The organism is Kosakonia sp. SMBL-WEM22 (assembly GCF_014490785.1).
Taxonomy (GTDB): domain Bacteria; phylum Pseudomonadota; class Gammaproteobacteria; order Enterobacterales; family Enterobacteriaceae; genus Kosakonia.
The window spans coordinates 1,955,619-2,012,709 of sequence record NZ_CP051488.1 but is presented as its reverse complement, the minus strand read 5'-3'; the positions used below and the strand labels follow the sequence as shown (position 1 = coordinate 2,012,709).

Genomic DNA, 57,091 nt, shown 5'->3' with positions numbered 1-57,091 from the left:
TGCGGCGGTCGGCTTCCGCCACCAGCGCGGCGATAGCCTGCAGAAAGGCGTCGTAGCTTTGATGGGGCGTGGCAATACGCGTCTCCCACTGTAACCGCCGCCCGGCGTCAAAGAGGCCGAGCGCGATTTTACTGCCGCCAATATCAAACCCGTAGTGCATTGCCACTCCTTCGTTGTGGCGCCGTTACCCGCGGGATTACTGCCCGCTCAGCACCCTTGCCGGATCGATGTTGCTTGCGCGACGCGCCGGATACCAGCTCGCCAGCAGGCTCAACAGCAACGCCGTGACCAGCACGTACACCACATCCAGCGGATGGAGTTCCGACGGCAGGAAGTCGATAAAGTAGATGTCCCCCGACAGGAACTGATGGCCAATAAGCTTCTCAATACCGTTGATAATCGGCGTCAGCTGTAACGAAACAATGACGCCAATCACCGCACCGCAGAGGCTGCCAAACAGCCCCGCCAGCAGACCGTACCAGACGAAAATCGCCCGGATCAAGCCATCTTTCGCCCCCAGCGTACGCAGCACGGCGATATCGCCGCTCTTATCTTTCACCGCCATCACCAGCGTCGAGACGATGTTGAAGCAGGCGACGCCAATCACCAGCACCATCGCCAGATACATAATGGCGCGGATCATCTGGATATCGCGGTACATGTAGCCATATTTGCCGATCCAGCTTTTGATATAGACATAACTGTTGGTCACTTCGCCCGCGTCGCGCACCAGCTTTTGGGCGTTGAACACGTCGTTCACTTTAATGGCGATGCCGGTGACGCTGCTGCCCATATCGAGATAGTGCTGCGCATCTGCCAGCGGGATCATCGCGTAGTTGTGATCGAGCTGGCCGCTCAGTTGCAGAATACCGGTGACATGCAGGCGCACACGTTTCGGCTGCAACAATTTATGCGCATCGTCGGAGTTAGGGATCATGATCGAGACCCAGTCGCCCTGCTTCACTTTCAGCGCGTCTGCCACCCCTTTGCCAAGGATGATCTGCTGGGAGCCGGCGCTAAAGCCTTTCCACGCATCGCCCTGCACAAACTTCGGCAGCGCACTCAGCTGCATCTCCTGCGCTGGATCAACGCCTTTCACCTGGATGGCGCGCAGGTTCGCCCCGCTCTCCACCAGCCCGGTAAAGTTGATATAGGGCGCGGCAGCGGCAATACCCGGCACTTTCTGCACCTTGCCCAGCACCGTTTCCCAGCCGTTCCACGGCTGATTGACCGGCTCGATTTCACCGTGCGGCACTACCGCCAGAATGCGGTTGTTCAGCTCACGTTCAAAGCCGTTCATTGCGCTAAGGCCGACAATCAACACGGCTACACCGAGCGCAATGCCGACGGTGGAGATAACCGAGATCAGCGACACCATGCCGCTACGGCGGCGGCCGCGGCTAAAGCGCAGGCCGATTAATAATGACAGCGGGGATGCCATTACTCAGCCCCCATTAGGGTCAGTTCGGTCTTCAGATGGCCATCGCGCATCTCCAACTGGCGGTTCATGCGCTTCGCCAGGTGCAGATCGTGAGTGACCACCAGGAAAGCGGTGCCCTGGGCACGGTTCAACTCGCCGAGCAGTTCAAAGATACTGTCGGCGTTGCGGGCGTCGAGGTTGCCGGTCGGCTCATCCGCCAGCACCAGACGCGGGTTGTTAACCAGCGCGCGGGCAATAGCGACGCGCTGACGCTCGCCGCCGGAGAGCTCAGGGGGGCGATGGCTGGCGCGGTGCTCAAGGCCAACGGCGCGCAGCATTTCGCGGGCGCGGGAGTCGATCTCGGCCGGTTTTTTCTTGCCGATCAGCAGCGGCATCGCCACGTTTTCCAGCGCGGTAAAGTCCGGCAGCAGGTGGTGAAACTGGTAGATAAAACCCAGCTCCCGGTTGCGCAGTTCGGCCTTCGCGGTTGAGGAGAGTTTGCTCATCGGGCGGTCGCCAAAGATGACATCGCCGGAGGTTGGCGTATCCAGCCCGCCGAGCAGGTGCAGCAGCGTACTTTTCCCGGAGCCGGAGCTGCCGACAATCGCCATCAGCTCCCCTTCCGCCATGCTGAAGCTGACATTGTGCAGCACATCGGTCTGCACGCTGCCTTCCTGATAGCGTTTGCACAGGTTGTCGCATTGCAACAGGATCTTATTCATAACGTAAAGCCTCAGCGGGTTGAGTGGCGGCAGCGCGCCAGGAAGGGTAAAGCGTCGAAAGTAACGCGATGGCCATCGCCACCAGCGCAATGCCTACGACCTGCAGCGGATCGATCGCCACGGGCAGCGCGGCGCCGTCGAGCAGCGCGCCGATAATCGGCATTAAATTATTTAACTGGCTTGCCAGCAGTGCGCCCAGCCCGGCACCAAGCAGCGCACCGATAATCCCGGCGCTGGCCCCCTGCACCATAAACACCGCCATGATCTGGCGCGGCGTTAAGCCCTGGGTTTGCAGAATGGCGACCTCGCCCTGCTTCTCCATCACCATCAGGCCAAGCGAGGTGATGATGTTAAAGGCGGCAACGGCAACGATCAGGCTCAGCAGCAGCCCCATCATATTCTTCTCCATGCGCACCGCCTGGAAGAGCTCGCCTTTGCGATCGCGCCAGTCATGCCACTGGGTGCCTGCCGGCAGCGTTTGCTGGCTGAGCACATCCACTTTCAGTGGCTCATTGAGCCATAAACGCCAGCCGGTGATATTGCCCGCCGGGTAGCGCATCAGGCGCGAGGCGTCGTCGATATTGACCAGCATCTGGTACTCGTCCACCTCGCTGTTGGCGGCGAAGGTGCCGACCACGGTGAAGAGGCGCTGGCTCGGCAGACGCCCCATCGGCGTGAACTGGCTGGCGGAGGGCACCATCACGCGGATTTGATCGCCGCGGGTCACGCCCAGCTGGCTTGCCAGTTGTTCGCCGAGAATGATGTTGTATTTGCCCGCCTGCAGCTGGTTTTGCTGCACGTTGACCAAAAACGGCGTCAGCGGATCTTTCTGCGCCGGATCGATACCGAGCATTACGCCAACGGCGACGCTGCGCGCACTCTGCAGCACCACATCACCGGTGGTCAGCGGCGCAATACGCGACACGCCCTGCAGCTTGACGCTGCTGGCCGGAAGCTGTTGCGGGTTGAGCGAGCCTTTCTGGGTGGTCAACGTCGCCTGAGGCATCAGCCCAAGGATGTTGTTTTGCAGTTCGCGTTCGAAGCCGTTCATCACCGATAACACCGTCACCAGCGCCATAACGCCCAGGGTGATGCCAATGGTTGACAGCCAGGAGACAAAGCGGCCAAAGCGGTCCGCTGCGCGTCCGCGCATATAGCGCAGACCTATGAAGAGAGTGACAGGCTGATACATGAAATCCGTCTGGTTGCTGTGAGCAGAGTCAGGAGTATATAAGCGAAAGGTGAGAGCGTAAATGCGTGATACCGTAAGAATTCATCGGATTAATGTCAAAAAAAGTCGAAAAATCAATTTGCTACTTTAGCCAGACCGCCTGTCGCGCGCAGATAAATTAGCTTTCGGTCGATTTTTCACTCTCCACTTATTCCGAAAATGAATATATCCAGACTCTTTCCCGTTACATTCAGCGTTTGTATGGCCAGGATCTTTTGCCGGGATTATGGCAATAACAGGCACAAAACGAATGAAACAGAAAACTTTATGGATAAACCAAATAAAAGGACTTTGCATTTGCCTGGTGGTGATTTACCACTCGGTTATAACCTTTTATCCACATCTCTCGGTCTTCCAGCACCCCTGGTCAGAAACCCTCTCCAAGTGCTGGATCTACTTCAATCTCTATCTTGCGCCGTTCCGCATGCCGGTCTTCTTTTTCATCTCCGGCTTTCTGATCCGCCGCTATATCGATGATGTGCCATGGAAAGACGCTATCGATAAACGGATCTGGAGCATTGTCTATGTGCTGGCGCTGTGGGGCGTGTTGCAGTGGGTGGGCTTAAGCCATCTTAACGACTGGCTGGCGCCGGAGCGCGATCTGAGTAACTCGTCAAACGCCGCTTATGCCAGTAGTTGGCAAGGTTTTTTATATGGCATGCTAACCGCCACCACCAGCCTCTGGTATCTCTACGCGTTAGTGGTCTACTTCACGCTGTGTAAACTGCTCAGCCGTTGGAAAGTGCCGATGCTGGCACTGATGATTGTGGCGAGCCTGGCGATTAACTACCTGCCGCTGCCGTGGTGGGGAATGAACAGCGTCGTGCGCAATATGATCTTCTACAGCCTCGGGGCCTGGTACGGTATGCAGGTGATGGAGTTTGTTAAAACCGTCTCTCTGCGCCGCTACGCCCTGCTGTTTGCCGTCGCTGTGGTGGTGGCGTTTGGGCTGTGGATGTTTAATATGCCGCTGCCGCTCTGCCTGCTGTCGATTGTCGGCATCATGCGCCTCTTCCAGGAGATGGAGAAGCGCTTCCCGCCGAGCGAAAAGAGCCTGCTCAATGTGGTCGGCTCCAATACGCTGGCGATCTACACCACGCACCGAATTCTGGTTGAGGGTTTTAGCCTGGCGCTGATTAAACCCCTTAACGCCGGCGTCTGGCCGCCCGCCGTTGAACTGGCTGTGCTGCTTGTCTATCCGGCGGCGGTGCTGCTGATCTGTACGCTGGTCGGCCTGATGGTGCGCAAACTCTCCTCCGCGCTGTTTGGCGATCTCTTTTTCACCCCGCCAACAAAGCACCTTTCGACGGCGACAGCACGCTGACAGGGCGATTTCTTGGCTAAACTCACGTAATCACACATAATCCTCGTATTGCGTATCAAGGATATGCCCCCATAACGGGGGTATATCCATAATGAGATCTTCATATCCCCATGCCTGAACAATACCGTTATTCCCTGCCGTCAAAAGCGGGTGACCAGCGCCAGTTTGGCGAACTTACCGGCGCGGCCTGCGCCACCGAAGTGGCAGAAATCATTGAACGACACGCCGGTCCGGTTGTGCTTATCGCCCCTGATATGCAAAACGCGCTGCGTTTACATGATGAGATCGGCCAGTTTACCGACAACCTGGTGATGAACCTCGCGGACTGGGAAACGCTGCCCTACGACAGCTTTTCGCCGCACCAGGAGATTGTCTCTTCCCGTCTCTCCACCCTTTACCAGTTGCCCGCGATGCAGCGCGGCGTGCTGATTGTCTCAGTCAATACGCTCATGCAGCGCGTCTGCCCGCACAGCTATCTGCACGGTCACGCGCTGGTGATGAAAAAGGGGCAGCGTCTGTCGCGGGATCAGCTGCGCACGCAGCTTGATAGCGCCGGTTACCGTCACGTCGATCAGGTGATGGAGCATGGCGAATATGCCACTCGTGGCGCGCTGCTTGACCTCTTCCCGATGGGCAGCAGCCAGCCTTACCGCCTCGACTTCTTCGATGACGAGATTGACAGCCTGCGCCTGTTTGATGCCGATACCCAGCGCACGCTGGAAGAGGTGGAGGCGATTAACCTGCTTCCAGCCCATGAGTTTCCGACCGATAAGGGCGCCATCGAGCTTTTCCGCAGCCAGTGGCGGGATAAGTTCGAGGTGAAGCGCGACGCGGAGCATATCTATCAGCAGGTGAGCAAAGGCACCCTGCCCGCCGGGATCGAATATTGGCAGCCGCTCTTTTTTAGCGAGCCGCTGCCGCCGCTCTTCAGCTACTTCCCGGCGAATACGCTGCTGGTGAACACCGGCGATCTGGAAGCCAGCGCCGAGCGTTTCCAGCAGGATGCACAGGCGCGCTATGAGAACCGCGGCGTGGATCCGATGCGCCCGCTGTTACCTCCGGAAGCACTCTGGCTGCGGGTTGATGCGCTGTTTAGTGAACTGAAGAAGTGGCCGCGCATTCAACTTAAAAACGAGCAGGTGGCGGATAAAGCGGGCCAGATTAACCTCGGTTATCAGAGCCTGCCGGATCTCTCGGTGCAGGCGCAGCAGAAGTCGCCGCTGGATAATCTGCGTAAGTTCCTTGAGTCCTTCAGCGGCCCGGTGGTCTTCTCTGTTGAGAGCGAGGGGCGTCGCGAAGCGCTGCTCGAACTGCTGGCGCGTATCAAAGTTGCGCCAAAACGCGCGCTGCGTCTGGATGATGCCAGCGCGCCGGGCGCGTGGCTGATGATCGGTGCCGCCGAGCGCGGGTTTATTGATACGCTGCGCAACCGGGCGCTGATTTGCGAAGGCGATCTGCTGGGCGAGCGCGTTGCGCGCCGCCGCCAGGATACGCGCCGTACCATCAACCCGGACACGCTGATTCGCAACCTGGCGGAGCTGCATGATGGCCAGCCGGTGGTGCACTTTGAGCACGGCGTCGGGCGTTATGCCGGGATGACAACGCTGGAAGCGGGCGGCATCACCGCAGAGTACCTGATGCTGACCTATGCCAACGACGCCAAACTCTACGTTCCGGTCTCGTCGCTCCATCTCATCAGCCGCTATGCGGGTGGTGCGGAGGAGAATGCGCCGCTGCATAAACTGGGCAGTGATGCCTGGACACGCGCGCGGCAAAAAGCGGCGGAGAAGGTGCGCGACGTGGCGGCGGAGCTGCTGGATATCTACGCCCAACGCGCGGCAAAATCGGGCTTCGCTTTCAAACACGATCGCGAGCAATACCAGCTCTTTTGCGATGGTTTCCCCTTCGAAACTACCCCGGATCAGGCGCAGGCGATCAATGCTGTACTGAGCGATATGTGCCAGCCGCTGGCGATGGATCGACTGGTGTGCGGCGATGTCGGCTTCGGTAAAACCGAAGTGGCGATGCGCGCCGCCTTCCTCGCTATCGAGAACAATAAGCAAGTGGCGGTGCTGGTGCCAACCACCCTGCTCGCCCAGCAGCACTTCGATAATTTCCGCGACCGTTTTGCCAACTGGCCGGTGCGCATTGAGATGCTGTCGCGTTTTCGCAGCGCCAAAGAGCAGGCGCAGATCCTTGAGCAGGCCGCCGAAGGGAAGATCGACATTCTGATCGGCACGCATAAGTTGCTGCAAAGCGATGTGAAACTGAATGATTTGGGGCTGCTAATCGTCGATGAGGAGCACCGTTTCGGCGTGCGGCATAAAGAGCGTATCAAAGCGATGCGCGCCGACGTTGATATCCTGACGCTCACCGCGACGCCGATCCCGCGCACGCTGAATATGGCGATGAGCGGCATGCGCGATCTGTCGATTATTGCCACACCTCCCGCGCGTCGTCTGGCGGTGAAAACCTTTGTTCGTGAATATGACAACCTGGTGGTGCGCGAGGCGATCCTGCGTGAAGTGCTGCGCGGCGGCCAGGTTTACTACCTCTATAACGATGTGGAGAACATCCAGAAAGCGGCCGACCGGCTGGCGGAGCTGGTGCCGGAAGCGCGTATCGCCATCGGTCACGGCCAGATGCGCGAGCGCGAGCTGGAGCGGGTGATGAATGATTTCCACCACCAGCGGTTCAACGTGCTGGTCTGCACCACCATTATCGAAACCGGGATCGATATTCCCACCGCCAATACCATCATCATTGAGCGCGCCGACCACTTTGGCCTGGCGCAGTTGCACCAGCTACGCGGTCGCGTCGGACGTTCGCACCACCAGGCCTACGCCTGGCTGCTGACACCGCATCCGAAAGCGATGACCACCGATGCGCAAAAACGCCTTGAGGCGATTGCGTCGCTGGAGGATCTGGGCGCTGGTTTTGCGCTGGCAACCCACGATCTGGAGATCCGCGGCGCGGGCGAACTGCTCGGCGAGGATCAGAGCGGGCAGATGGAGACCATCGGTTTCTCGCTCTATATGGAGCTGCTGGAGAATGCAGTCGATGCCCTGAAAGAGGGGCGTGAGCCGTCGCTGGAGGATCTTACCAGCCAGCAAACGGAGGTGGAGTTACGCATGCCTGCCCTGCTGCCGGATGATTTCATTCCTGATGTGAATACGCGCCTCTCGTTCTATAAGCGCATCGCCAGCGCGAAAGATGAGAACGCGCTCGAGGAGATTAAGGTGGAGCTGATTGACCGCTTTGGCCTGCTGCCGGACGCCGCGCGCAATCTGCTTGATATTGCCATGTTGCGCCAGCAGGCGCAGAAGCTGGGGATCCGCAAGCTGGAGGGGAATGATAAAGGCGGCCTGATTGAGTTTAACGAGAAGAATCACGTTAACCCGGCGTGGCTGATTGGGCTTCTGCAGAAGCAGCCGCAGCACTTCCGCCTGGATGGCCCGACGCGGCTGAAGTTTTTCCAGGAGTTGAGCGAGCGGAAAACCCGCATGGAGTGGGTGCGCAACTTTATGCAGCAGCTGGCGGAGAATGCCGTCGCCTGACGGCGTTTTAGTGCCTCTGCGCGCTGTTTTGCCGGATGGCGGCGTGGCCTTATCCGGCCTACGGATCGTGCGCTTTTGTAGGCCTGATAAGCGCAGCGCCATCAGGCATGTTTTTGGAAGCCAGGGTTAATCCCCTGCCCGCCTTATTGCCGGATGGCGGCGTTGCCTTATCCGGCCTACGGGATCGTGCGCTTTTGTAGGCCTGATAAGCGCAGCGCCATCAGGCATGTTTTTGGAAGCCAGGGTTAATCCCCTGCCCGCCTTATTGCCGGATGGCGGCGTGGCCTTATCCGGCCTACGGTTCGTGCGCTTTTGTAGGCCTGATAAGCGCAGCGCCATCAGACATGTTTTGGAAGCCAGGGTTAATCCCCTGCCCGCCTTATTGCCGGATGGCGGCGTGGCCTTATCCGGCCTACGGATCGTGCGCTTTTGTAGGCCTGATAAGCGCAGCGCCATCAGACATGTTTTGGAAGCCAGGGTTAATCCCCTGCCCGCTTTATGCCGGATGGCGGCGTGGCCTTATCCGGCCTACGGGATCGTGCGCTTTTGTAGGCCTGATAAGCGCAGCGCCATCAGGCATGTTTTTGGAAGCCAGGGTTAATCCCCTGCCCGCCTTATTGCCGGATGGCGGCGTGGCCTTATCCGGCCTACGGTTCGTGCGCTTTTGTAGGCCTGATAAGCGCAGCGCCATCAGGCATGTTTTGGAAGCCAGGGTTAAACTCCTGCCCGCCTTATTGCCGGATGGCGGCGTTGCCTTATCCGGCCTAGGGTTCGGCTGTCTTTGTTCCGGCATCCGCATGCTTTTTTGTAATATTTACAAATGCTTTGCAATAACCAGGGTTTCCCGACGAACCCGATGAGCATAATCCTATTGAGTTGTCTTATAGAAATAACCTTATGATTTACATGGATTATAATCATGTGCAAAATGTCGCGCCTCGCTCACTGGATGACGCTGTTCGCCGTCGCCGCTACGCTTATCTTCGCCTTGCCCGCCCGGGCAAATACCTGGCCGCTGCCGCCTTCGGGCAGCAAGCTGGTAGGCGAAAACCGTTTCCACATTGTCGAGAACGATGGCGGTTCGCTGGAGGCGATCGCCAAAAAGTATGACGTTGGCTTCCTGGCACTGTTACAGGCCAACCCCGGTATCGACCCCTTCGTGCCGCGTGCCGGCAGCGTTGTTACCATCCCGCTGCAAACGCTGCTGCCGGATGTACCGCGCAGAGGAATAGTTATCAACCTCGCCGAGCTGCGTCTTTACTACTACCCTCCCGGGAAAAACGTAGTCACCATCTACCCGATCGGCATTGGCCAACTGGGCGGCGATACCCTGACGCCGACGATGGTCACCACCGTATCCGATAAACGCGCCAATCCGACCTGGACGCCGACAGCCAATATCCGCGCTCGCTACAAAGCACGCGGGATTGATCTGCCGCCGGTAATGCCAGCCGGGCCAGATAACCCGATGGGCCATCATGCGATTCGCCTGGCCGCTTTCGGTGGCGTTTACCTGCTGCACGGCACCAATGCCGATTTTGGCATCGGAATGCGCGTCAGCTCCGGGTGTATTCGCCTGCGCGATAGCGATATTGCCGCGCTGTTTGCTGCGGTCAGCCCCGGTACGCCGGTCAATATCATCAATACGCCGATCAAAGCCTCGGTTGAGCCAGACGGCACGCGGCTGGTGGAGGTGCATCAGCCGCTTTCCGAATCGATCAATGACGATCCGAAAACGCTACCGATCCCGCTCAATGCGGCGATAAAGGCGTTCCAGGCCGATGCGCAAAGCGATGCGGCGGTGATGGAACAGGCTATTGAGCTGCGCTCGGGTATGCCGGTGGACGTGACCAAACATGCGCAAGAGAGTATGCAAGCGATGTAACGCCCGCGCATAAACAAAAAGGCCCTGCACGTTGTGCAGGGCCTTTTTTATTGCAGTGGCGTAGCTCGAGGGTGGTGAGCTTATTTGTAAAGCACTGCGGTACCGTGCAGGCGATCGGAGCCGGTCACGGAGGTGATGCGGTAAGAGGACGCGCCCAGCTGTTCGGCTTTCTCAGCCACTTTTTTCTCAACGGATGCGAGGTTGGTGCTGCCGGTCACGCCGATGGCGGTCAGCTCCTGCTGCCCGGCCGGTGCGGACTGCACCTCAACGGCGGCAAAGCTGGCAAATGAGAGAGTACTTAAAACAGCGGCGGTAAACAGCGTGTTGATGGTTTTCATAATGATTGTCCTGATGCAGGTGAATGGAGGTCGTTAGCATTAAGTTAACGATCGATAGTTAAATCATAAGTGTGATCTATATCACCCGTCAATATTTTTTTATAACGCTCATTAACTAATTTAATTAGTGCTTAATTTTCATAAACATATGATTTATTAATATGTGCGGTTTTGCGGCTGGTCATTCACCAGGATTATTTTTATAATGGGTCTTCAACAAACCAACCAAGAAGCGGCTCTATGACCAGTGAAGTCAGCAGTTGTACGAAAAAAAGCCGTGGCCGACCGAAAGTGTTCGACAGGGAAGCGGCGCTCGATAAAGCCATGACGCTATTTTGGCAGCATGGCTATGAAGCCACATCACTCTCCGATCTGGTAGAAGCCACCGGTGCGAAAGCGCCGACGCTCTACGCAGAGTTCACCAATAAAGAGGGGCTGTTTCGCGCGGTCCTCGACCGCTATATCGCCCGGTTCGCCAGGCAGCATGAAGCGTTGCTTGAGTGTGAAGAGAAGCCCGTGGAACAGGCATTACTGGACTATTTTTCAGCTATCGCGAAGTGCTTTACCAGCACCGATACGCCAGCGGGCTGCTTTATGATTAACACCTCCGCCACGCTTGCCGCCTCGTCGCAGGAGATTGCGAAGACGATTAAAACGCGTCATGCCCGCCAGGAGGAGACATTGCAGCACTTTCTCGCGCAGCGGCGGGTGAAGGGCGAGATCCCAACAGGCGTTGATATCACCGCTCTCGCGCAATTTCTTGGCTGCATCTTGCAGGGGATGTCTATTAGCGCACGCGAAGGTGCCAGCGTTGAGAAGCTACTGCAAATTACCCGCACCACCCTGCGCTTGTGGCCAGATTTGATCAAAGCGTAATAAAAAAATGAGACGGATTTCCGTCTCATTTCGTCTCTGTGATAGTGATTACACAATTCAACAATAGGTAAAAACTATCAGCCAATTTCCCGGCTTTGCTATGCTTAATTGTGATTATTGCATCGCTAATCATTGTCGGCGGCAATATAAAACAATAAGTATGTTATTACAGTTTCACTGTTTCCCTTACTCTCACTCTACGCGTTGTACCGATCGCTTTTTTATGAGGATAAAGGGTCTTTTACTGACTAATCACATGCAGAAGGAAAATGGAAATGATTTTGCTATTACCATTCATCAAAGTGTTAATAGTAATTACATTGTTATTTAGTCTGTGGGTCTTGCTGGGTGGCTCCGTACTGTTTGCATTTGTCTCTGTCCTCATTACCGGATTGCTGGTTGTTCGCCAACAAGACTTTATCTAACGACGAAAAAGCCTCGCGTCATGTGAGGCTTTTTTATGGCAAAAAAAGGCTCCTCAGCCTGAGCGATGAGGAGCCAATATGCAGAGTACTGCTTTTTTATGCTTTGTTATTCAGGATCAGCTGACCGTTGTTATCCAGCGGGATCTGGGTGCCAGGATCTTTATCCATACGGATTTTCCCCTGCTGGTCGCCAATTTTATAAGTCACGTCATAACCGAGCATTTTTTCCGATTTGTCATATACGGTGCTGCAACGTTGCTGGGTGGTTGTGTAGGTATCCCTCTCCTGCATGCCACCCTGAATCTGGTTCCCGGCATAGCCGCCGCCTAGCGCGCCAACGACAGTCGCCACGTCGCGCCCGCGTCCGCCACCAAACTGATGGCCAAGCACACCGCCTGCTACCGCGCCCAGTACGGAACCGGTAATACGGTTCTCATCCTGCACCGGACGACGATGCGTTACTGTGACATTCCGACACGCCTGACGCGGTGTCTTCACCGTCTCTTTGATCGGCGTTGCCGAAACCACCTGCGCATATTGCGGCCCACGATCGAACACATTGAGGCTGGCGACTGCGGCAACGCCCAGTGCAGCGGCCACGCCAATACCGATACCCGCTAACATTGATTTATTCACAGGATTCTCTCCCTGGTTGGCTATTGGTAATAATTTTGCAATGGTGCAAGAGGTCAGCCAATCAGAAATCGCGCAAAAATAGGGGTTCGGATGGTGAAAGCGAAGTTATTCAGAGTTGTCCGAGCGCTAAAGGCACATCAGGCAGAGGGATATGCTGCTCCCGCGCCAAAAGGCGGAGAGCAGCAGAAGGATCAGTGGAGCTTAAGGCGCGGGCGGATCACGCGGTTAATACTGCCCACCACCATCATCAGTCCGGTTTTGAAGTAACCGTGCAGCGCCACCTGGTGCATGCGGTAGAGGGAGATGTAAACGAAGCGCGCAATACGCCCTTCGACCATCATTGAGCCGCGCATCAGATTGCCCATCAGACTACCGACCGTGGAGAAGTTGGAGAGTGATACCAACGATCCGTGATCTTTATAGACGTAATCCTTCAGCGGCTTGCCTTTGATCTGCGCGAGGATGTTGTGCAGCGCAAGGCTCGCCATCTGATGCGCAGCCTGGGCGCGCGGCGGTACAAAACCGCCTTCAGGGCGCGCACAGGAGGCGCAGTCGCCAATCGCGTAGATATCCGGGTCGCGCGTGGTTTGCAGCGTCTGCTCTACCACCAGCTGGTTAATGCGGTTGGTCTCAAGGCCGCCAATCTCTTTCATAAAGTCTGGCGCTTTGATGCCTGCGGCCCACACCATCAGATCGGCCTGAATATACTCACCCTCTTTGGTATGCAGACCGCCGTCGTCGGCGCTGGTAACCATCGTCTGTGTGAGAACACGCACGCCCATTTTGGTCAGCTCGTTATGGGCCGCACCCGAAATACGCGGCGGCAGCGCAGGCAGAATGCGCTCGCCCGCTTCCACCAGCGTCACGTTCAGCGCCTCGTTGGTCAGCCCTTTATAGCCGTAGCTGTGCAGCTGTTTGACCGCGTTATGCAGTTCGGCTGAGAGCTCAACGCCCGTTGCCCCGCCGCCGACAATCGCGATATTCACTTTGCCGTTTGCGCCAAGATTAGCGGAGTATTTGAGGAACAGATTGAGCATCTCTTGATGGAAACGACGCGCCTGGTGCGGATTGTCGAGGAAGATGCAGTGCTCTTTCACGCCCGGAGTGTTGAAGTCGTTGGAGGTGCTGCCTAGCGCCATCACTAGCGTGTCATACGCCAGCTTGCGCTCCGGTACCAGCAGATCGCCCTTCTCGTCACGCAGCTCAGCCAGCGTCAGCGTTTTGCTTTCGCGGTTAATGTCGATAACGGAACCGAGCTGGAACTGGAAATGGTGATTACGCGCGTGCGCAAGGTAGCTCAGGGCATCAACGCCCTCATCGAGGGAGCCGGTCGCCACTTCATGCAGCAGGGGCTTCCATAAATGGCTGTGATTGCGATCCACGAGGGTGATTTTCGCTTTTTTACCGCGCCCCAGCTTCTTGCCCAACTGCGTTGCCAGCTCAAGCCCGCCAGCACCACCGCCTACAATCACGATTTTTTTCAATGGTGTAGTCAAAGTGACCCCCTAAAATATTAACCAATTGTTAACTAAAAGTTATAAAAATAGCCCTTAATTAACAATGGTTTACGAGCTGGCAACCAGGCATTGACCACGAGAATATCACGAACGGTTCAATGGTCATACCAAAATTGATATACATCAAGTTTTGCTGCCGCAAAGATGAGCAAGTGTAGCCGTAGCAGCGCAAGTTACGCGCTAATGAGCGGAAAAAGGGAAGCTGCGGCAGGGGGACACCTGCCGCTAAGAGAGGGATTAACCGAGGGTTTTAAACGCTTTGATACGCTGCAGATGGGGTGAGATGTTTTTGAATTTATGGGACTGCGCTTCGTCCCAGACAATCTCGTAATAGTGGTGCAGCTCATTTGAAGTGCGCTGGCTATCCAGCGCTTCATCCCGACGTGAGAGAATGACCAGGCAGCGATCGCGGTTCTTTTCACGAAAACTGGCGACGCACTTGGTGGCGATATCCCGGTACTCTTCCGGCCGGTCAATCTTCCCTTCCATATTTTCATAAGGGAAGAGATTGGGGTTGAAGATCACCTGGCGGATATCGCAGAGAAAACCGATGCGCTCCGCCCAGTAACCGCCCAGACCGACGCCGCAGATCAGCGGGCGCTCATCGACGTTAAGCTGCAGCATCTTATCCACCTCTTTGAGCAGATGCTGCATATCATGTTTCGGATGCCGGGTGCTGTAGCTAATCAGCCGGACATCGGGGTCGATAAACTGCAGTTGCAGCACCTTTTCGTGGTTACCGGGGCTGTTCGAGTCAAAACCGTGTAAATAGATAATCATGGTATCCTCACCACTTCGACGGTTTGTCCGCAGGGTTAATGCGCAGCTTTATGCGCCTGCCAGCGTTCGTGCAGCTGTTCCAGCTCATTGTGAGCCACTTTCCAGCGCGCCGAACTCATCAACTCCTGACGAGAAAAAGAACCTTTATGATACAAACGTGTAACACGCTCTGCCTTGATCGGTGACAGGTTATCCAGTACCTCAACGGCACCTTTACGATTATTGCAGACGAGGATCATATCGCAACCGGCATCCAGCGACGCCTGCCCGCGTTCAGCGTAGCTGCCCATAATCGCCGCGCCTTCCATCGAGAGATCGTCGGAGAAAATCACGCCGTCGTAACCCAGCTCACCGCGCAGCACGGTTTTCAGCCACCAGGGTGAACCGCTGGCCGGGCGCGGATCGGCATCGGTATAGATCACATGCGCAGGCATAATCGCATCCAGCTTGTTCTGCTCAATCAGCGTCTTAAAAATGGACATATCCTTCGCACGGATCTCCTCCAGCGGGCGCGGGTCGAACGGCGTCTCTTTATGCGAATCTGCTGTCACCGCGCCGTGGCCTGGAAAGTGTTTCCCGGTGCTTTTCATACCTGCGCTGTGCATGCCGTCAATCACGCGGGTGGCCAGCGTTAACGCTTTTTGCACATCTTCATGGTATGAGCGCTCACCGATCGCCGCGCTGATATGTCCGACATCGAGGACTGGTGCGAAGCTGATATCAATATCCATGGCGATCATTTCGCTCGCCATCAGCCAGCCCGCCTCCTGCGCCAGCCGAGCGCCCTCCTCCATACCCAGCAGCGCAGCGAAAGATTGCGCTGCCGGCAGGCGGGTGAAACCGTCGCGAAAACGCTGCACGCGCCCGCCCTCCTGATCGACCGCCACCACCAGCCGGTGACGGGAAGCGGCGCGGATTTGGCGCACCAGCTCGCGCAGCTGTTCGGGATCGTGGTAATTCCGGGTAAAGAGGATCACGCCGCCCACCAGCGGATGCGCCAGGATCTCGCGCTCCTCCGCATCCAGTTCGTACCCTTCCACATCCAACATCACTGGACCCACACTCACCTCTCTTATCCTTCAGACTGAAGCTGACGCCATGTTTCATTCGCCAGCATAATAAATTGTTGATCGCCGGTCTGCTGCCAGCGGCGCTCATACCAGCCAACCATCAGCATTAATACCCACGGCCGCCAGCGCTTAACCTGCCGCCAGAGCAGAGCCTGGTCGATACCTGCCTGCTGTGCATAGTGCGCGGTAATTTCAGCGCGCTGCGCCTGGTTTTCGCACCAGATACCGGCCAGCTCCAGTGCCACATCGCCGTCGCCCGCATACTCCCAGTCGATAAGCCGCAGCCCCTTCTCACTGTGCACGATATTGCCGGCATGGACATCCATATGCAGCGGCGCAAGGCGCAGCGGCAGTGGCTCTCTTTGACGCCGCAGCCTTTTTAGCTGCCGCAGCCAGAAGGGCGTGCGCCGGGCGGGTGCGCTGCTCTGCCAGTCGCGCTCAAGCAGGGGCAACAGCGTAATGCGCCAGCCGAAGCGCTTTTGCCGGTGCAGATCATACAGCAATCTCGCCAGCGCGTCGGCCTGCGGCAGCGCGGTATCCATCGTGCCGGGAATATAGTCGATTGCCATCCAGCCCGCCGCGAAAAAAAGGGGCTGTGGTGCAACCGTGGCTGGAAGATGGCGCAACAGACGGTACTGGCGCAGAAAGGGCGATGAGGCAGCATCGTGCTGCTGGCGGAGTACCAGCATCTGCCGCCCGTCGCTAATCAGACAGCTCCCGCCGCTCAGCCCAACATGCTGGCTGGCGACGGGAGCGTAGTGCGGAAAGTAGCGTGACAGGATGGCGTCACGCGTCAGATTACTGCTGCTGAACGGCACCTTTACCTGACCAGATAATCTCGCCGGTCTGCACCAGCATTAACTGCATTTGCAGCGAGGGCGCACTGGCATTGCCGGTTGCGCTGGAGTAGAGCACGTATTGCGCGCCGACGTTACGCGCAATACCGATCGCTTTGCTGCGCGTACCGAGGCTGTCCTGCGGTGACAGGCCCAGTTGCTGCTTGGCGACCGCCAGCTGCTGTGCGGTAATCAGGGTAAATTTGCCGTTGTTTGCCAGCGCGTTGCGCACCACCTCCGTCGCTTCGCCGGTATTAATCGAGCCGTTAGTGCGGTTGTTTACGCTGTCCACCAGCAGAACGCTGCCAGCATTGGCGCCGCTGGCCTGCAACATTTTGCCCACCATCGGCTGTACCGCACCGTTCCAGTCGTAATGACGCTCGCGCGGCGTTGGCTGACCGTTCTGATCCTGATGCTCAATCGGGCCAGGCTGCTGCGGCAACGTTGGCACGGAAGGTACACCCGGAATCGGCTGCTGTGGTTGCTGCGGTTGCGCCGGTTGCGTCGCACCACCGCCTGCCTGCTCAACCGGAGCCGGTTGCTGGTCGGTAATACAGCCAGCAAGCAGCATGGCAAGTGTCGTCAGTAACGCGTAGCGTCCAATGGTCTTAATCAAGTGTCACCTCTTAGAGATAGAGATAGAGTCTGACGCTGTGCGCGCCGAGATAGTTAGCGCTGCCGTAGAGAGTCATGGTGGCATTACCGGGAACCGTTACGCTACGCGGCGCTTCCAGCGGATGCATCTCCAGACCTCTGGCGTCATACCAGTAAAAGCGATAGTGCAGCGTCACGGGCTGCTGGCGTTCGTTATAGAGCTTTGAAGAGGCGGAAGGCTGAAGCGCCTCCCGGCTCATGGTTGGCGGCTGCGCAATGATGCCTGCGGCAAGGATGGAGGACTCCATCACCAGCGTTTGATCGCTGGCGACCGGGATCGCGGGCCGGGAGCCGCAGCCAACAAGCGCTAACGCCGTCAGCAGTAACGCAACGCGCGCGACGCTCATCTTAGAGACCTTTATGAGCCAGCATCGGCCCCAGCACGCGCCCGCCCAGCAGGTGCATATGAATGTGGTAAACCTCCTGACCGCCGTGACGATTACAGTTCATGATCAGGCGATAGCCATCTTCGGCGATCCCTTCATCACGGGCGATTTTCGCGGCAACGGTCATCATGCGCCCCAGCGCCTGCTCATGGGCCTGAGTGACATCATTGACGGTGGGGATAAGCAGGTTCGGCACGATCAGCACATGTGTCGGCGCTTGCGGAGAGATATCGCGAAAGGCGGTAACCAGTTCATCCTGATAAACGATATGCGCGGGAATTTCGCGGCGAATGATTTTGCTGAAAATGGTCTCTTCGGCCATGACGTTTTCCTTTTCTGAATGCGGGCCAGACCCGCCGTCGTCGTCAATTAAGTGCCCTAGAGTATGATCGAGATTCTCTTGTTCTTTCAACTATAACGCTGTTTTTCTTTCCCCTTTTACGCCTGGCCCGATTATGACAGGCATAGACGCAGCCCGGCACAGATGAAATCGCATTTCATAATTGATAATTACATCTGTTTACACCAGTGAAGTGAATGCGTATATTTCGCATTTGCATTTCCATGCGCACTTCGCGCTGACGCACTCTCTTCCCGCGGCCGACAACGTATTGGCGGCGGATTTTGCTCACACACCATTAAGGGTTCATCATGTCTTTCCCGCAGAATGACCGCTACGGCGCTCGCGCCTGTACGGTCGCCCCTTCCCTGCTGGCTGTTGCCATTGCTTTTGCGCTCACCCCAGCCACCGGTTTTGCTGCCGGCAGCGAAGAGACGGTGGTGGTCGAAGGCACCAGCGCTGCCGATACTCGTGCCCTGACCGAACAGGATTACAACACGCAGACGACTGCGGCGGGCACCAAAATGACGCTGGTGCAGCGCGATATTCCTCAATCCATCAGCATTACCACTCAACAGCGGATGAAGGATCAGCAGCTGGAGACGCTGGGCGACGTGCTGAAAAACACCACCGGTGTGTTTGAGAGCGCGGCAGACTCCGATCGTAGCACCTACTACTCGCGCGGATTCCTGATCGATAACTATATGGTCGATGGCATCCCGACTATTTTTGAAACCCGCTGGAACCTGGGCGATGCGCTCTCCGATACCGCTATATATGAGCGTATTGAAGTGGTACGCGGCGCAACAGGGCTGATGACCGGAGCGGGCAATCCTTCCGCCTCCGTGAATATGGTGCGTAAGCACGCCGACAGCCGGGAATTTACCTCAAATGTCTCGGCAGAGTATGGCAGCTGGAATAAGCAGCGTTACGTGGCGGATATCTCCACGCCGCTGACGGAAGATGGCAGGATCCGTGGCCGTGCGGTGGCCGGTTACCAGCATAATGACAGCTGGCTTGATCGCTACAGCCAGGAGAAGAAGTTCTTCTACGGCGTGCTAGATGTCGATCTGACTGCGTCAACCGCCTTCTCCGTGGGTTATGACTACCAGGAGACCGACGTTGATAGCCCAACGTGGGGTGGCTTGCCGCGCTGGTATACCGACGGCACGAAAACACACCCGAGCCGCAGCGACAGCACCGCGCCGGATTGGGCCTACAACAATAAAGTCTCTAAACGCACTTTCGCGACGCTGAAACAGAGCCTCGGCAGCGACTGGCTGCTGACGGTCAACGGCACCCACACCGAGACGCAGCTCGACAGCAAAGCGCTCTATGTCGACGGCACGGTCGATAAAACCACAGGTCTGATGGTCAGCCCTTATGGCGCCTCTTACCCCTATGTCGGCGGCACCGGGTATAACACCGGCATGCGCAAAGTCGATGCGCTGGATACCTTTGCCAACGGATCGTATGAGCTGTTTGGCCGCCAGCATGAGTTAATGGTCGGTGGTAATCTGAGTAAGCAAAATAACCGCTACTTCAGCTCGTGGGAGAATATCCTTGATACCTCACTTGGCAACTACAGCAATTTCAATGGCAACTACCCGGAAACCCAGTGGGCGCCGTTGAGCCTGGCGCAGGAAGATACTATCCGTCAGCAGTCAGCTTACCTGGCGACGCGTATCTCACTTGCCGATCCGCTGCACCTGATTGCGGGCGCGCGTTATACCAAATATAAGCTTGAGACGCTGACGCAGGATCTGGAGAAAAATAACCTCTCGCCTTATGCGGGCCTGATCTTTGATATCAATGACACCTGGTCGACTTATGCGAGCTACACCTCGATCTTTAAACCGCAGGAGTATCGCGACGCGCAGGGGAAATATCTCTCGCCGGTAACCGGGAAAAACTACGAGCTGGGCGTGAAATCTGACTGGATGAACAGCCGCCTGACCGCGTCGCTGGCCGTGTTCCGTATCGAGCAGGATAACCTTGGGCAAACAACGGGTGGCGTAGTGCCGGGCACCAGCGGCGAAAGCGCGTATGAAGCGGTTGATGGCGCGGTGAGTAAAGGCGTTGAGCTGGAAATTAACGGCGCGCTGACAGACAACTGGCAGATGACTTTCGGTGCCACGCGCTATGTTGCCGATGATAAAGATGGCAATGCGGTGAACCCGAACCTGCCGCGTACCTCGATTAAAACCTTCACCAGCTATCGCTTGCCGATGTTGCAGGCGTTAACCGTCGGCGGCGGCGTTAACTGGCAGAACAGCACCTGGGCGAATGTCAGCACCGCCAACGGCAATTTCCGCTCTGAACAGGGCAGCTATGCGCTGGTCGATCTGTTTGCCCGTTATCAGGTCACGAAACAGCTCTCGGTGCAGGCGAATATCGATAACCTGTTCGATAAGAAATATGACACTAATGTCGACAGCCGCTCCTATGTGTTCGGCGAGCCGCGTAACTTCTCGGTAAGCGCTAATTACCGTTTCTGATATTGCATCAGTGAACAGAGGGAGCCTGCGGGCTCCTTTTTTTGTTTCGTAGGCCGGATAAGCGTAAGCGCCATCCGGCATTGCGATTTTGCCGGATGGCGACGTTGCCTTATCCGGCCTACAAACGCAGGCAATAAAAAAGGGAGCCATCAGGCTCCCTCAGTCTCCCCAGACCATGGCTTAGCTGTTGCGGATGTACTCATCCATTTCGGTTTTCAGGTTATCGGATTTGGTACCGAAAATCGCCTGAACGCCGGAACCGGCAACAACCACTCCCGCAGCGCCCAGTTTCTTCAGACCAGCCTGATCCACTTTCGCTACGTCAGCCACGCTGACACGCAGACGCGTGATACACGCATCAAGGTTAGTGATGTTCTCTTTGCCGCCAAATGCGGAAACCAGAGCCGGAGCCATTTCGCTGGTCGCGCCAGCTTTGCTCTCTTCGGTGGTCTCTTCACGACCCGGCGTCTTCAGATCCAGCGCTTTAATCAGCACGCGGAAGACGGTGTAGTAAACCAGCGCATAGCAGATACCGATGACCGGGAAGAGCCACAGTTTGCTGCTGTTGCCGCTCAGTACGATGAAGTCGATCAGACCGTGAGAGAACGATGTACCGTCACGCATACCCAGCAGGATACAGATCGGGAAGGCCAGGCCTGCCAGAACCGCGTGGATGATGTACAGGATCGGCGCCACGAACATGAAGGAGAACTCGATCGGCTCGGTGATACCGGTCAGGAACGAGGTCAGCGCGGCGGAGATCATGATTCCGCCCACTTTCGCGCGGTTTTCCGGTTTCGCAGAGTGCCAGATAGCAATTGCGGCAGCCGGCAGACCGTACATTTTGAACAGGAAGCCACCGGAGAGTTTACCTGCGGTCGGGTCGCCTGCCATGTAGCGTGGGATATCACCGTGGAACACTTGACCTGCAGCGTTGGTGAATTCACCAATCTGCATCTGGAAAGGTACGTTCCAGATGTGGTGCAGACCAAACGGCACCAGGCAGCGCTCAATGAAGCCGTAGATACCGAACGCCACAACCGGGTTCTGGTAAGCAGCCCACTGAGAGAAGGTCTGAATAGCAGTACCGATCGGCGGCCAAATGAAGGAGAGGATCACGCCGGTGAAGATTGCAGCCAGACCAGAGATGATCGGCACAAAGCGTTTACCCGCGAAGAAGCCCAGATACTCAGGCAGCTTGATACGGTAGAAGCGGTTAAACATATACGCTGCGATCGCACCAGAGATGATACCGCCGAGCACACCCGTGTCTGCCAGGTGTTTCGCCGCGATCTCTTCAGCAGGTAAATGCAGAACCAGCGGCGCAACCACCGCCATGGTTTTAACCATAATGCCGTAGGCGACAACGGCGGCAAGCGCGGAAACGCCGTCGTTATTGGTGAAGCCAAGAGCGACACCGATCGCGAAGATCAGCGGCATGTTGGCGAAAACAGAACCGCCTGCTTCAGCCATTACATGGGAAACCACTTCTGGCAGCCAGCTGAAGTTTGCAGAACCGACGCCCAGCAGGATACCTGCAATAGGCAGTACGGATACTGGCAGCATCAGCGATTTACCGACCTTCTGCAGGTTAGCAAATGCATTCTTAAACATAATTGAGAGTGCTCCTGAGTATTTGTGCTTTTTTCTACGCTTTCGCGCATTGGCACGGGGGGAGAACCGCGCCGTGGGAAGGGCATCTAAGCGCCCTTTATTTATTACACAGAGTAAAATAAATCGTTGCAGGTTTGTTTGACCGCTATCACGTTTCAGCCAGTGTCGACAATAAAACTCACATTAGCTTACATTTACCGCTCTGTTTAGGTCAAATTGTAACCGCCACCGCCCATTTTATGGCGGTGAACTTTACTCTTATCAGCTATTAATTACGAGTACTAAAATAAGCCGTTTTTCAGGCTAAATGCAGACGAGACGGGGCAATGTGGAACAGACGGGCAAAGTTTTGCGTCGTCTGCTGAGCAAGCTCTTCAATGGAGACGCCCTTCACCACCGCCATGTACTCTGCAACATCACGCGTCATAGCAGGCTGGTTCTCTTTTCCGCGGTGCGGCACCGGTGCCAGATAGGGTGAATCTGTCTCTACCAGCAGGCGATCGAGCGGCACATAGCGCGCGGCGTCACGTAACTGCTCGGCGTTGCGGAACGTAACGATGCCAGAGAAAGAGATATAGAAGCCCATATCCAGCAGCTTACCCGCCGTTTCACGATCTTCGGTAAAGCAGTGTAGTACGCCGCCGCAATCCTGCACTTTCTCTTCTTGTAAAATCGCCAGCGTATCGGCGCGCGCATCACGCGTATGCACAATCACCGGTTTATTCAGCTCACGCCCAATGCGGATATGGTTGCGGAAGGACTCCTGCTGGCGCGGTTTGGTTTCCGGGGTGTAGAAGTAGTCGAGGCCGGTTTCACCCATCGCCACAACCCCCTCTTCTGCCGCCAGCTCGCGCAGGGTTTCCACCTCGTACTCTTCATCCTGATTGAGCGGATGTACGCCGCAGGAGAAGACCACATTCTCACGCTCGCCGACTAATTCACGCATTGACCGGTATCCGGGCAGCGTCGTGGCGACGGCGAGGCAGAACTTCACATCGCGCGCGGCAGCCTTCGCCAGCACATCGTCCACATCTTTATGCAGCGTTTCATAGTTAAGGCCATCGAGATGGCAGTGCGAGTCGACTAAAAACATAATGTCTCTCTTATAGGTGGGATACAGGAAGCGTCACGCCTGAATGCAGGTAACGCTCCACATTTAACAGTAAATCGGTCAGCAGCAGTTCACGATTGATGCCAACGACGCTCATCAGCTGCTCACGACAGCTAAACAGCGCATGTAAAAGCGCATGCAGCGTATCGCTGCGCCATTGGCGGGCGAAACCCTGTACCAGCGCCGGAGCATCGACGTTAGTGACGAGCGTTGCGCCTTGCTGCAGTTTCAGCGCGTCAAGGATCAGCGAAGCAAGCCACTGCAGGCGCTGCGAAGCGTTATCATGATTGAGCGCAGGCAGCATCGCCAGCCAGTCACCGCTACTCAGTGCAGCATCTGCCGCCTCGCACAGCGCCTGGCGCTGCTTCCACTTATTATCCTGCAACAATGTCTGAGCAGCACCTGGGGATCCGCCGGACAGGCGCAATGCGGTAAGTATCGCTTCTTGTGACGTTGTCACTTCACGCGTTAGCCAGGTGCTGGCGTAATTTTCTGCGGGGGGTGCTAAATGATGCATACGGCAGCGGCTACGCAGTGTGGGCAGTAATCGTACGGGCTCACGACAGGCGAGGAAAAACCATGTCTGCGCAGGCGGCTCTTCCAGCGTTTTGAGCAGTGCGTTTGCAGCCGCGTCGCTGAGCTGTGCGGCATCCGGCAAGCAGACAACTTTCGCGCCGCCGAGACGGGCATGTTCATAGAGCTTTTCGTTCACTTCACGCACTGCATCAATGCCAAGCGTCGTCTTCCCCTTCTCCGGCGCAAGCACGTAATAATCGGGGTGCGTACCGGCCTGCATCAATTCGCAGCCACGACAGTGACCACAGCTTTTATTGCCTTGCGGTGTCTGGCAGAGCAGCAGGCGGTTGATGGCGTAGATCAGCGCATCGTCGCCCATCCCTTCGAGGGCATGGATCAGTAACGCGTGGTGCCCGCGCCCGCTCTGATAACTGGCGACCAGTTGTTCAAAGTCCGGTCGTAGCCACGGATACCATTTCATGCGCCCTGCTCCTCCACCCATGCGGTAACGGTCTGGCGAATAGCCGACACGACCTCTTCCAGCGAGCGGGTGGCATCGATAGTACGAATGGTGGGATCCTGCGCGGCGAGTTCCAGATAGCGGGCACGTGTGCGGTTGAAGAAATCGAGCGACTCCTGCTCAATGCGATCAAGTTCGCCGCGCGCACGGGCGCGTTTGAGGCCCACTTCCGGCGTTACATCAAGATAGAGAGTCAAATCGGGGCGGAAATCGCCAAGCGCCGCATCACGCAGCGTGGCGAGCAAGGTTTGATCAATACCGCGCCCGCCACCCTGATAAGCCTGGGTGGAGAGATCGTGGCGATCGCCAATCACCCAGCTGCCGCTTGCCAAGGCAGGTTTGATAACCGTCTCCACCAGTTGGACGCGGGCGGCGTAAAACATCAGCACTTCGGCTTTATCAGTGATCGCTTCATCCCCGACAGATCGGATATCCAGCACCAGGCTGCGCAGTTTTTCTGCCAGCAGGGTGCCGCCCGGCTCGCGGGTGAAGACCATGTCGCCAACGCCGAGCGTTTTTAGTGTGTCGACAATGACATCCCGCGCGGTGGTTTTACCTGCACCCTCCAGCCCTTCAATGACGATGTATTTACTGCCCATTTTTTTCCTTAAGTACTTTCAGGTACTCCTGCACCGATCGGTTATGACTGGCGAGATTGGTGTTAAACGTATGCCCACCTTTGCCGTCAGCGACAAAATAGAGATAAGGCGTTTTGGCCGGATGCGCCGCAGCTTTCAGTGAGGCCTCACCCGGCGTGGCAATCGGCCCCGGCGGCAGACCGTTGATCACATAGGTATTGTAATCCGTCGGTGCCTCCAGATCGGCGCGCGACAGCTTACCACTATAACGCGCCCCCATCCCGTAGATTACCGTCGGATCGGTCTGCAGACGCATGCCGATACGCAGTCGGTTGATAAACACCGAGGCAACGCGATCGCGCTCGCCAGCGACGGCGGTCTCTTTCTCAATAATCGAGGCCATGGTCACCAGCTGATTTTCATCTTTATAGGGCAGACCGTCGGCGCGCCCTTCCCAGGCGCGGGCCACTGCCTGTACCATTTTTTGATGCGCGCGTTTTAACAGCGCAACGTCGGTGGTATTGGCGGTATACATCCATGTGTCAGGCCAGAACCACCCTTCAACCCACGCCGGGTGCGCCATTTTTATCGCCTGCGCCACGGTGGCGTAATCATCATCTTTCAGCGTGTGTTTGATATATGGCGCATCACGCAGCTGTTTTAGATAGTCGCTTAAACGCATCCCTTCAACGAAACGCAGCGGGAATTGCGCCTCTTTGCCACTTTCCAGAAGCTGCATCATTTCCCGCACGGTCATATTAGGGGTGAAGCGATAGGTCCCCGCTTTAAAGTGTGAAAGATCGGGCTCCAGGCGCAGTAACCACTGGAACACGCGCGGGCGATTAATCACCTTTTCGCGATAGAGCAACTCGCCAAGCGTTGTACGCCCGGTACCTGCTGGCAAGGTGAAGATGGTTTCTTCTTTGATCAAAATTTTGCTGTCGGCCAGCTGCCGCACCTTCCAGGCACCGGCGCCTGCGGCAACAACCAGCACCGCGAGCAGAATAAGTACAACGCCAAAGAGTTTTTTCATAATGGATTTATGCGCTCACAAAGAGGGGCTAAAAAATGGTACAGATCGCGCGCCTGCCACTGCTTATCCGCCCACTGGCGAACCGGCACAATCGGCATCAACGCGTTACAAATAATGGCTTCGTCTGCCAGTGCCAGCGCATCAGTCCCGGCATTCACTTCGACAACGCTAAACGCAGAAGTTGCCAGCTGGCTCAGGCAATACTGCCGCATTATGCCATCCACACCCGCCTGATCGAGCCTGGGCGTGAACACCGTTTTACCCTGTCGCCAGAAGAGATTCCCCGCACTGCACTCGGTGATCCAGCCGTCGCTGTCGAGCACCAGCGCGTCATCGGCGTCGGTTTGTTCAAGCCCGAGGCGTATAAGCACCTGCTCCAACCGGTTTAGATGTTTAATACCGGCAAGCGCAGGATTACGCCCCAGACGGATCTCACTGAGCGCAAGAGTAACCCCTTCTTGCTGCCAGCGCGCATAGTGAGCGGGTCTGGGCGCAAAGGAGACAATGCGCGTCGGCGCAGAACAGTTAGCCGGGCTGTAGCCACGCCCGCCCATGCCGCGGGTGATCACCGCTTTGATGACGCCTTCATCGTGCTTCTTTGCCAGCATTGCCATTTCCTGTGCAAGCGCAGGCCAGTCGCCAAAGGCGATCGATAAGCGCTCGCACCCCTGCTGCAGACGCAGCTGATGAGCGGCGGCAAACTGGATCTGCCCGTCGATAATGCGCGCGGTGGTAAAACAGCCGTCGCCAAACTGCGTCGCACGGTCACTGGCCGCAAGCGAGGTCTGCTCTGTGCCATTAATCAAGAACATAGCGACTCCTTGTATGCATGGGCAGACAGTTTGGCAGGATGAAAAGCCGAGGACAAGGGGGATAAATCAGAATAGAAAAGGCCCGCAAGCGGGCCTTTATACGGCAGGTTGATCACACTTTTTTGAAGATCAGCGAACCGTTGGTACCACCGAAGCCGAAGGAGTTACACAGGGTGTACTCCAGACCGCTGACCTGACGTGCCTCGTGTGGCACAAAATCAAGATCGCAACCTTCATCCGGATTATCCAGATTGATGGTTGGCGGTACAGCCTGATCGCGCAGTGCCAGGATGGAGTAGATTGATTCTACTGCACCCGCCGCACCGAGCAGGTGGCCGGTCATCGATTTGGTCGAGCTGACCATTACATTGTAAGCCGCATCACCGAATACCGATTTCACTGCCTGCGCTTCGGCTTTATCGCCAGCAGGCGTAGAGGTGCCGTGTGCGTTTACGTAGCCAATCTGAGACGGTTCAATGCCCGCGTCGCGAAGCGCATGAATCATCGCTTTCGCCGCACCCGCGCCATTTTCCGGCGGAGAAGTCATGTGGTAAGCATCGCTGCTCATGCCAAAACCGATGATTTCAGCATAGATTTTCGCACCACGTTTCTTCGCGTGTTCGTACTCTTCCAGCATGATAATGCCTGCGCCATCGCCGAGGACAAAACCATCACGGTCTTTATCCCACGGACGGCTCGCGGCCTGCGGATCGTCGTTACGCGTAGAGAGCGCGCGCGCTGCGCCAAAACCACCGACGCCAAGTGGCGTACTCGCTTTTTCCGCGCCACCCGCCAGCATCGCGTCTGCATCGCCATAAGCAATGATACGCGCCGCGTGACCAATGTTGTGCACGCCTGAAGTACAGGCTGTAGCAATTGAAATGCTGGGGCCTTGCAGACCAAACATAATGGTCAAATGGCCAGCCACCATATTCACAATGGTCGATGGAACGAAGAACGGGCTGATTTTACGCGGCCCGCCCTTAACGAGGGAGCTGTGGTTTTCTTCGATCAGGCCGAGACCACCAATGCCAGAACCAATCGCCGCGCCAATGCGTGAGGCGTTTTCTTCTGTTACTTCCAGGCCGGAATCCTGCATGGCCTGAATACCAGCGACAATTCCATATTGAATGAAGTCATCCATTTTGCGCTGCTCTTTGCGCGAAATGAACTCTTCACAATTAAAATCCTTTACTAAGCCAGCAAATTTAGTTGCATAGGCGCTAGTATCGAAATGGTCGATTAGGCTGATGCCACTCTGACCGGCAAGGAGAGCTTTCCAGGTAGACTCTACGGTATTGCCGACAGGAGACAACATGCCAAGTCCGGTCACAACTACACGACGCTTAGACACGTTTGTCCTCCAGGGAGGGATAAAAAAAGAGATTCGTGAGATTGCTTAGATAAAACTCAGGCGGTCGAATGACCGCCTGGAGATGTTCACTTACGCCTGGTGACCGTTGATGTAATCAATGGCAGCCTGAACGGTAGTGATCTTCTCAGCTTCTTCGTCCGGAATCTCAGTATCAAACTCTTCTTCCAGAGCCATTACCAGCTCAACGGTGTCAAGAGAATCAGCGCCCAGGTCCTCAACGAAGGAAGCATTGTTGGTAACTTCTTCCTGCTTAACGCCCAGCTGTTCGCCGATAATCTTCTTAACGCGTTCTTCGATAGTGCTCATACTCTTAAATTTCCTATCAAAACTCGCTTTCGCGATGGTTTTCGTAGTGTATAAAATGTTGAAAAATTTGCAACTAAATCCCGGCAGTTCGTACCACGATTTTACGCTATTTTGAGGCTTTTCACCCCAATAACGCAAATAAATTTCATCGTGGTTAAACCATATACATTCCGCCATTGACGTGCAGGGTTTCACCAGTGATGTAACCCGCCTCATCAGAGGCTAAAAATGCAACCGCGCTGGCGATTTCCTGCGCACCGCCGAGACGGCCTGCAGGCACTTGCGCCAGAATACCCGCACGCTGATCGTCAGATAGCGCACGCGTCATGTCCGTTTCAATAAAACCCGGAGCAACAACGTTTACCGTAATACCGCGGGACGCAACTTCTCGCGCCAGCGATTTACTAAAACCGATAAGACCTGCTTTCGCCGCAGCGTAGTTGGCCTGACCGGCATTTCCCATGGTACCAACCACAGAACCGATAGTGATAATACGCCCATGACGCTTTTTCATCATAGCTCGCATTACCGCTTTTGACAGACGGAAAACAGATGAAAGATTGGTCTCGATAATATCGTTCCATTCATCATCTTTCATGCGCATCAGCAGATTGTCGCGAGTGATGCCGGCGTTGTTCACCAGGATATCGACCTCGCCAAACTCAGCACGAATGTTTTCCAGCACAGATTCGATAGATGCAGGATCGGTTACATTCAACTGCAGACCTTTACCGTTCGAACCCAGATAATCGCTGATTGCCTGCGCGCCGCTTTCGCTGGTCGCAGTACCGATCACCTTCGCGCCGCGGGCTACGAGGGTTTCGGCGATTGCGCGACCAATACCGCGGCTTGCACCGGTAACCAGCGCGATTTTTCCTTCAAAACTCATGGTATTCCTCTTTTATTGCGCAAGTGCCTCTGACATGGCCGCCGGCTCATTCAACGCCGAGGCTGTCAGGGTATCAACAATACGTTTAGTCAGGCCAGTGAGGACTTTACCCGGGCCAACTTCATACAGGTGCTCAATACCCTGCGCCGCCATAAACTCAACGCTTTTGGTCCATTGAACCGGGCTGTAGAGCTGGCGTACCAGCGCATCACGAATCGCTTCCGGTGTAGTTTCACACGCCACGTCGACGTTATTTACCACCGGAATCTGCGGCGCATTAAAGGTAATGTTGCTGAGCTCAGCTGCCAGTTTCTCCGCTGCGGGTTTCATCAACGCGCAGTGGGAAGGCACGCTTACCGGCAGCGGCAACGCGCGTTTTGCGCCAGCGACTTTACAGGCAGCGCCTGCGCGCTCAACGGCTTCTTTATGACCCGCAATCACTACCTGACCCGGCGAGTTATAGTTGACCGGTGATACCACCTGCCCTTCGGCAGAGGCTTCACACGCTTCTGCAATTGCCGCGTCATCAAGACCGATAATCGCGGACATCGCACCGGTACCCGCCGGAACGGCATCCTGCATAAACTTACCGCGCAGTTCAACCAGACGAACCGCGTCAGCAAACGCGATTACGCCCGCGCAGACCAGCGCAGAATATTCGCCAAGGCTGTGACCCGCCATCAGCGCAGGCGCTTTACCGCCCTGCTGCCGCCACACGCGCCACAGCGCAACGGACGCCGTCAACAGCGCAGGCTGTGTCTGCCAGGTTTTGTTCAACTCTTCAGCCGGGCCTTGCTGCACCAGCGCCCAGAGATCGTAGCCCAGCACCGCTGAAGCCTCCTGGAAAGTCTCTTCGATAACCGGCCAGGTTGCAGCCATATCGGCCAGCATGCCAACTGTCTGGGAGCCCTGTCCCGGAAACACAAATGCGAATTGCGTCATTTTTTAGTCCTTATACTCAGAAACGTACCAGCGCAGAGCCCCAGGTGAACCCGCCGCCAAAGGCTTCAAGCAGGATCAGCTGACCCGCTTTGATGCGTCCATCGCGCACCGCTTCATCCAGTGCGCAAGGCACGGACGCGGCAGAGGTGTTGCCATGACGATCAAGTGTAACCACTACATTGTCCATCGACATGCCGAGTTTTTTTGCCGTTGCGCTGATAATACGCAGGTTCGCCTGGTGCGGCACCAGCCAGTCCAGCTCGCTGCGCTCAAGGTTGTTGGCAGCCAGCGTTTCGTCAACAATATGCGCTAGTTCGGTGACGGCAACTTTAAAGACTTCGTTACCCGCCATCGTTAAATAGGTGGGATTTTCCGGATTTACGCGATCGAGATTCGGCAGCGTCAGCAGTTCGCCATAGCTCCCGTCAGCATGCATATGCGTGGAAATAATACCCGGCTCTTCGGAAGCACCCAGTACAGCAGCACCTGCGGCGTCACCAAAGAGGATAATCGTGCCGCGATCCTCTGGATCGAGCGTGCGCGCCAGCGCATCGGAGCCGATCACCAGCGCATGTTTTACTGCGCCGGATTTAATGTATTGATCGGCAATGCTCAGGGCATAGGTAAAGCCTGCACAAGCTGCGGCAACGTCAAACGCCGGGCAGCCTTTAATCCCCAGCATGTTCTGGATCTGGCAGGCAGCGCTTGGGAAAGCGTGGGTCGCTGAGGTGGTCGCGACAATAATTAAGCCAATCTGGTCGTTATCGATGCCGGCCATCTCAAGCGCGCGTTTAGCGGCCTCAAAGCCCATAGTCGATACAGTCTCGTTTGCCGCAGCAATACGACGCTCACGAATGCCCGTACGCGTGACAATCCACTCGTCGGAGGTATCGACCATTTTTTCTAAATCGGCGTTTGTTCGAACCTGTTCTGGCAGATAGCTGCCGGTACCAATAATCTTTGTATACATGTGCGCTCAGTCACTCTTGGATAATATACATACGTTCTTGCTTTCGTCGCCCAGTGCAGACGAAGCCGACGCGATGTACACAGATTCCAGGCGAGCGGCAATCCGCTGTGGGACTTGCCGCTGCACCGCCTGCACTGCCTGCTCAATCGCAACGCAAAACGCGCGCTGATTGGCTGCGCCGTGACTTTTAATCACTGTGCCGCGCAATCCTAACAGACAGGCACCATTATACTGGTCGGGGTTGAGGTGGCTGAATCGACTTATCAGACTTTTTTGTAACCAACGTTTGAGTAAAATGAGCCACCACGCCCTTTTTGTTCCCTCGCCCTGAGATTTCAGCAGCGAAAGAAACATTCTGACAACCCCTTCCATAGTTTTCAGCGTGACGTTTCCGGTAAAGCCGTCACACACCAGCACATCCGTCTTGCCGGTTAATAATTCGTTCGCTTCCAGGTAACCAATGTAGTTGATGGAGGACGCTTCGCGTAACAACGTCGCGGCTTCGCGAATATTGTCATGCCCTTTGCTCTCTTCTTCACCGATATTGAGCAGAGCGACGCGCGGATTGGCAATCTCAAGGATCTCCTCCGCCATAACGGCCCCCATTACGGCAAATTGTGCCAGCATCGTACTGTCACAATCTACATTAGCACCCAGGTCGAGCACCACGGTCTTACCTTTTTGCTGATGCGGCAACACCGTCACCAGCGCCGGACGCTCAATGCCATCGAGGGGTTTGAGCAATAATTTCGCCAGCCCCATCAACGCCCCGGTATTGCCTGCGCTAACGCAGGCCTGAGCGCGCCCCTCTTTCACCAGCTCCAGCGCGATACGCATTGACGTACCGCGGCTATTTCGGATCGCCTGCGCCGCGCGCGCATCACTGGCAATAACTGACTGTGCGGGAACAACAAGCAGGCGAGAGCGCTGCTCGAAATCAGCTTTGGCAAGTAATGGCGTGATTGCGTCGGGATCGCCGACTAACAGGAGAGTAAGCTGCGAATTAGAATTCAGTGCCTGCAAAGCTGCAGGCACTGTCACGGAGGGGCCAAAATCGCCCCCCATGACATCTAACGCCAGGGTTAGACGTGTCAAGGTATCGTCAGAGCCTGGTTCGGTTTATCCCCGCCAGAGCGGGGAAAGCCTCACTAAGCTTCATCACGCTTGCGCGTGATTACTTAGTGATAACCTTGCGACCGCGGTAGAAACCGTCAGCGGTCATGTGGTGACGCAGGTGGGTTTCACCAGAAGTTTTGTCTACAGACAGGCTGGTGACTGCGGTCAGCGCGTCATGGGAACGACGCATGCCACGTTTGGAACGGGTTGGTTTATTCTGTTGTACGGCCATGGACCTTACTCCTCAATTACTTACGCTTTAAGCTGGCTAATACGGCAAATGGATTGGGTTTTTGCGCTTCATCAGGCAACTCCCCAAAGACCATGTCCGCCTCGGACACTTCACAGTGTTCAGAATCATGCACCGGAACTACAGGCAGGGAGAGAATGATTTCATCCTCAACCAACGCCCGCAGATCGATTTCGCCGAATTCGTTAACCTCAATCGGCTCATACGCTTCCGGCAGTGCTTCAGCCTGTTCGTCTGAACGCACAGGACTAAAACAATACGTTGTGTAGACATGATGGGTGAACGGTTTCCCGCAGCGCTGGCACTCGAGCGCTACCGTAACCTTCGCATCGCCGGTTAACACCGCCAGACGCTGATTATCGATAGCAAACGACATGGAGCACTCCACATCAGTTTCTACGCTGACAACAGATTCGGCGACGCGCTCGACCTGATCGAGAGTGTAGACACCCTCATAATCAAGGCGTTTTTGAGCGGTACGAACCGGATCAAGAGTCAGGGGTAATTTTACCTTTTGCATAGGGCGCGCATATTAACTTTGTAACGTCATAGAGTCAAAGAAAAAGGCAGCCTGCGGTTGCCTTTTGCCAATTATTCGCACACATTGCGGCCTACAGTTTAATTTGCCTCTCATCGTTAAGCCATATTTGGTGGAAAAAATATGTCTCCTCTTATTCTTGCTTCAACTTCACCCTATCGTCGCGCCTTGCTGGAAAAACTTGGCCTGCCCTTTGAGTGCGCAGCGCCGCAAACCGATGAAACGCCACACCCCGGTGAAACGCCCCGCCACCTTGTGCTGCGCCTTGCTCAGCAAAAAGCGCAGTCGCTGGCGGAGAAATATCCGCATCACCTAATAATTGGCTCCGACCAGGTGTGCGTACTAAATGGCGAAATTAACGGCAAACCGCATACGGAAGAGAATGCTCGCCAACAATTGCTGAAAGCGAGCGGCAATATTGTCACCTTCTATACGGGCCTGGCGCTTTATAATTCGGCGACCGGGCATCTACAAACGGAGTGCGAACCCTTCGATGTCCACTTCCGCCATTTAAATGAGCAGGAGATTGAGGATTATGTACGTAAAGAGCGTCCGCTTAATTGTGCCGGGAGTTTTAAAAGCGAAGGACTGGGCATCGCGCTGTTCGAACGCCTTGAAGGGCGCGACCCAAATACGCTGGTCGGCCTGCCGCTGATTGCGCTTTGCCAGATGCTGCGGCGTGAGGAGCGCAACCCATTGTTAAGCTAATGCTTAAGCGATCACAGATTGTTTAGTAAACGACCTGTAGAGTCACCCCAAATATTAAAACATCGTTTTAATTTGAGGGATACTAATGAAGATGTCATGCAAAGGGGCGCTGGCCGCCGCGTTACTGATTTCCGCTGCGGCCAGTGCGCAAGAGACGTGGCAAACCGAGGGCGTTGTCGAGGGCAATCTCCCGGCAAGCTGGCCCGCGCTGAAAGCGCATATGCTCTACCCGGACTCCTGGCTCTCCGGCCATTACACCGATTTTAATCAATGGCAAACAGAGAGCCGTCAGCGCTTTCGTGCCGCCCTGCTCACCCCCGATGCCACTAAAATCTTCGCGCCTGAAACAATCAGTAAAGAGGATCGCGGCAGCTACACCGCCGAAAAACTGGCGCTGAACATTACTGACGACAACCGCATTTCGGCCTTGCTGCTGATGCCGAAAACGCCCGGCCCTCATCCAGCAGTCGTGCTGCTGCACGATCACGGTTCGAAATTTGATATAGGCAAAGAGAAGCTCATCAAACCATGGAACGATGCTAAAAAGCTCGCCAGTGCGCAGGCATGGGCGGATAAGTTCTTTAGCGGGAAATTTATCGGTGACGAGCTGGCACAGCGTGGATATGCGGTGATCGCCATCGACAGCCCCGGCTGGGGCGATCGCGGCCCGATGGTCTATGAACAGCAGCAGGCGCTGGCCAGCAACTACTTCAATCTGGGCCGATCCCTTGCGGGCGAAGTAGCATATGAAGATATGCGCACCGTCGATTTTATCGCCGCCCATGCGGGGGTCGACAGCAAGCGCGTCGGCGTGCTGGGCTTCTCAATGGGCGGTTTCCGCGCCTGGCAACTGGCTGCCCTCAACGACAAGGTGGCCGCAACGGCGGTGATTTCATGGTTCGGCACTTACAACGGCCTGATGCAACCCGGTAATAATGTGCTGCGCGGGCAGTCCGCCTTTTATATGTTGCACCCTGGTATGCCAGCGCTGATGGATATTCCCGACCTCGCCAGCATCGCTGCGCCGAAGCCGATGCTGATCTTCAGCGGCGGCAAAGATAAGCTCTTCCCGCCGCAGGCGGTCGAAGAGGCCTTTGAGAAAGTACACCGCGTCTGGGCGTCGCAGCATGCCGAGGATAAACTGGTGACGAAAAGCTGGCCGGAGCTGGGCCATGTTTTTTATCAACAGCAGCAGGATGAGGTCTTTCCGTGGCTGGACAGGTGGCTGAAGCCGTAAGCGGTCCCCTCCATGACGGAGGGGAAAGCGCTTACTTTGCGTTACGCAGCGTCGTCAGGCAGTGCTTGAGGGCATTGTCGAGCGGCGCTTCGATGCGCAGCGTCTCGCCGGTTGCCGGGTGGGTAAACTTCAGTGCCGCTGCGTGCAGGAAGAGGCGCGACAGGCCGGTTGAGGCGAGCTGCTTATCAAACTCGCGGTCGCCGTAGCGGTCGTCAAAGGCGATCGGATGCCCCGCATGCTGGGTATGGACGCGAATTTGATGCGTACGCCCCGTTACCGGGCTGCAGCGAACCAGCGTGGCGAAAGCGTAGCGCTCTTCCACCTTGAAGCGTGTTTCCGACGGCTTACCTTCGCTGTTCACCCGCACAATCCGCTCGCCGCTCTGCAGAATATTTTTCAGCAACGGTGCCTGTACGGTTTTCACGTGGGATTGCCACTGACCGCGCACCAGCGCCAGGTAATCTTTCTGCATCTCTTTGCCGCGCAGCTGCTCATGGAGCGAACGCAGCGCCGAGCGCTTTTTCGCCACCAGCAGCACGCCGGAGGTATCGCGATCGAGGCGATGAACCAGTTCGAGGAAGCGCGCTTCCGGGCGCAACGCACGCAGCCCTTCGATCACACCAAAACTGAGGCCGCTACCGCCGTGTACCGCCGTGCCAGAGGGTTTATTCAGCACCAGAATATGATCATCTTCGTAGAGGATGACGTCCTTAAGCTGGGCGACCTTTTGCAGGTGCGGGGAGACCGCCTCTTCTTCTTTTTCGGCAACGCGCACCGGCGGGATACGAATCTCATCGCCATCTTCCAGTTTATACTCTGGTTTTACGCGCTTTTTGTTCACTCGTACTTCGCCTTTACGCAAAATACGGTAGATCATGCTCTTCGGTACGCCCTTTAACTGCGTACGCAAAAAGTTATCGATGCGTTGCCCCGCTTCGTCTGCGGTGATAGCAACAAATTTTACGGTTAGTGTCTCAGTTTTCATGGGAGGCGATTCTAAATAGCCACGCTAAATAGCGCCACTCATTTTTATATGCTTATATTGACTATTACATTCGGTAAACAGCGTTTCACACCGTTGAGTCGGTGGTTATTAAACCAATCTCCGTGCAAAGGTGAAGAAACTGTGAGTAACCGGGTGATAAATGGTAAAAGTCAGCTTGCTATAACAGGGTTCGCAGGGAATAATGTTGCCGTTTTCCGTGTTGAATTTTGCTAAAACAAGTAAATGAGCGGAATGACCAGTTTTGCCTGTCCGATCATACACGCAGCAATGGCGTAAGACGTATTGAGCTTTCAGGCAGTTAGCGGGCTGCGGGTTGCAGTCCTTACCGGTAGATGGAATCTTCTCTGGAGAGTTTTTCCCAGGCTGTTCCCCTAATAATTGCGCTGTATTTTCCACAGGAAATGCAGGCAACCGACACACTGCGCCTCTTAAGCGAGCGACAACCGTGAGGTTGGCGACGCGGAATAGACTCGAGGCCATCGGTTCTCCCCGGAAAGGCATAATCTTGCCCGCAGCTTAGTCGTCAATGTAAGAATAATGAGTAAGTTACGATGAAAAGAATGTTAATCAACGCAACTCAGCAAGAAGAGTTGCGTGTCGCACTTGTTGATGGGCAACGTCTGTACGACCTGGATATCGAAAGCCCCGGGCATGAACAGAAAAAAGCCAATATCTACAAAGGTAAAATTACCCGCATTGAACCGAGCCTTGAAGCTGCCTTCGTTGACTACGGCGCTGAACGTCACGGTTTCCTCCCCCTCAAAGAGATCGCCCGCGAATACTTCCCCGCCAACTACAACGCGCATGGCCGTCCGAACATCAAAGATGTGCTGCGTGAAGGCCAGGAAGTTATCGTCCAGATTGACAAAGAAGAGCGCGGCAACAAAGGCGCAGCGCTGACCACCTTTATCAGCCTCGCCGGTAGTTACCTCGTTCTGATGCCGAATAACCCGCGGGCGGGCGGCATCTCTCGCCGTATCGAAGGCGACGACCGTACCGAGCTGAAAGAGGCGCTGTCTAGCCTTGAACTGCCGGATGGCATGGGTCTTATCGTGCGTACCGCAGGCGTCGGCAAATCTGCCGAAGCGCTGCAGTGGGATCTCAGCTTCCGCCTGAAACACTGGGAAGCGATCCAGAAAGCCGCAGAGAGCCGCCCGGCTCCCTTCCTGATTCATCAGGAGAGCAACGTTATCGTTCGCGCCTTCCGCGACTATCTGCGCCAGGACATTGGTGAAATTCTGATTGATAACCCGAAAGTGCTTGAGCTGGCTCGCCAGCATATCGCTGCGCTGGGCCGTCCGGATTTCAGCAGCAAAATTAAGCTCTACACCGGTGAAATCCCGCTGTTCAGCCACTATCAGATTGAGTCGCAAATCGAATCCGCCTTCCAGCGTGAAGTGCGTCTGCCGTCCGGCGGCTCGATTGTTATCGACAGCACTGAAGCGCTGACCGCCATCGATATCAACTCCGCTCGCGCAACCCGCGGCGGCGATATTGAAGAGACGGCGTTTAATACCAACCTCGAAGCGGCAGATGAGATTGCTCGCCAGCTGCGTCTGCGCGACCTCGGCGGCCTGATCGTTATCGACTTTATCGATATGACCCCAGTCCGCCACCAGCGCGCGGTTGAAAACCGTCTGCGTGAAGCGGTACGTCAGGATCGCGCGCGTATTCAGATCAGCCATATCTCCCGCTTCGGCCTGCTGGAGATGTCCCGCCAGCGTCTTAGCCCGTCGCTGGGTGAGTCCAGCCATCACGTCTGCCCGCGCTGTAGCGGTACGGGTACCATCCGTGACAACGAATCCCTGTCGCTCTCCATTCTGCGTCTGATTGAAGAAGAAGCGCTGAAAGAGAACACCCAGGAAGTGCACGCTATTGTGCCGGTGCCTGTTGCCTCTTACCTGCTGAACGAAAAACGTGCCGCCGTCAGCGCTATCGAAGCCCGTCAGGGCGGCGTGCGCTGCGTCATCGTGCCGAACGATCAGATGGAAACGCCGCACTACTCGGTGCTGCGCGTCCGTAAAGGCGAAGAGACGCCAACCCTCAGCTACCTGCTGCCGAAGCTGCATGAAGAGGAGATGGCGCTGCCATCCGAAGAGGAGTATGCCGAGCGTAAACTGCCTGAGCAGCCTGCCCTCGCAACCTTTGTGATGCCGGACGTGCCGCCTGTGCCGCAAGCCCAGGAGCCTGTACCCGCAGCCCAGGCACAGCCTGCCGCCACCTCAACCGCAGCACCGGGTCTGTTTGGCCGCATCGTCTCTGCCCTGAAAAACCTCTTCGCTGGCGAAGAAGCGCCTGCGCCGGTTGAAGTGAAGGAAGAGAAGAAAGAGGCGAAACCTGAGCGTACGCAGGAGCGCCGTAAACCGCGTCAAAACAACCGTCGCGACCGTAACGATCGCCGTGACTCCCGTAGCGAAGGCAACGAGGGGCGTGAAGGTCGCGAAAGCCGCGATAATCGTGATAACCGCGAGGGTCGTGAGAGCCGCGAAGGTCGCGAAGATAACCGCCGTAACCGCCGCGAAAAACCGCAGCAGAACGCGGAAAATCGCGAGCCACGCCAGAACACCGTCACAGACGAGTCGGATAAAGCGAAAACCCGCGACGAGCAGCAGCCGTCGCGTCGTGAACGCAACCGTCGCCGTGGCGATGATAAGCGTCAGGCGCAGCAGGAAGTCAAAGAGCTGAACCGCGAAGAGCTGCCAGCTCAGGAGACGGAACAGGAAGAGCGTGTTCAGGTAATGCCGCGCCGCAAACAGCGTCAGCTGAGCCAGAAAGTACGCATCGATGATAACCGTGCTGAAACCGTGGTCGACGAAACCGTCGTGGAGAGCGCACCGGAGCAGCAGCATACTCAGGTGGCGAAACTCGATCTGCCAGCTGTGGCTGAAAACGCGCCGGTTCATGAGCAGGAAGAGAACGGCGAAGCGCGTGAAAACACCATGCCGCGCCGCTCACGCCGCTCCCCGCGTCACCTGCGCGTCAGCGGTCAACGCCGCCGTCGCTACCGTGACGAGCGCTACCCGGTACAGTCCGCAATGCCGCTGACCGTTGCCTGCGCCTCGCCGGAGATGGCTTCCGGTAAAGTATGGGTTCGCTATCCGGTGCCACGTGCGCAGGAAGAGCAGCAAGAGATCCAGCACACTAGCGCGCTGGAAACCGAGCAGCAGCATGCACCAGAGCATGAAGTTGCCCCTGCCGTAGCGGAAGCACAGCTGGTCACCGCCGCGCAGGCTGATGTTGTTGAGCCGCAGGCTCCGGTTGAAGCCGCGCCTGTTAGCGAGCAGCCAGAAGTGGTTGAACCGCAGGCAGCGGTTGCAGAGCCAGCGCCGGTCGAGGTTGAAACGACCCATCCGGAAGCGATCTCTGCCCCGGTAGACGAACAGCCACAGCTGATTGCTGAAGAAGATCGCCCTGTTGCAGAGCAGGTTGTCGAAGAGGCCGAGCCAGTGAAGGAAGAGGCTGCGTCTGCACCGGCTGAGGAAGAAGTTGCGCCGGCGAAAGTTGAAGCGCCTGTTCCAGCGCAAGCCGAAGCCCCTGCTGCGGCGAAAGCTGAAGCGCCTGCGCCGGTGAAAGCTGAAGCGCCTGCGCCGGTGAAAGCCGACGCACCGGTAGTTGTACACGCCCATGCAACCGCGCCGATGACCAAAGCGCCTGCCCCTGCGTATGTACAGGAAGCACCGCGCCACAGCGATTGGGTTCGCCCGGCGTTCAACTTCGATGGTAAAGGTTCTGCGGGCGGCCACAGCGCCACGCATACCGCCACCGCGCCGGCCACTAAGCCGCCAGCAGTCGAGTAAGTTAAACGCTACAACAAGCCGACCTCAGGGTCGGCTTTTTTATGCCCGCAGTTCCGGCTGGCGCATCCCGCTCAGCCCCGGCATCACTTCCCGCATCAATTGTAGAAATTTTCGCAGCCGCGCCGGATAGTAGCGCGCCCACGGATAGACAAGATGGACCGGTAATGGCGCCGCCTGCCAATCCGGTAGAAGCGACACCAGTTTGCCGCTGCGAATATCCTCTTCCACCGCCCAACTGGAGATTAACGTCACGCCCAGCCCGGCGAGTGCCGTATTACGCGCGGCGTAAAGACTGTCTGTAAACAAGCGCGGAGAGATGGCTATTTGCACCGTTTGTTCATCATCCTGCGCATAGAGCGCGATTTGATGCTGGTAGAAGGTACTCAGTGCCACCCACGGTAAGTGGCTCAGCTGTTGCGGTGTCTCGATAGCGGGGAAGCGCTCCAGTAGTGCGGGCGACGCCACCAGGCTGCGCGGCACCTCCGCCAGCAACACCGATACGGTGGCCGGATCGACCTCTGCCCCGACGCGGATAGCGCAATCGATATTGGCGCTAAGAAAATCGACGGTTTTATCATTCAGCATCCACTCCACTGTCAGCTGCGGATGACGTTCAAGAAACTGCGTCAGCGGCACCAGCAACTGCTGCTGGCCAAAAGCATGGGGTGCGCGCACCCGCAGCATGCCGACCGGCTCGTCGTCGGACTGGCTGAGATCGTCCTCCAGCGCGACCCATGCATCTGCCACCCGTTTAGCATGCTGGTAACAGCGCTCGCCGTCGTCAGTAAGCTTCATTGCGTGGGTAGTGCGCAACAGCAGCTTGACGCCAAGCAGCGTCTCCAGCGATTGCAATCGACGGCTAACCGTCGCCTGTGTGGTCTCCAGCTGGCGGGCCGCCGCCGACAGCGAGCCCGCTTCTACAATGCGGATAAAGGTGCGCATTAAGTCCACCCGGTCTATACGCTCTTGTCGCCTCATAATCTTTATGCCTATACGTTACACGTATAACCGTTTTACCACTGTGCTAACTACCGCACCAGAGCGCCATGAGTAAAAATGCCTCCACTCCGTAGCCTGGCTACGCACCCACAGCATTATCTTTTCGGGGACACCCTATGAAACATGACTCACTCTCTGCCGGTATGGCAAACGGCATCTTTTTTGCGCTGGCGCTCGGCGCAGGATTCAGCGTCGCGGCCATCTACTACTCGCAGCCGCTGCTGCCGCTGATGGGCAGCGATCTGCATCTGACCATCAATGGCATGGGTCTGGTGCCGACGCTTACCCAGGCCGGTTACGCGCTCGGTATTCTCTTTCTGCTGCCGCTGGGCGACCGTCACGACCGTCGTCGCCTGATTGTGGTGAAAAGCGCAGCGCTGGCGGTGTTACTGCTGGCCTGCAGTCTGACCAGCCATCTACCCTCGCTACTCATTGTCAGCCTGTTGATTGGCATGGCGGCCACCATGGCGCAGGATATTGTGCCAGCCGCGGCGATCCTCGCCCCGGAGGGGAAACAGGGCAAAATGGTCGGCACGGTAATGACCGGTCTGCTGCTGGGTATTTTGCTTTCGCGTACGGTCAGCGGCTTTGTCGGTGCGGCGTTTGGCTGGCGTGTGATGTACCAGCTCGCGGCGGTCAGCATCGCCCTGATTGGCCTCTTAATGTGGTCAGTCTTACCGCGCTTCGCCACCCACTCCACACTCAGCTACCCGGCGCTGATGCGCTCAATGGCGCACCTCTGGCAGCGCTACCCGACGCTGCGCCGCGCGGCGATGGCGCAGGGCTTTTTGTCTATCGCCTTTAGTGCCTTCTGGTCTACGCTCGCCCTGATGCTGCTTGAGCACTATCAGCTGGGCAGCGCCGTTGCCGGGACATTCGGTATTGCCGGTGCCGCAGGGGCGTTAGCCGCCCCACTGGCCGGTGGGCTGGCGGATAAAGTGGGCGCAGAGCGCGTGACCCAGCTCGGTGCAGGGCTGGTAACGGTCTCCTTCGCGATGATGTTCCTGCTCCCTGCCCTGCCGCCCCATGGCCAGCTGGCGCTGATTGCTCTCTCTGCGGTTGGGTTTGATCTTGGCCTACAATCAAGCCTGGTCGCGCATCAAAACCTGGTTTACAGCCTGGAGCCGCAGGCGCGGGGACGACTCAATGCGCTGCTCTTTACGGGGGTATTTATCGGTATGGCGCTGGGTTCCGCGCTGGGAAGTAAGCTCTATGCCATCGCCTCATGGCAGGGCGTGGTAATCCTGGCGAGCGTGGCGGGGCTGATCGCACTGCTGATTCGCCTCTTTGATGCCCGCAAGCTTGAGCAGGCGAGGCAGAGCGCATAGATAAAAAAAGGCCCGCGCTGGAGAGACAGAGCGGGCATAGCAGACATACTCCAGTTTCCGGATATGCCCAAAGTAAAAAGGTTATTAACGATTCATCTGGAACAGTGACATACCCTGCATATCGGTGAAGGCTTTATAAGAAGCCTGCAACGCCGCTTGTTGCATGGTGTAAGAGGAGATCACTGAGTTCCAGTCGGCATCGATCAGGTCGCTCTTCTGCTGCTTTAAGGAGAGTTCGCGATCATCGCCAAGCGCGTTAAGGGTATCGAGTTCATTGAGCTGGGTACCGAGCTCAGCGCGCACACTCAGCACGTTGTTCAGCGAATTGCCCAGACCACGGCTGGTCTTATCGACCACGGCCTTCGCTGCTTCTTTCGCTGTCTCGTCATCTGCCACGGGTGTTTTCAGCGCCGCAATTGCCGTATCCAGCATCTTAAAGAGATCCTTCTCCGGCGCGGGCGCGACACCGGTTACCGGATCGACAGGCTCTTTGGTGGCATTACTGGTGATGGCGTTGAACACCTGATCACCGGTATGGGCGATCACCATCGAACGCGCGGAATCGACCTGCTGGGTAATGGCATCGTTACCGCCGCTATAGGTACCACTGGTATCATATGGCTTACTTTCGGTGCGGTAGCCAGCAAAAATATAGCGGCCGTTACCGTCGGTGCTATTCGCGAGGTTTAATAACTGATCGCGGAAGCCCTGTAGTTCAGTAGCCAGCGAGGCGCGGTCATCATCACTCAGCGAGGCATTGCCCGCTCTCACGATGGTGCCCTGTGCACCCGTGATAGCCGTAGTCACCTGCTGCAACACGCTCTCTTCCAGCGACACTTTCTGCTTCGCGAAGGTACGCGCGGTGTCGTATTGCGCGTTTTGCGCCTGCGCCTGAGAGATCACCACCGCCTGCGACGCGGCGATCGGATCGTCAGACGGGCGGTTAACGCGCTGACCGGTTGTCATCTGCTCGCCGTATCCTAACCATTTGCCCTGAGCATTGGTTACGCCGCGCATATTTTGTTCATACATCATTTGCGTGCTAATACGCATGACTCACCTCTTACTTAACGAATGGCCAGCAGGGCATCAAACAACGTGCTTGCGGTCTGCAGCACCTGGGCATTGGCCAGGTAATATTGCTGAAAACGCTGCAGGTTGCCGTACTCTTCATCGAGGTTAACCCCGGAGATAGACTGCTGCTGGTTACTCAATTGGGTCACGACGTTAGTCTGGGTTGCGCTGCTGGTTTTCAGCGTCGCGGTTTTGTTCCCGACATCACTCACCAGCGTGGCATAGGAGTCGTTAAAGGTCTTATTCCCGCCGACCACTTTCGCGCTCTGCAGCTTTAACAGATCCTGACCGTTACGGTTGTCGCTCGCGCCGTTGCCCGCTGTACCCGCCATGGCGATTTTTGACTCATCGGTCACCGCCACGCTCATATTCACAATCGCGTTGCTTACCGGACGAATGGTGAAGCTGTCATCTTTTTTCGCACCGGTAGAGCCATTGTTGATAGAGACTTTCAGGCCATCAAAATTGAGCGTACCGTCTGTCGCATCCGGCGTTACCGCGATGGTGGTGTTATTGGACAGACGTGTAACGTTCCACTGAGTGCCATCAAAAGCCACTTTATAATCGGTCGCCTGTACCGCAGAGCTGTTGCTGACAGAGGCGGTTAGCGTGGCGTCACCGCTATTTTTACTGTTCGAGGTGGCAGAAGGTTCACCAATATTGAAGAACTTCTCACCCGCATCGCCGTCTGCGTCAAAGCCTTTAACGTGCTGCTGGTTAAAGGAGTCGGCGAACGAGAGCGCCAGCTGGCCCAGCGTATTACGCGCCTGGTCCAGATCCTGCGTGCGGAATGAGAGCAGGCCGCCAAGCGAACCGGTAGTCACCTGCTTTTCCGGGATCTCAACGTTGCCAGCAATCTTATCTACATACGCCAGCGTGGTACGTGCCGGATCGGCGCTGGAAGGCACCGCTGCCAGTTGACGCGCCTCTTTACCCTGTACCAGGGTAATACCGTTACCCATGCTGACGTTATAGCTGCCATCCTGGGTGCTGACTTCTACACCGACGACTTTGTTCAGTTCGCTGACCAGTTGATCGCGCTGATCGAGCAGGTCGTTTGGCGAAGATCCTGCACCTACCGCAGTCAGCTTAGAGATCTGCTGGTTGAGGTTAGCGATCTGCTTTGAGTAGTTGTTGATCTGATCAACGCTGGTGGCGATAGATAAGTTGACCTGTTTATCCTGGTCACGCAGATACTGATCGGCCACTTTAAACTGGTTTACCAGACCGTCGGCTTTGCCGAGCAGCGCCTGGCGCGATGAGGGATCGGAGGCGTTACTCACCAGCGTCTGCATGCTGGAGAAGAAGCTCTGCAGGCTGCTTGCCAGGGAGTTAGTGGTGTCCGATAGCACATCGTCAATTTTTGACATCTGCTCGTAACGCGTGGTCAACCCGCTGTTCTGGTTTTGCGCCGCGCGCAGCTGGTTGGTAATAAAGGCGTCATACTCACGCTGAACGCCAGTCACGGTGACACCATTGCCCACGTAGCCGCTACCGGTCAGCGTGCTGTTCGAACTGGTCAACACCGTCGTCTGACGGGTATAGCCCGCCACGTTATAACTCGCAATGTTATTACTGGCGGTGTTGAGCGCGGCCTGGGCTGCGCTAAGCCCGCTCATTGCGCTGTTAATCAAACTGGACATGGAGGTTCCTTATACACTTTCAGACATGAGTCCTGTTGAAGATTATCGGCAACCCAGGGTGAAACTTGAGACGTTTTAGAACAGATTTTGTGTATCTGTGCTGTAAGCTTTGCTCACTTTTTCACCCATCGATTTAAGCTGCTGGATCATTGACGTCAGCTTGCGGGCATAGTGCGGATCGGTTGCGTAACCTGCGCTCTGCAGCGCCTGCGCGCCCTGCTCCGCCGTTGCTGCGGTAGTCACCGCCGCGTAGCGCTTGTTACGCGTCAACATGCCGACATAGTCGGACAACGCTTCCAGGTAGGAGCTATACACACGGAATTTGGCTTTGATCTTCACCGCTTGTCCGTTTTCATATTCGGTAGTGGTGATTTCAGTGGTCGGCCCTTTCCAGCTTGAGGTCGCTTTAACGCCGAAGATGTTGTAGCTCGGCTCGCCGTTCTCGCGCGGGATCTGCCGCTGGCCCCAGCCTGATTCCAGCGCAGCCTGCGCCAGAATCAGGTGGTGCGGCACGCCGCTCTGCTGGCTCGCCAGCCGCGCCGGGAGCGAAAGCTGGGCGAGGAAGTCTTTGCTGTCGCCGGAGAGTGGCTGATCGTTACCCGCCTCAGCCACTTCAGACGCATCGGGCACTTTGGGAATCGCTTTGCGCACCAGCTGTGTCAGCGCCTGGTTTTGATAGGTGTTGACGGTCTCCAGCGGGAACTTCATCGGCACCTGCTGCATCTGGTCAGCCGGATCGACCGGTGCCCGATCGCCGGTCATCTGTTTCACCATCATATCGGCGAGACCCAGCCCTTTACCGGCGGTCATCTGCTGGGCGATCTGCTGGTCATACATGCTGGTATACAGCCGCGTTGAATCACTGCTGAAAATCCCGTCTTTTGGCAACGCTTCGCGCATGCTTTTCAGCATCATCTGCACAAACATCCCCTCCACCTGACGCGCCACCGGGCGCAGGTTGGCTGCCGGATCCTGTCCGGCTTTCGACTTCAGTTCATTGAGCGATTGCGCGTCCCATGCCGCGCTGGTCAACATTCGGCTGTCGGTCAACATTAGATGATCTCCAGTTTCGCACGCAGGCAACCGGCGCTCTGCATCGCCTGCAGAATCGACATCAGCTCCATTGGCGAGGCACCAAGGGCGTTAAGGGCACGCACGACGCTGTTGAGGTTGGCGCTGGAGCGTACGCTCTGCAGCGAGCCGCCGCTCTGGCGCAGGTCAATCTGCGTTTGCGGTGTCACCACGGTCTGGCCGCCGCCAAATGGCGTATTCGGCTGGCTAACGTTGTTCTGCTGGTTGACGGTAACTGAGAGGTTACCCTGCGCAATGGCACAGCTATCCAGCGACACTTCGCGGTTCATTACCACCGAGCCGGTGCGCGAGTTCACAATCACCTTCGCGTCCTGCTGCGTGGTGCCGACTTCCATATTCTGGATATCCGCCAGGGCGCGAACCTGCGAGCTGCCGCCGGAGGAGACGCGCACCTGAACGGTACGGCCATCGAGCGCGGTGGCGCTGCCATAGCCGCGCCCGCGGTTGATGGTGTCAGCAATCTGCTGCGCCATGGTGAAATCTTCCTGGTTCAGCTGCAGGTTGATGGTGTTGCTGGCACCAAACTGGCTTGGCAACTCACGTTCAATCACCGCACCGCCGGTAATGCGCCCGCCGTTAAGCTGGTTTACCTGCACGCTGCTGCCGCCGGCTGACGCGCCCGCGCCGCCAACGAGAATGTTGCCCTGAGCCAGCGCATAGACCTGGCTGTCGACGCCCTTCAGCGGGGTCATCAGCAGCGTACCGCCGCGCAGGCTTTTGGCGTTACCCATTGAGGAGACCACCACGTCGATAGTCTGCCCCTGGCGACCAAAGGGCGGGAGCTGCGCCGTGACCATTACTGCCGCCACGTTTTTCAGCTGCATGTTGGTGCCCTGCGGAACGGTAATGCCCATCTGCGACAGCATGTTGTTCAGCGTCTGGGTGGTAAACGGCGTCTGGGTGGTCTGGTCGCCCGTTCCATCCAGGCCAACCACCAGCCCGTAGCCAATTAAGGAGTTTTCACGTACGCCCTGTACACTGGTGAGATCCCGGATACGGTCAGCCTGGGCGAAGGTCGCCATCAGAACGAACACCATACCAGTCAAATATTTAAACATTGGTCACCCCGGTTACATCGGCGATAAGTTAAGGAAGAAACGCTGCAGCCAGCCCATATTCTGCGCTTCGTTGATGTAGCCGTTGCCGACGTACTCGATGCGCGCGTCCGCCACCTGGGTGGAAGGTACGCTATTGCTGCCGCTGATGGTGCGTGGGTTCACGACACCGGAGAAGCGGATGAACTCAGTGCCCTGGTTGATGGCGATCTGCTTTTCACCCACAACATGTAAATTGCCATTGATCAGCACCTGATCGACGGTCACGGTCAACGTGCCGCTAAAGGTGTTACTGGCGTTGGCGCCGCCTTTGCCGCCGAAGGAGTTGCTGCCTGAAGCACCCAGATCGGCACGAGCATTACCAAACAGACCTTCGAGATAACGCGGTGTGGTGTCTACGCCAAAACTGGCTTTACCATCACGGCTGGCGTTGGCCGACGAGCTCTTGCTGGCGCTCACGTTTTCCTGCAGTACGATAGTCAGCGTATCGCCAATGTTACGCGGACGACGATCTTCAAACAGCGGCTGATAGCCGTAGTTAATCGGCTGCGCGGTCTGATAAATCGAGCCATTGACGACCGGAACGGGGCCGGGCATCGGTTGAGCTGTCGTTGCCCCCTGCACCAGCGGTGTAGAAGGAACCCAGGCACACCCGGTCAGGGTTAATGCCACTAAAGCCATTATCGGGTAGCTGCGGACGGCGTATTTTTGCATTGCATTCATCTTCGAGATCAGGGTTCCGGTGCGGCGGTTACCGCACCGGATAACGCCTTAGAGTTGCGTCAGTTTTTGCAGCATCTGATCGGTAGTCGATACTGCTTTACTGTTAATTTCGTATGCGCGCTGAACCTGGATCATATTCACCAGCTCTTCTGCAACGTTTACGTTTGAAGTTTCCACAAATCCCTGGTAGAGCAGACCCGCACCGTTCAGGCCAGGCGTGGTGCCGTTTGGCGCGCCGGAGGACTGGGTTTCGGTGTAGAGGTTCTCGCCGATGCTCTCAAGCCCGGTGTCGTTCATAAAGGTGGTGAGGTTTAACTGACCAACCTGCACCGGTGCTGCCGCGCCCTGCTGCGTCACGCTCACCACACCATCACGACCGATGGTGATGCCGAGGCTGTTCGCCGGGATGGTGATAGCCGGCTGCACCTGGAAACCGCCCGCCGTTACCAGCTGGCCGTTCTGATCCACCTGGAAAGAGCCGTCACGGGTGTAAGCAGAGGTGCCGTCCGGCAGCAGAACTTCGAAGAAGCCCTGGCCTTTAATGGCGACATCTTTACTGTTATTGGTCTGAGAGAGGTTGCCCTGGCTGTGCAGACGCTCGGTAGCAACCGGACGCACGCCGGTACCGATCTGCAGACCGGAAGGCAGCGTCGTCTGTTCAGAAGATTGCGCGCCCGGCTGGCGGATCGTCTGGTACATCAAATCTTCAAATACCGCACGCTGACGCTTAAAACCATTGGTGCTGACGTTCGCCAGGTTGTTGGCGATGACATCCATATTGGTTTGTTGGGCATCGAGGCCGGTTTTTGCGATCCATAATGAACTGATCATATGTAGTCCTGTTTATTAGCTCATTGACAGCAATTGGTTAGCACGCTGCTCGTTTTCATCGACGCTGCTGATGATCTTCATCTGCATTTCGAAACGGCGCGCGCTGGCGATCATATCGGTCATCGATTCAACCGGTTTCACGTTACTGCCTTCCAGCACGCCAGACTGCACGCGGATGGAGGGGTCTGGCTGTAACGTCGCGCCACGGGTCGCCTGCGCGCTCTGGCTCAGACGGAAAAGACCGTCATCACCGCGTACCACTTCGCGCGCTTCGGCTTTGACCAGCTTCAGCTTGCCGACAGGGGCGATAGTATTCGCCGCGTCGCCAGGGTTGAGCGCCGAAATCGTACCGTCGGCGGCGATAGTGACCTGCGCCCCTTCCGGTACGGCGATCGGACCGCCTTCGCCAATCACTGGATGGCCCTGAATTGTCAACTGACCGGTCGGGCTCACCTGGATATTGCCGTTACGGGTGTAACCTTCCGAGCCGTCCGCCGTTTGCACTGCCAGCCAACCATCCTGCTGCAACGCCACATCCAGCGGGCGTGAGGTGTAGTCCAGTTGACCCGGCGTCATATCGGCGCCAGGCGTGGAGGCCACCACCAGCGTGCGGGTAGGCAGCGAAAGCCCTTCTACCGGCACCGCGCGCAGCGCGTTGAGCTGGGCACGAAAGCCCGGTGTGGAAGCATTCGCGAGGTTGCTGGCGGTGACAGCCTGCTGATTCAGCGTCTGGCTGGCTGCGCCCATCGCGGTATATATTGCGTGATCCATTAAGCCGTCCCGTCAGTCGATTAACGCAGGTTAACCAGCGTGTTAAGGATCTGGTCCTGGGTTTTGATAGTCTGCGCGTTCGACTGATAGTTACGCTGCGCGACGATCATGTTGACCAGTTCTTTACTCAGATCCACGTTTGAGGCTTCCAGCGCGCCGTTGGTCAGCTTGCCGAAGTTACCGGTACCGGCAGTGCCGAGCAGCGCAACGCCGGAGGAGTTGGTGGCGGACCAGACGTTGTCACCCTGAGACTGCAGGCCTTCGTTGTTGGCGAAGTTCGCCAGCACGATCTGACCCAGCAGCTGCGACTGTTCGTTGGAGTAGCTCCCAACCACGGTGCCGTCATCGTTAATGGCATAGCTCACCAGTGAACCCGGCGCGTACCCGTTCTGGTTGATAGCGACGACACCGCTGGTGCCAGTGTTCTGCTGCATCGAGTTCAAAAAGCTCAGGCTAAAGGTGCTGGCAGCAGAACCGTTCAGGCTGGCCAGACCGATGTTGATCTGCGGCTGGGCGTTAGCCGTCCCATCCAGAGTCCAGACACGCGGATCTCCCGCTGGCTGTGGTACTTCGGTGTAGTTGTTGACCGCAGAGAGCGTACCGTTGCTGGTAAAGGTCATCTGCGCCGCTTTCTGGTAAGTCGAACCCGCTACGCTGGAGTCCTGGGTATAGACATCCCATTTATTCGCGCTGTTTTTAACGTAGTAAACGTCAACGGCATGGGAGTTGCCCAGGCTGTCATAGGTGGTGACAGTGCCTTTTTTGTTGTAGGAGTCTGAGTTCGTCGGGTCGAACGGCTTGATCGTCGGAGTGGAGTCCGTTGAGTTCAGGTTCATCTGCATCGCCGCCGTGGTGGTGGCTTTCGCCGCCATCAGGGTGTTAGGGATGGTGATGGCCGACGGGTTTGCGCCGCTCTGTACCGCAGGCGGTGTGCCGGCTACCGGGAAACCGGTCACCTGCATACCCTGCATGTTAACCAGGTTGCGGTTTTCGTCGAGTTTGAACTGACCGTTACGGCTGTAGTAAACAGAACCATTGCTGTCGGTCACACGGAAGAAGCCGTTGCCGCTCAGCGCGACGTCGAGGCCGCGACCGGTGTTGGTGGTGGTGCCGTCAGCGAAGTCCTGGGTAATGCCTGCCACCTTAACGCCCAGACCCACTTTAGAACCGGCAAACATATCGGCGAAGGACGCAGATCCGGATTTAAAGCCATAGGTGGCGGAGTTGGCAATGTTGTTACCAATGACATCGAGGTTGGTGGCCGCAGCATTCAGGCCGCTGACCGCTTGTGAAAAGGCCATGACTTACTCCTGATAAGTATAAAGGCTTTAAATAATCTGTCGTACTTCGTCGAGTGTGGTACTTCCGTAAGTACCTAAATCCAGTGTGCTTCCCTTGTCGCCGCGGGTCACACCCTGTACCAGCGCAAACTGCAGCGGTTGTGCAACCAGCTGAGTTGCGCCGGAGCTGGCCGCGATAGAGACCGTATATGAGCCATCCGGTGCTACGCTGCCATCTGTCATTTTGCCGTCCCAACTGAAGGTGTGGACGCCCGCTTTCAGACCGTCGAGTTCAATAGTCCGCACCGGCGCACCGCTCTTATCGCTCACGATGGCGGTCACTTTGTCGGCAGTCTGCGTCAGTTCTACGCCAAACGGCGTGGAGGTGCCTTTGCCCACCAGTACGGTCTGTCCCGGGATCATCACGCCGTGACCAATCAGGGTACTGGCCTGCAGCGACTGATTGTTATCCAGCTGTCCGGAGATGGAGCCGAGGGTGGTGTTCAGTTTCTCAATCCCGCTTACGGTGCTGATCTGCGCCAGCTGCGTGGTCAGCTCGTTATTCTGCAGCGGGTTGGTCGGATCCTGGTTCTTTAACTGCGCAACCAGCAGCGTTAAAAAGCTGCCCTGAAGGTCGGATGCGCTATTGGTGCCGGTGGTCGATGTACCGGACGTTTTACTGGTCGTCGAGACGCCGTTGTTAATCGGGTCGTTAATATTCACGCTGATAGACATACGGGGCCCCTTTACTGACCGAGAGTGAGCGTTTTGAGCATCATGCTCTTCACGGTGTTCAGCACTTCAACGTTCGCCTGGTAGCTGCGCGATGCGGACATGCTGTTAACCATTTCGCCCACGACATCAACGTTAGGCATTTTTACGTAACCGCTTGCATCTGCCAGCGGGTTACCGGGTTCATACACCAGCTTGTCCGGTGCCTGGCTTTCAATTACATCTGCCACTTTTACGCCGCCCGTTGCCTGGCCCGGTGCTGCATCGACCTGAAAGACAACCTGTTTAGCGCGATAGGGCTGCCCGTCTGGTCCGGTTACGCTGTCGGCGTTCGCCAGGTTACTGGCGGCAACGTTCATGCGTTTGGACTGTGCGGTCAGCGCGGAGCCTGCGACATCAAAGATATTCAGTAATGCCATTTAATTAGTTCCCCTGTTGCAGAACACTCATCATGCTTTTGATCTGCCCGCCCAGTACGGTCAACCCGGTCTGGTATTTGACGCTGTTATCGGCGAACTGGGTACGTTCACGATCCATATCGACGGTGTTGCCATCCATCGATGGTTGATCGGGAATGCGATAAAGCAGATCGGTAGACGGGCCGGTCATCGCCTGCGCCGGAATATGGCGCGAAGAGGTGAGTGCCAGCGATACACCGCTGCCTTCAGCCCGACCGCGCTCCATCACTTTTTTTAATTCACTGGAAAAATCGATATCGCGCGCCTGAAACCCTGGGGTGTCGGCGTTAGCAATATTTGCTGCCAGAATCTCCTGGCGCTGGGCGCTCAGGTTCAGCGCTTCCTGTTGAAAGCGCAGTGCGGCATCAAGTTTATCGAGCATGGCTCCCTCACTGATGACAATTATTTAGCCAACAGCTTAAATCCCCCCTTGCAAACTTATCGTTGGAATAAGGGCAAAATGCGTCGCTATTTTTTGCGTTGATAGATTTGCAATACGGTTAAAATCTCCTCATCTGATTCAACAGGCCCATTTTGCGATGAACACGTTGAAAGGCGGTGTAGCCGCAATCTTATTGTTATTAAGTCCCTTTTCTCAGGCAGCAGATCTACAGGCGCAGCTGACGTCGCTTTTCGCCCAGCGACTGGCTGGTTTTAGCGATGAGGTGGTGGTCAATATTCGCACCCCGCAGAGCCAGTTACCGGCATGCGACGAGCCAACCCTGAGCGTCGTGGGCGGCGCGAAGCTATGGGGCAATATGAATGTGATGGCGAACTGCGCAGGCACAAAACGCTTTGTGCAGGTGGAAGTCCAGGCGACCGGCAACTATGTCGTGGCGGTGCAGCCCGTTGCACGCGGCGCGACATTGCAGCCCGGCAGCGTGGCGTTACAGCGCGGGCGGCTCGATCAGCTGCCGCCGAGAACAATGCTCGATATAAATCTGGCGCAGGACGCGGTAAGTTTGCGCGATCTGGCACCGGGTCAGGTGATTCAACTTTCGATGGTGCGTCAGGCATGGCGAATTAAAGCCGGCCAGCGCGTACAAGTTGTAGCATCCGGAGATGGTTTTAGTGTCAACAGCGAAGGTCAGGCGATGAACAATGCGGCAGTGGCGCAGAATGCGCGCGTTCGCATGGCTTCAGGGCAGATAGTAAGCGGTACGGTTAATTCTGATGGGAATATTCTTATTAACCTATAAATTACTTAAAGAACTAATGCTATCTGCCGATAAGTTAGTAAGACTGAAGAAATCTGGCCCGAAACGCCGCGAACCTCAATGAGGAAACACTATGAGCATCGATCGTACCTCTTCTGTGAAGCCGGTTAACACCGTTCAACAGCGTGAGACTAACGAAACCCAGACGCAGAAAACGCGCCAGGAAACCGCCACGACGGCAAACAGCACCAACGTCACGCTCAGCGGTTCGCAAACCAAGCTGATGCAGGCGGGCGCTAATGACATCAATATGGAACGCGTTGAAAAACTGAAAACCGCGATTCGTAATGGTGAACTCAAAATGGACACCGGCAAAATTGCTGATGCCCTGATTAACGAAGCGAAGAGTTACTTACAGAGTAAATAATCGTATGAATCGACTGTCAGATATTCTTGATCAAATGACAGTTATCCTGAGCGCGCTGAAAGACGTGATGGATACTGAGCAAAAACAGCTTTCCGTTGGCCATATTAATGGCAGCGCGCTACAGCGCATTACGGAGGAGAAAAGCTCCTTGCTCGCGACGCTGGACTATCTTGAGCAGCAGCGTCGTGCCGAACAGAAAACGCAACAAAACGCCAGTGGCGATGTTGCTAATCGCTGGCAGATCATTACGCAGAAAACGCAGCATTTACGCGACCTCAACCAGCACAACGGCTGGCTGCTGGAGGGGCAAATTGCGCGTAACCAGCAGGCGCTGGAAGTTCTGAAACCGCATCAGGAGCCAAGCCTCTACGGTGCGAATGGCTATGCCTCTTCTGCCCATCGTGGCGGCAAGAAGATCGCGATTTAGTCCGACGACAGCATAAGAATGCCGTCGCCAACAGGCCAGGGTCTCCCCTGGCTTTTTGCGTTGCTTTTTATACTGTCCGGCGCGCGAACTCTTTCACTTTAAACCCGAGCAGCGCAAGGGTGACAAAGTAAGCAACAATACCGGCGCCCACCACCACCATCAGGCGCAGCAAGCGGTACGGCATGGTGCCAATCGACCAGTCAGGCATCACATACAGTATGCCCACCAGCGCTGCGGCCATCACCCCTACCGCAATCACCAGGCGCAGCAGAAAACGGCTCCAGCCCGGCTGCGGGGTGAAGATCTTCTGTTTGCGCAGCTGCCAGTAGAGCAGGCTGGCGTTCAGACAGGCCGCCAGACCAATCGACAGCGACAGCCCGGCGTGCTTCAGTGGGCCGATAAAGGCCAGGTTCATCACCTGAGTCATCAGCAGCGTGACAATAGCGATTTTGACCGGTGTTTTAATGTCCTGACGTGAATAGAAGCCCGGTGCCAGCACCTTCACCACGATCAAGCCCATCAGCCCAACCGAGTAGGCAATTAGCGCGCGCTGCGTCATTGCCGCATCAAACTCAGTGAATTTGCCGTACTGGAAGAGAGAAACGGTTAACGGCTTGGCGAGAATGCCGAGCGCTACGGCGCTTGGCAGCGCCAGCAGGAAACAGAGGCGCAGGCCCCAATCCATCAGGCGGCAATACTCCTCCTGGTTACCGCTGGAGAAGCTTTTCGACAGCGACGGCAGCAAAATAGTCCCCAGTGCCACCCCCAGTACGCCGGAGGGGAACTCCATTAAGCGGTCAGCGTAATACATCCACGACACGGAGCCGGAGACGAGGAAGGAGGCGAAAATGGTGTTGATGATAAGCGAGATCTGGCTGACGGAGACGCCGAGGATCGCCGGCCCCATCTGCTTCACGACACGCATTGCACCCGCATCGCGCAGGTTGATGCGCGGCAGCACCAGCATGCCAATCTTCTTCAGATGCGGCAATTGATAGACCAGTTGCAGCACACCGCCGACGGTCACCGCCCAGGCCAGCGCCAGCACCGGCGGATGGAAGTAAGGCGCGGCGAAGAGCGCAAAGCCAATCATGCTGACATTGAGAAAGGTGGGCGCAAACGCCGGCACCGAGAAGCGGTTCCAGGTGTTGAGGATCGCCCCTGCCAGCGACGCCAGCGAGATCAGCAGAATGTAAGGAAAGGTGATGCGCAGCAGTTGCGACGTGAGGTTGAATTTATCCGCCGTATCGGCAAACCCCGGCGCGGTGACGAGGATAACCCAGGGCGCGGCGAGCATCCCGATAACGGTCACTATCGCCAGCGCAAGGGTCAGCAAGCCCGAAACATAGGCGACAAAGACGCGGGTGGCATCTTCGCCCTGTTTGCTTTTGTACTCGGCGAGGATTGGCACAAAAGCCTGGGAAAACGCGCCCTCGGCAAAAATACGCCGCAACAGATTGGGCAGTTTAAACGCAACGAAGAAGGCGTCCGTCGCCATCCCTGCGCCAAACACCCGTGCCACAATGGCATCGCGCGCAAAACCCAGCACGCGGGAAAACATCGTCATGGAGCTGACTGCCGCCAGCGATTTGAGTAGGTTCATTCTGGTTTCCATAAGACACAACGCCTGCAATGCAGGCGTTGGGATACAGCGAAGCGCTTAGTCTACAGGGAAAAAAGCGAATTACTATCGCCTGCGTGGCCTCACACTACTCACTCATCGCCTCGCGCCAGAGCTTCTCCACCACGCGCTGCGCAAGGATCGCCTGTTCGCCCGCCGTTTCCGGAACCGTCTGATTTTGCACACAGTCGATAAAGTGGCGCGCGCAGCCGGCAAAACCACGCTGCTCCAGCACGCTCTGCCAGCCGGGGATCGGCCGCGCGATAATCCCCTGCCCGCGCTCTTCGCGCCACTCGCGCATATCGGTAATGTCCACCAGCCCGCCGTCGGACACCGCCTGAACGCACTCGCGCTGGCTGCCCGCCCGCCGGTGCATACTGGTGGTGACCTGCAAATTGTCAGCGCTGAAGTGGTGCTCGGCATAGAGCATTGCGCCGTCGTCGGTGGTCTGTAGCGTGCCACTCTGGATCTGCACGCGGCCGCCCGCCAGCCACAGCGCGGTGTCGACCACATGGAGATAGTCATCAAGCAGCGTAAAGCGCAGGTCGTGCGGCCCGACGCTGTCGGCGCGGTGTTTATCCATGCGCAGCGACGCCGCCTGCGGCATCTGCTGTTTCAACTCGCGATAGAGCGGTGAGAAGCGGCGGTTAAAACCAACCATCAGCGTCAACTTTTTGCGCGCCGCCAGATCGACCAAGCGCTCGGCATCTTTCAGGTTTTCCGCCAGCGGCTTATCGACGCAGACATGCACGCCGAGGTTGAGTAGCTCGCTCACCACCGCATAGTGCGAGGCGGTTGAGGTGTGAACGAAAACCGCATCGCACTGCGCCGCCAGCGACGCCAGCGAATCCGCATAGGGGATGCGCCAGGTTTCACACACCCGCAGGGCTTTATCCCGCGTCGGCGACCAGGCCGCCGCCAGCGTCCACTCTGTTGCCGCGCCCAGTACCGGCAACCACGCTTTCTGCGCGATACCGCCCAGCCCTACTACACCAACCCGTAATATCGTCACGCTTAATCCCCTAAATGTGCCAGCAGCGAATCGAGACGCTGCTTCAGTTCCGCTACTTCGCTCTCCAGCGCTTCCACGCGCGCCTCAAGGCTCTGCTCAGTCGGCGCGACGGCTTCAACCACATTGATCAGCGTCTGCATATCGCCACTGAAGAGGTGCATATAGCGGCTCTCGCGCTTGCCCGGCTCGCGCGGCAGGCGCACCACATAGGGGCCATCGTCGCGGCTGGCCAGTTGCTCAAGGGCGTTTTCCACTTCGGCCATATCGGCAAAGCGGTGCATCCGCTCCGCCCGCCCGCGCAGCTCACCCGGCGTTTGCGGCCCGCGCAGCAACAGCGTGGCGATAAGCGCCACCTCTGCCGGGCTTAACTTCAGATCGCCAAACTCAGAGTTGCAGAAGCGCTGCTCATATTTGGTCACCCGGTTACCAAAACCACTGACGGTGCGCAGGTAGTGCCGCTTTACCAGTTCATCAAGCACCTGCTGTACCTCCGGCTCGCTCAGGTTCATCACCGGCTCGCGGTTGGTTTTCTGATTGCAGGCGGTGACCACGCCGTTGATGGAAAGCGGATACTGCTCCGGCGTAGTGACCTGCTTCTCCAGCAGACAGCCGATTACCCGCGCCTCAATGGCGGTGAGTTGATACTTC

Annotated in this window: 56 protein-coding genes (2 of these 56 only partly in view); 12 read left to right on the top strand and 44 right to left on the bottom strand. The window is 56.6% G+C overall.

Annotation, left to right across the window (positions count from 1 at the left end; all coding sequences use genetic code 11):
- The 4 genes in view from nagK to lolC are tightly spaced (at most 36 nt apart) and all read right to left on the bottom strand, a layout consistent with a single transcriptional unit that may run on beyond the window.
- Positions 1-160, bottom strand: partial view of an N-acetylglucosamine kinase gene (nagK, locus tag HF650_RS09490; protein WP_187802134.1) — the 5' end (the start) only. The gene continues 758 nt to the left of window position 1, outside the view; 160 of the gene's 918 nt are visible here — the first part of the coding sequence; it begins with the start codon at positions 158-160; its stop codon lies beyond the left edge, outside the window.
- Between the two features lie 36 nt (positions 161-196).
- Positions 197-1,441, bottom strand: coding sequence for a lipoprotein-releasing ABC transporter permease subunit LolE (gene lolE, locus HF650_RS09485; protein ID WP_187802133.1), 1,245 nt, complete (start codon positions 1,439-1,441; stop codon positions 197-199).
- Positions 1,441-2,142: a lipoprotein-releasing ABC transporter ATP-binding protein LolD gene (gene lolD, locus HF650_RS09480; protein ID WP_187802132.1), complete on the bottom strand. Its 702-nt coding sequence runs from the start codon at positions 2,140-2,142 to the stop codon at positions 1,441-1,443. The genes lolE and lolD overlap by 1 nt, the downstream gene beginning before the upstream one ends.
- Positions 2,135-3,334 (bottom strand): lipoprotein-releasing ABC transporter permease subunit LolC, encoded by a 1,200-nt coding sequence (lolC, locus tag HF650_RS09475; RefSeq protein ID WP_187802131.1) that lies wholly within the window; start codon positions 3,332-3,334, stop codon positions 2,135-2,137. Before lolC ends, lolD begins: the two co-directional genes overlap by 8 nt.
- A gap of 289 nt (positions 3,335-3,623) precedes the next feature.
- Between lolC and HF650_RS09470 the strand changes: the two genes are divergently transcribed.
- The 3 genes from HF650_RS09470 (at position 3,624) to HF650_RS09460 (ending at position 10,139) form a co-directional block, all read left to right on the top strand.
- Positions 3,624-4,697 (top strand): acyltransferase family protein, encoded by a 1,074-nt coding sequence (locus HF650_RS09470; RefSeq protein WP_187802130.1) that lies wholly within the window; start codon positions 3,624-3,626, stop codon positions 4,695-4,697.
- A gap of 110 nt (positions 4,698-4,807) precedes the next feature.
- Positions 4,808-8,254: a transcription-repair coupling factor gene (gene mfd, locus HF650_RS09465; protein WP_187802129.1), complete on the top strand. Its 3,447-nt coding sequence runs from the start codon at positions 4,808-4,810 to the stop codon at positions 8,252-8,254.
- Between the two features lie 919 nt (positions 8,255-9,173).
- Positions 9,174-10,139, top strand: coding sequence for a L,D-transpeptidase family protein (locus tag HF650_RS09460; RefSeq protein ID WP_187802128.1), 966 nt, complete (start codon positions 9,174-9,176; stop codon positions 10,137-10,139).
- 80 nt (positions 10,140-10,219) lie between these two features.
- Here the strand turns inward: HF650_RS09460 and HF650_RS09455 are convergent, their stop codons facing one another.
- Positions 10,220-10,477: a YdgH/BhsA/McbA-like domain containing protein gene (locus HF650_RS09455; RefSeq protein ID WP_042715368.1), complete on the bottom strand. Its 258-nt coding sequence runs from the start codon at positions 10,475-10,477 to the stop codon at positions 10,220-10,222.
- Between the two features lie 240 nt (positions 10,478-10,717).
- Here HF650_RS09455 and HF650_RS09450 point away from each other — a divergent pair, with 240 nt between their 5' ends.
- A complete protein-coding gene (locus tag HF650_RS09450) occupies positions 10,718-11,353 on the top strand; it encodes a TetR/AcrR family transcriptional regulator (RefSeq protein WP_187802127.1) in 636 nt (211 codons plus the stop codon).
- A 521-nt stretch (positions 11,354-11,874) separates the two neighbouring features.
- Here HF650_RS09450 and HF650_RS09445 read toward each other — a convergent pair.
- The 8 genes from HF650_RS09445 to hinT form a co-directional block, all read right to left on the bottom strand.
- On the bottom strand, positions 11,875-12,414 hold the full coding sequence (locus tag HF650_RS09445) for a glycine zipper 2TM domain-containing protein (RefSeq protein ID WP_187802126.1): 540 nt from the start codon (positions 12,412-12,414) through the stop codon (positions 11,875-11,877).
- A gap of 191 nt (positions 12,415-12,605) precedes the next feature.
- Positions 12,606-13,910: an NAD(P)/FAD-dependent oxidoreductase gene (locus HF650_RS09440; protein ID WP_187802125.1), complete on the bottom strand. Its 1,305-nt coding sequence runs from the start codon at positions 13,908-13,910 to the stop codon at positions 12,606-12,608.
- A 258-nt stretch (positions 13,911-14,168) separates the two neighbouring features.
- Positions 14,169-14,711 (bottom strand): alpha/beta hydrolase YcfP, encoded by a 543-nt coding sequence (gene ycfP, locus HF650_RS09435; RefSeq protein WP_187802124.1) that lies wholly within the window; start codon positions 14,709-14,711, stop codon positions 14,169-14,171.
- A 35-nt stretch (positions 14,712-14,746) separates the two neighbouring features.
- On the bottom strand, positions 14,747-15,772 hold the full coding sequence (gene nagZ, locus HF650_RS09430; RefSeq protein ID WP_187802647.1) for a beta-N-acetylhexosaminidase: 1,026 nt from the start codon (positions 15,770-15,772) through the stop codon (positions 14,747-14,749).
- An 11-nt stretch (positions 15,773-15,783) separates the two neighbouring features.
- Positions 15,784-16,599 (bottom strand): thiamine kinase, encoded by an 816-nt coding sequence (thiK, locus tag HF650_RS09425; RefSeq protein WP_187802123.1) that lies wholly within the window; start codon positions 16,597-16,599, stop codon positions 15,784-15,786.
- Positions 16,580-17,233, bottom strand: coding sequence for a penicillin-binding protein activator LpoB (gene lpoB / locus HF650_RS09420; RefSeq protein ID WP_187802122.1), 654 nt, complete (start codon positions 17,231-17,233; stop codon positions 16,580-16,582). The genes thiK and lpoB overlap by 20 nt, the downstream gene beginning before the upstream one ends.
- 10 nt (positions 17,234-17,243) lie before the next feature.
- Positions 17,244-17,618 (bottom strand): YcfL family protein, encoded by a 375-nt coding sequence (locus HF650_RS09415; protein ID WP_187802121.1) that lies wholly within the window; start codon positions 17,616-17,618, stop codon positions 17,244-17,246.
- 1 nt (position 17,619) lies between these two features.
- Complete coding sequence (hinT, locus tag HF650_RS09410) at positions 17,620-17,979, bottom strand: purine nucleoside phosphoramidase (RefSeq protein ID WP_187802120.1); 360 nt, start codon at positions 17,977-17,979, stop codon at positions 17,620-17,622.
- A 329-nt stretch (positions 17,980-18,308) separates the two neighbouring features.
- Here hinT and fhuE point away from each other — a divergent pair, with 329 nt between their 5' ends.
- Positions 18,309-20,495 (top strand): ferric-rhodotorulic acid/ferric-coprogen receptor FhuE, encoded by a 2,187-nt coding sequence (gene fhuE, locus HF650_RS09405; protein WP_187802119.1) that lies wholly within the window; start codon positions 18,309-18,311, stop codon positions 20,493-20,495.
- A gap of 180 nt (positions 20,496-20,675) precedes the next feature.
- Here fhuE and ptsG read toward each other — a convergent pair whose 3' ends face one another.
- The 14 genes from ptsG to yceD form a co-directional block, all read right to left on the bottom strand.
- Positions 20,676-22,109, bottom strand: a complete 1,434-nt coding sequence (gene ptsG, locus HF650_RS09400; protein ID WP_187802118.1) for a PTS glucose transporter subunit IIBC — start codon at positions 22,107-22,109, stop codon at positions 20,676-20,678.
- Positions 22,110-22,407: 298 nt separating this feature from the next.
- The gene (locus HF650_RS09395; protein ID WP_187802117.1) at positions 22,408-23,202 is read right to left on the bottom strand and encodes a metal-dependent hydrolase; all 795 of its coding nucleotides are present in this window, start codon (positions 23,200-23,202) and stop codon (positions 22,408-22,410) included.
- Positions 23,203-23,212: 10 nt separating this feature from the next.
- Positions 23,213-24,217, bottom strand: a complete 1,005-nt coding sequence (holB, locus tag HF650_RS09390) for a DNA polymerase III subunit delta' (RefSeq protein ID WP_187802116.1) — start codon at positions 24,215-24,217, stop codon at positions 23,213-23,215.
- Positions 24,214-24,855, bottom strand: a complete 642-nt coding sequence (gene tmk / locus HF650_RS09385) for a dTMP kinase (RefSeq protein WP_187802115.1) — start codon at positions 24,853-24,855, stop codon at positions 24,214-24,216. The genes holB and tmk overlap by 4 nt, the downstream gene beginning before the upstream one ends.
- Entirely contained in the window at positions 24,845-25,867 is a 1,023-nt protein-coding gene (yceG, locus tag HF650_RS09380) for a cell division protein YceG (protein WP_187802114.1), read from the bottom strand. Before yceG ends, tmk begins: the two co-directional genes overlap by 11 nt.
- Complete coding sequence (pabC, locus tag HF650_RS09375; protein ID WP_187802113.1) at positions 25,864-26,679, bottom strand: aminodeoxychorismate lyase; 816 nt, start codon at positions 26,677-26,679, stop codon at positions 25,864-25,866. The genes yceG and pabC overlap by 4 nt, the downstream gene beginning before the upstream one ends.
- 112 nt (positions 26,680-26,791) lie before the next feature.
- A complete protein-coding gene (fabF, locus tag HF650_RS09370) occupies positions 26,792-28,033 on the bottom strand; it encodes a beta-ketoacyl-ACP synthase II (protein WP_187802112.1) in 1,242 nt (413 codons plus the stop codon).
- Positions 28,034-28,123: 90 nt separating this feature from the next.
- Positions 28,124-28,360: an acyl carrier protein gene (acpP, locus tag HF650_RS09365; RefSeq protein ID WP_000103754.1), complete on the bottom strand. Its 237-nt coding sequence runs from the start codon at positions 28,358-28,360 to the stop codon at positions 28,124-28,126.
- A gap of 154 nt (positions 28,361-28,514) precedes the next feature.
- Positions 28,515-29,249, bottom strand: a complete 735-nt coding sequence (gene fabG / locus HF650_RS09360) for a 3-oxoacyl-ACP reductase FabG (RefSeq protein WP_187802111.1) — start codon at positions 29,247-29,249, stop codon at positions 28,515-28,517.
- A gap of 12 nt (positions 29,250-29,261) precedes the next feature.
- Positions 29,262-30,191: an ACP S-malonyltransferase gene (gene fabD / locus HF650_RS09355; RefSeq protein WP_187802110.1), complete on the bottom strand. Its 930-nt coding sequence runs from the start codon at positions 30,189-30,191 to the stop codon at positions 29,262-29,264.
- Positions 30,192-30,207: 16 nt separating this feature from the next.
- Positions 30,208-31,161 carry a beta-ketoacyl-ACP synthase III gene (locus HF650_RS09350; RefSeq protein WP_023481420.1) on the bottom strand — a complete coding sequence of 318 codons (954 nt, stop codon included), beginning with the start codon at positions 31,159-31,161 and terminating at the stop codon, positions 30,208-30,210.
- A gap of 6 nt (positions 31,162-31,167) precedes the next feature.
- Positions 31,168-32,256 (bottom strand): phosphate acyltransferase PlsX, encoded by a 1,089-nt coding sequence (gene plsX / locus HF650_RS09345; RefSeq protein WP_187802109.1) that lies wholly within the window; start codon positions 32,254-32,256, stop codon positions 31,168-31,170.
- Between the two features lie 79 nt (positions 32,257-32,335).
- Complete coding sequence (gene rpmF, locus HF650_RS09340) at positions 32,336-32,509, bottom strand: 50S ribosomal protein L32 (protein WP_006819481.1); 174 nt, start codon at positions 32,507-32,509, stop codon at positions 32,336-32,338.
- A 16-nt stretch (positions 32,510-32,525) separates the two neighbouring features.
- A complete protein-coding gene (yceD, locus tag HF650_RS09335; RefSeq protein WP_187802108.1) occupies positions 32,526-33,047 on the bottom strand; it encodes a 23S rRNA accumulation protein YceD in 522 nt (173 codons plus the stop codon).
- 141 nt (positions 33,048-33,188) lie between these two features.
- Between yceD and HF650_RS09330 the strand changes: the two genes are divergently transcribed.
- Together HF650_RS09330 and HF650_RS09325 are read left to right on the top strand one after the other, a co-directional pair.
- Positions 33,189-33,773: a nucleoside triphosphate pyrophosphatase gene (locus HF650_RS09330; protein ID WP_124968673.1), complete on the top strand. Its 585-nt coding sequence runs from the start codon at positions 33,189-33,191 to the stop codon at positions 33,771-33,773.
- A gap of 91 nt (positions 33,774-33,864) precedes the next feature.
- Complete coding sequence (locus HF650_RS09325) at positions 33,865-35,010, top strand: alpha/beta fold hydrolase (protein ID WP_187802646.1); 1,146 nt, start codon at positions 33,865-33,867, stop codon at positions 35,008-35,010.
- Between the two features lie 31 nt (positions 35,011-35,041).
- Here HF650_RS09325 and rluC read toward each other — a convergent pair whose 3' ends face one another.
- Both rluC and HF650_RS09315 read right to left on the bottom strand, forming a co-directional pair.
- On the bottom strand, positions 35,042-35,995 hold the full coding sequence (gene rluC, locus HF650_RS09320; RefSeq protein ID WP_187802107.1) for a 23S rRNA pseudouridine(955/2504/2580) synthase RluC: 954 nt from the start codon (positions 35,993-35,995) through the stop codon (positions 35,042-35,044).
- A 108-nt stretch (positions 35,996-36,103) separates the two neighbouring features.
- The gene (locus tag HF650_RS09315) at positions 36,104-36,496 is read right to left on the bottom strand and encodes a hypothetical protein (RefSeq protein WP_187802106.1); all 393 of its coding nucleotides are present in this window, start codon (positions 36,494-36,496) and stop codon (positions 36,104-36,106) included.
- A 71-nt stretch (positions 36,497-36,567) separates the two neighbouring features.
- Between HF650_RS09315 and rne the strand changes: the two genes are divergently transcribed.
- On the top strand, positions 36,568-39,813 hold the full coding sequence (gene rne, locus HF650_RS09310; protein WP_187802105.1) for a ribonuclease E: 3,246 nt from the start codon (positions 36,568-36,570) through the stop codon (positions 39,811-39,813).
- 39 nt (positions 39,814-39,852) lie between these two features.
- On the opposite strand, the gene HF650_RS09305 is transcribed toward rne, so the two are convergent.
- Complete coding sequence (locus tag HF650_RS09305; protein ID WP_187802104.1) at positions 39,853-40,791, bottom strand: LysR family transcriptional regulator; 939 nt, start codon at positions 40,789-40,791, stop codon at positions 39,853-39,855.
- 137 nt (positions 40,792-40,928) lie between these two features.
- On the opposite strand from HF650_RS09305, the gene HF650_RS09300 reads away from it, so the two are divergent.
- Positions 40,929-42,140 (top strand): MFS transporter, encoded by a 1,212-nt coding sequence (locus HF650_RS09300; RefSeq protein WP_187802103.1) that lies wholly within the window; start codon positions 40,929-40,931, stop codon positions 42,138-42,140.
- A gap of 84 nt (positions 42,141-42,224) precedes the next feature.
- Here the strand turns inward: HF650_RS09300 and flgL are convergent, their stop codons facing one another.
- The 11 genes from flgL to flgB all read right to left on the bottom strand — a co-directional run bounded on the left by flgL (position 42,225) and on the right by flgB (position 52,181).
- Entirely contained in the window at positions 42,225-43,193 is a 969-nt protein-coding gene (gene flgL, locus HF650_RS09295; RefSeq protein WP_187802102.1) for a flagellar hook-associated protein FlgL, read from the bottom strand.
- Between the two features lie 14 nt (positions 43,194-43,207).
- Positions 43,208-44,857: a flagellar hook-associated protein FlgK gene (gene flgK, locus HF650_RS09290; RefSeq protein WP_187802101.1), complete on the bottom strand. Its 1,650-nt coding sequence runs from the start codon at positions 44,855-44,857 to the stop codon at positions 43,208-43,210.
- 75 nt (positions 44,858-44,932) lie between these two features.
- Complete coding sequence (gene flgJ, locus HF650_RS09285) at positions 44,933-45,910, bottom strand: flagellar assembly peptidoglycan hydrolase FlgJ (protein WP_187802100.1); 978 nt, start codon at positions 45,908-45,910, stop codon at positions 44,933-44,935.
- Positions 45,910-47,007, bottom strand: coding sequence for a flagellar basal body P-ring protein FlgI (locus HF650_RS09280; RefSeq protein WP_187802099.1), 1,098 nt, complete (start codon positions 47,005-47,007; stop codon positions 45,910-45,912). The genes flgJ and HF650_RS09280 overlap by 1 nt, the downstream gene beginning before the upstream one ends.
- Before the next feature lie 12 nt (positions 47,008-47,019).
- Entirely contained in the window at positions 47,020-47,718 is a 699-nt protein-coding gene (locus HF650_RS09275) for a flagellar basal body L-ring protein FlgH (RefSeq protein ID WP_187802098.1), read from the bottom strand.
- Positions 47,719-47,775: 57 nt separating this feature from the next.
- A complete protein-coding gene (gene flgG, locus HF650_RS09270) occupies positions 47,776-48,558 on the bottom strand; it encodes a flagellar basal-body rod protein FlgG (RefSeq protein ID WP_023481502.1) in 783 nt (260 codons plus the stop codon).
- A gap of 15 nt (positions 48,559-48,573) precedes the next feature.
- Positions 48,574-49,329, bottom strand: coding sequence for a flagellar basal body rod protein FlgF (locus HF650_RS09265; protein WP_187802097.1), 756 nt, complete (start codon positions 49,327-49,329; stop codon positions 48,574-48,576).
- A 20-nt stretch (positions 49,330-49,349) separates the two neighbouring features.
- Positions 49,350-50,630, bottom strand: coding sequence for a flagellar hook protein FlgE (gene flgE / locus HF650_RS09260; RefSeq protein ID WP_187802096.1), 1,281 nt, complete (start codon positions 50,628-50,630; stop codon positions 49,350-49,352).
- Between the two features lie 27 nt (positions 50,631-50,657).
- Positions 50,658-51,344 carry a flagellar hook assembly protein FlgD gene (gene flgD / locus HF650_RS09255; protein WP_187802095.1) on the bottom strand — a complete coding sequence of 229 codons (687 nt, stop codon included), beginning with the start codon at positions 51,342-51,344 and terminating at the stop codon, positions 50,658-50,660.
- An 11-nt stretch (positions 51,345-51,355) separates the two neighbouring features.
- Positions 51,356-51,760, bottom strand: a complete 405-nt coding sequence (flgC, locus tag HF650_RS09250) for a flagellar basal body rod protein FlgC (RefSeq protein WP_023481372.1) — start codon at positions 51,758-51,760, stop codon at positions 51,356-51,358.
- A 4-nt stretch (positions 51,761-51,764) separates the two neighbouring features.
- Positions 51,765-52,181 (bottom strand): flagellar basal body rod protein FlgB, encoded by a 417-nt coding sequence (gene flgB / locus HF650_RS09245; RefSeq protein WP_187802094.1) that lies wholly within the window; start codon positions 52,179-52,181, stop codon positions 51,765-51,767.
- Positions 52,182-52,338: 157 nt separating this feature from the next.
- Between flgB and flgA the strand changes: the two genes are divergently transcribed.
- The 3 genes from flgA to flgN all read left to right on the top strand — a co-directional run bounded on the left by flgA (position 52,339) and on the right by flgN (position 53,810).
- Positions 52,339-52,998: a flagellar basal body P-ring formation chaperone FlgA gene (flgA, locus tag HF650_RS09240; protein ID WP_187802093.1), complete on the top strand. Its 660-nt coding sequence runs from the start codon at positions 52,339-52,341 to the stop codon at positions 52,996-52,998.
- Positions 52,999-53,089: 91 nt separating this feature from the next.
- On the top strand, positions 53,090-53,383 hold the full coding sequence (gene flgM / locus HF650_RS09235) for a flagellar biosynthesis anti-sigma factor FlgM (protein WP_187802092.1): 294 nt from the start codon (positions 53,090-53,092) through the stop codon (positions 53,381-53,383).
- A 4-nt stretch (positions 53,384-53,387) separates the two neighbouring features.
- Positions 53,388-53,810, top strand: a complete 423-nt coding sequence (gene flgN / locus HF650_RS09230; protein WP_187802091.1) for a flagella biosynthesis chaperone FlgN — start codon at positions 53,388-53,390, stop codon at positions 53,808-53,810.
- Between the two features lie 67 nt (positions 53,811-53,877).
- Here the strand turns inward: flgN and murJ are convergent, their stop codons facing one another.
- The 3 genes from murJ to HF650_RS09215 all read right to left on the bottom strand — a co-directional run.
- The gene (gene murJ / locus HF650_RS09225; protein ID WP_187802090.1) at positions 53,878-55,413 is read right to left on the bottom strand and encodes a murein biosynthesis integral membrane protein MurJ; all 1,536 of its coding nucleotides are present in this window, start codon (positions 55,411-55,413) and stop codon (positions 53,878-53,880) included.
- 106 nt (positions 55,414-55,519) lie between these two features.
- Positions 55,520-56,443 carry a Gfo/Idh/MocA family oxidoreductase gene (locus tag HF650_RS09220; protein ID WP_187802089.1) on the bottom strand — a complete coding sequence of 308 codons (924 nt, stop codon included), beginning with the start codon at positions 56,441-56,443 and terminating at the stop codon, positions 55,520-55,522.
- A gap of 2 nt (positions 56,444-56,445) precedes the next feature.
- A protein-coding gene (locus HF650_RS09215) for a YceH family protein (protein WP_187802088.1) crosses the window boundary here: on the bottom strand, positions 56,446-57,091 show its 3' portion. 2 nt of this gene lie beyond the right edge of the window; only the last 646 of its 648 coding nucleotides appear in the window; its start codon straddles the right edge of the window (only 1 of its three bases is visible, at position 57,091); its stop codon occupies positions 56,446-56,448.

What these genes read in the sequence shown, in the direction of transcription:
- lolE (WP_187802133.1), bottom strand. Translation starts at nt 1,441, where the DNA reads ATGGCATCCCCGCTGTCATTATTAATCGGCCTGCGCTTTAGCCGCGGC.
- lolD (WP_187802132.1), bottom strand. Translation starts at nt 2,142, where the DNA reads ATGAATAAGATCCTGTTGCAATGCGACAACCTGTGCAAACGCTATCAG.
- lolC (WP_187802131.1), bottom strand. Translation starts at nt 3,334, where the DNA reads ATGTATCAGCCTGTCACTCTCTTCATAGGTCTGCGCTATATGCGCGGA.
- HF650_RS09470 (WP_187802130.1), top strand. Translation starts at nt 3,624, where the DNA reads ATGAAACAGAAAACTTTATGGATAAACCAAATAAAAGGACTTTGCATT.
- mfd (WP_187802129.1), top strand. Translation starts at nt 4,808, where the DNA reads ATGCCTGAACAATACCGTTATTCCCTGCCGTCAAAAGCGGGTGACCAG.
- HF650_RS09460 (WP_187802128.1), top strand. Translation starts at nt 9,174, where the DNA reads ATGTGCAAAATGTCGCGCCTCGCTCACTGGATGACGCTGTTCGCCGTC.
- HF650_RS09455 (WP_042715368.1), bottom strand. Translation starts at nt 10,477, where the DNA reads ATGAAAACCATCAACACGCTGTTTACCGCCGCTGTTTTAAGTACTCTC.
- HF650_RS09450 (WP_187802127.1), top strand. Translation starts at nt 10,718, where the DNA reads ATGACCAGTGAAGTCAGCAGTTGTACGAAAAAAAGCCGTGGCCGACCG.
- ycfP (WP_187802124.1), bottom strand. Translation starts at nt 14,711, where the DNA reads ATGATTATCTATTTACACGGTTTTGACTCGAACAGCCCCGGTAACCAC.
- HF650_RS09415 (WP_187802121.1), bottom strand. Translation starts at nt 17,618, where the DNA reads ATGAGCGTCGCGCGCGTTGCGTTACTGCTGACGGCGTTAGCGCTTGTT.
- hinT (WP_187802120.1), bottom strand. Translation starts at nt 17,979, where the DNA reads ATGGCCGAAGAGACCATTTTCAGCAAAATCATTCGCCGCGAAATTCCC.
- fhuE (WP_187802119.1), top strand. Translation starts at nt 18,309, where the DNA reads ATGTCTTTCCCGCAGAATGACCGCTACGGCGCTCGCGCCTGTACGGTC.
- ptsG (WP_187802118.1), bottom strand. Translation starts at nt 22,109, where the DNA reads ATGTTTAAGAATGCATTTGCTAACCTGCAGAAGGTCGGTAAATCGCTG.
- HF650_RS09395 (WP_187802117.1), bottom strand. Translation starts at nt 23,202, where the DNA reads ATGTTTTTAGTCGACTCGCACTGCCATCTCGATGGCCTTAACTATGAA.
- holB (WP_187802116.1), bottom strand. Translation starts at nt 24,217, where the DNA reads ATGAAATGGTATCCGTGGCTACGACCGGACTTTGAACAACTGGTCGCC.
- tmk (WP_187802115.1), bottom strand. Translation starts at nt 24,855, where the DNA reads ATGGGCAGTAAATACATCGTCATTGAAGGGCTGGAGGGTGCAGGTAAA.
- yceG (WP_187802114.1), bottom strand. Translation starts at nt 25,867, where the DNA reads ATGAAAAAACTCTTTGGCGTTGTACTTATTCTGCTCGCGGTGCTGGTT.
- pabC (WP_187802113.1), bottom strand. Translation starts at nt 26,679, where the DNA reads ATGTTCTTGATTAATGGCACAGAGCAGACCTCGCTTGCGGCCAGTGAC.
- acpP (WP_000103754.1), bottom strand. Translation starts at nt 28,360, where the DNA reads ATGAGCACTATCGAAGAACGCGTTAAGAAGATTATCGGCGAACAGCTG.
- fabG (WP_187802111.1), bottom strand. Translation starts at nt 29,249, where the DNA reads ATGAGTTTTGAAGGAAAAATCGCGCTGGTTACCGGTGCAAGCCGCGGT.
- fabD (WP_187802110.1), bottom strand. Translation starts at nt 30,191, where the DNA reads ATGACGCAATTCGCATTTGTGTTTCCGGGACAGGGCTCCCAGACAGTT.
- HF650_RS09350 (WP_023481420.1), bottom strand. Translation starts at nt 31,161, where the DNA reads ATGTATACAAAGATTATTGGTACCGGCAGCTATCTGCCAGAACAGGTT.
- rpmF (WP_006819481.1), bottom strand. Translation starts at nt 32,509, where the DNA reads ATGGCCGTACAACAGAATAAACCAACCCGTTCCAAACGTGGCATGCGT.
- yceD (WP_187802108.1), bottom strand. Translation starts at nt 33,047, where the DNA reads ATGCAAAAGGTAAAATTACCCCTGACTCTTGATCCGGTTCGTACCGCT.
- HF650_RS09330 (WP_124968673.1), top strand. Translation starts at nt 33,189, where the DNA reads ATGTCTCCTCTTATTCTTGCTTCAACTTCACCCTATCGTCGCGCCTTG.
- HF650_RS09325 (WP_187802646.1), top strand. Translation starts at nt 33,865, where the DNA reads ATGTCATGCAAAGGGGCGCTGGCCGCCGCGTTACTGATTTCCGCTGCG.
- rluC (WP_187802107.1), bottom strand. Translation starts at nt 35,995, where the DNA reads ATGAAAACTGAGACACTAACCGTAAAATTTGTTGCTATCACCGCAGAC.
- HF650_RS09315 (WP_187802106.1), bottom strand. Translation starts at nt 36,496, where the DNA reads ATGGCCTCGAGTCTATTCCGCGTCGCCAACCTCACGGTTGTCGCTCGC.
- rne (WP_187802105.1), top strand. Translation starts at nt 36,568, where the DNA reads ATGAAAAGAATGTTAATCAACGCAACTCAGCAAGAAGAGTTGCGTGTC.
- HF650_RS09305 (WP_187802104.1), bottom strand. Translation starts at nt 40,791, where the DNA reads ATGAGGCGACAAGAGCGTATAGACCGGGTGGACTTAATGCGCACCTTT.
- HF650_RS09300 (WP_187802103.1), top strand. Translation starts at nt 40,929, where the DNA reads ATGAAACATGACTCACTCTCTGCCGGTATGGCAAACGGCATCTTTTTT.
- flgL (WP_187802102.1), bottom strand. Translation starts at nt 43,193, where the DNA reads ATGCGTATTAGCACGCAAATGATGTATGAACAAAATATGCGCGGCGTA.
- flgK (WP_187802101.1), bottom strand. Translation starts at nt 44,857, where the DNA reads ATGTCCAGTTTGATTAACAGCGCAATGAGCGGGCTTAGCGCAGCCCAG.
- flgJ (WP_187802100.1), bottom strand. Translation starts at nt 45,910, where the DNA reads ATGTTGACCGACAGCCGAATGTTGACCAGCGCGGCATGGGACGCGCAA.
- HF650_RS09280 (WP_187802099.1), bottom strand. Translation starts at nt 47,007, where the DNA reads ATGTTTAAATATTTGACTGGTATGGTGTTCGTTCTGATGGCGACCTTC.
- HF650_RS09275 (WP_187802098.1), bottom strand. Translation starts at nt 47,718, where the DNA reads ATGCAAAAATACGCCGTCCGCAGCTACCCGATAATGGCTTTAGTGGCA.
- flgG (WP_023481502.1), bottom strand. Translation starts at nt 48,558, where the DNA reads ATGATCAGTTCATTATGGATCGCAAAAACCGGCCTCGATGCCCAACAA.
- HF650_RS09265 (WP_187802097.1), bottom strand. Translation starts at nt 49,329, where the DNA reads ATGGATCACGCAATATATACCGCGATGGGCGCAGCCAGCCAGACGCTG.
- flgE (WP_187802096.1), bottom strand. Translation starts at nt 50,630, where the DNA reads ATGGCCTTTTCACAAGCGGTCAGCGGCCTGAATGCTGCGGCCACCAAC.
- flgD (WP_187802095.1), bottom strand. Translation starts at nt 51,344, where the DNA reads ATGTCTATCAGCGTGAATATTAACGACCCGATTAACAACGGCGTCTCG.
- flgC (WP_023481372.1), bottom strand. Translation starts at nt 51,760, where the DNA reads ATGGCATTACTGAATATCTTTGATGTCGCAGGCTCCGCGCTGACCGCA.
- flgB (WP_187802094.1), bottom strand. Translation starts at nt 52,181, where the DNA reads ATGCTCGATAAACTTGATGCCGCACTGCGCTTTCAACAGGAAGCGCTG.
- flgA (WP_187802093.1), top strand. Translation starts at nt 52,339, where the DNA reads ATGAACACGTTGAAAGGCGGTGTAGCCGCAATCTTATTGTTATTAAGT.
- flgM (WP_187802092.1), top strand. Translation starts at nt 53,090, where the DNA reads ATGAGCATCGATCGTACCTCTTCTGTGAAGCCGGTTAACACCGTTCAA.
- flgN (WP_187802091.1), top strand. Translation starts at nt 53,388, where the DNA reads ATGAATCGACTGTCAGATATTCTTGATCAAATGACAGTTATCCTGAGC.
- murJ (WP_187802090.1), bottom strand. Translation starts at nt 55,413, where the DNA reads ATGAACCTACTCAAATCGCTGGCGGCAGTCAGCTCCATGACGATGTTT.